Below are 55081 nucleotides of genomic sequence, written 5' to 3'. Positions count from 1 at the left end.
CCGACCCCAAGCTGAGTGCGGCCCTGGCCGCGTGGGCCGAGGACAGGAGCGCGGAGCCGCAGGTGCTGGCCGCGCTGAAGGACGCCCGCCTCCTGGTGCCCGTCGTCGCCGTCCTCGGCGAGGTGGAGACCGACCCCGAGACCGGGCTCAAGCGGGAGAAGACCAGCGACATGGCCGTCCCCACCCTGCGGGCCGGGGACCGGCGGGCGCTGCCCGCCTTCACCTCCATCGCCTCGCTGGCCCTGTGGGACCCGGCCGCCCGCCCGGTGGCCGTCCCGCTGCACCAGGCCCTGGCCGCCGCGGCCCACGAGAAGGCCGACACCGTCGTCCTCGACCTGTCCGGCCCGGTCACCTACCAGCTCACCGGCCCGGCGCTGCTCGCGCTGGCCGAGGGCCGCACCGACACCGGGCCGCTGGTCGACCCCGCCGTGCGCGAGGCCGTACGGGCCGTCGTGGCGGCGGAGCCGGCCGTGCTCGGCGCCCACCTGGGCCCCGGCGGCGAGGACGCCGACGGCACCCTGGCCATCGTGCTGGCCGCGGGTCCCGAGGCTCCGGTCGCGGCCCGGCGGGTCGCGGAGGCCCTGGCCGGTGACCCGACCCTGCGCGCACGCCTCGTAGGAGGGCTGGACCTGGCGCTGCTGCCGGAAGGGGCCCCGGTTCCGCCGGGCGAGCCGCTGTTCACGCGCTGAAGCCCCGTAGGACGCCGTAAGTGCTGAAGCCCCGTAGGACGCCGTAAGAAGAAGAGGCACCCGGGAGCCTTCCCGGGTGCCTCCGGCGTTCTGCCGTGCGGGTCGTTACGAGTACACGGGACCCGTGAACTTCTCGCCCGGCCCCTGGCCCGGCTCGTCCGGCACCAGCGAGGCCTCGCGGAAGGCGAGCTGGAGGGACTTCAGGCCGTCGCGCAGCGGGGCGGCGTGGAAGGAGCTGATCTCGGTGGCGCTGGCGGTGACGAGGCCGGCCAGGGCGTTAATCAGCTTGCGGGCCTCGTCGAGGTCCTTGTGTTCGGAGTCCGGCTTGTCCAGGCCCAGGTTGACCGCTGCCGCACTGAGCAGGTGGACGGCCACCGTGGTGATGACCTCGACCGCCGGCACGTCCGCGATGTCGCGGGTCATGTCGTCGTAGTCGGGGGATTCGTGCGTGGAACCGGAGGGCGTCGCGTCAGTCATGTGCCACACGATATGCCGTGCGGCAGGCTTGCAACGCGGGTGCTAGTATGTACTTCGACCGGCCGGACACTTATGTGCCCGGCCCACAAGTGGAGGCTCCGATTCTCCCACCCGACCACCCTCACGGGAGGCGGGTCACCGGTCAGGTGGCATCCATCGTTCCGTACGGACGATGGAAAGCTGCCCGAGTCTGCGCCCCGCGGTTCGCACGCGACGGTGCTCCGGTTGTATTGGAGCCCCTCCCTGTGCCCGGCGGGGCTTTTTTCATTCCCGCCGCGGTCGGTCTGACGGAAAAACGTCAGCGGCTGTCCTCCAGGCAGCCGTGTGGTGCTACCGAGGAGGATCCATCAGCACCGAGCCCCGCATCAACGACCGGATTCGCGTTCCCGAGGTACGACTCGTCGGCCCCAGCGGCGAGCAGGTCGGCATCGTGCCGCTTGCGAAGGCGCTCGAGCTCGCGCAGGAGTACGACCTCGACCTGGTCGAGGTCGCGGCGTCCGCACGCCCGCCGGTCTGCAAGCTCATGGACTACGGCAAGTTCAAGTACGAGTCGGCCATGAAGGCCCGTGAGGCGCGCAAGAACCAGGCGCACACGGTCATCAAGGAAATGAAGCTCCGGCCGAAGATCGACCCGCACGACTATGACACCAAGAAGGGTCACGTCGTTCGGTTCCTCAAGCAGGGCGACAAGGTCAAGATCACGATCATGTTCCGTGGTCGCGAGCAGTCCAGGCCGGAACTCGGCTACCGACTGCTGCAGCGTCTCGCTTCGGACGTCGAGGACCTCGGGTTCATCGAGTCGAACCCGAAGCAGGACGGCCGAAACATGATCATGGTTCTCGGTCCGCACAAGAAGAAGACCGAGGCGATGGCCGAAGCCCGCGAGGCGCAGGCCGCCCGCAAGGCCGAGCGCCAGGGTGTCGCGGTCAGCGACGAGAGTGGTGACGAGGCCCTGGCCGCCGACGCCGCCCTCGAGGCCGAGAACGCGGCACTCGAAGCCGAGGACGTGGACGCCGAGGGCGCCTCGGACGAGGCGACCGACGCCCCCGACGAGGCAGCCGCCTCTCACGAGGCTCCTGCCGAGGCCTGATTCCGAGGCAGCCCGTCTCGGATTCACCGACACAATATGACGCTCCCGAGCCGGTCCCGAGCAGGACCGGTGGGGACGCCACCGACGAGGAGATAACGGCGCTATGCCGAAGAACAAGACGCACAGCGGGACCAAGAAGCGCTTCAAGATCACCGGCTCCGGCAAGGTGCTCCGCGAGCGCGCTGGCAAGCGCCACCTGCTCGAGCACAAGTCGTCTCGTGTCACCCGCCGCCTGACCGGCACCGCGGAGATGGCCCCCGGCGACGCCGCGAAGATCAAGAAGCTTCTCGGCAAGTGACGTCCCTCCGCTCCCCGTACGCGGGAGCGGGACGTCAGGACCGGGACCCCATCGAATTCGGGCCGTGTGAAGAACACCACGGCCCCGCTACAAGGAGTTAAAAGTGGCACGCGTCAAGCGGGCAATCAACGCCCACAAGAAGCGCCGGGCAATCCTCGAGGCGGCCAAGGGCTACCGCGGTCAGCGTTCGCGCCTGTACCGCAAGGCCAAGGAGCAGGTCACCCACTCGCTGGTCTACAACTTCAACGACCGCAAGAAGCGCAAGGGCGACTTCCGTCAGCTGTGGATCCAGCGCATCAACGCTGCTGCCCGCCAGAACGGCATGACGTACAACCGCCTCATCCAGGGTCTGAAGGCCGCCAACATCGAGGTGGACCGCAAGATCCTCGCCGAGCTGGCCGTCAACGACGCCAACGCGTTCGCCGCGCTGGTCGAGGTTGCGCAGAAGGCCCTTCCGGCCGACGTCAACGCCCCGAAGGTCGCTGCCTAAGCAGCACGCCTTCAAGGCTGCAGTAATTTGCCCGGACCCGCAGGCCTCGCGCCTGCGGGTCCGGTGCGTTGTCCGACGAGTTCCACCCGCAGTACGCACGGAAGCGAGCCGACCGCCATGGGTACCCCCGCCGAGCTGATCTCCCCCCGGTCCACCCGGGTGGCCGCCGCCAGGCGACTGGCGCGCCGCAACTTCCGCACCAAGGAGCGCCGGTTCATCGCCGAGGGCCCGCAGGCCGTGCGCGAGGCCGTCGAGCACCGGGGCGCCGAGGGCGCCTCGACCCTGATCGAGCTGTTCGCCACCGTCGAGGCCGCCGAGCGCTACTCCGACATCGTCGACGCCGCGCTCGCCGCCGGGGCCCGCGTCCACTACGCCTCCGACGAGGTACTCGCCGAGGTCTCGCAGACCGTGACCCCGCAGGGGCTCGTGGGCGTCTGCCACTTCCTCGACTCGCCCTTCGAGGAGATCCTCAAGGCCGGGCCGAAGCTGGTCGCCGTCCTCGCGCACGTCCGCGACCCCGGCAACGCCGGTACGGTGCTGCGCTGCGCGGACGCCGCCGGAGCCGACGCGGTCGTGCTGACCGACGCCTCTGTCGACCTCTACAACCCCAAGTCGGTACGGGCCTCCGTGGGCTCCCTCTTCCACCTCCCGGTGGCCGTCGGCGTGCCCGTCGAGCAGGCCGTCGAGGGGCTGCGCGCGGCCGGCGTGCGGATCCTGGCCGCCGACGGGGCCGGTGACGAGGACCTCGACGCCGAGCTGGACGCGGGCACCATGGGCGGACCCTCCGCCTGGATCTTCGGCAACGAGGCCTGGGGCCTGCCCGAGGAGACCAGGGCGCTCGCCGACGCGGTGGTGCGCGTCCCGATCCACGGCAAGGCCGAGAGCCTGAACCTCGCGACGGCCGCCGCCGTGTGCCTCTACGCCTCCGCTCGTGCACAGCGGGCGCCCGGAGGGTGCCGCTCCGTGACCCCCAGCTAGTAATGTGGCGGCCCGGGGGCCCACTGCGGTACTCGGAGATGTGGGGTACGGGGACATGACCGTCGGTACGAACAGTTCGCCGGGGTCCGCCAAGGCGGCCGGCACACCGGTCCTGGCGACCGCGCCCCAGCGCGCAGGGGCCGGCCGGGTGCCCGCACAGCCCGCGCAGCCCCTCCACCCCGCGCACGCACGCCCCGTGGGCTCCCCGGGCCCCGGGGAGTTCGCCGGGTTCGGGATCGACCCCGACGACCTGCCCGACGGGCTCGTGATCGCCGATGCCACCGGACGGGTCGTCTGCTTCAACTCCGCCGCCGCGCGCATCACTGCCCTCCCGGCGGGCGAGGCGATCGGGGTGGGCATCGAGCAGGCGCTGCCGCTGGAGGACCTCGAGGGCCGCCGCTGGTGGGCGCTGACCGACCCCTACGGGGGCCTCCTCACCCGGCGCGGACAGCCCGAGCGCAACCTGCTGCTCCCCGGCGGCCGCGAGGTGCTGGTCTCCGCCCGGTACGTGCGCACGCACCCCAGGGGCCCGCTGAGCCGCCTCGTGGTCACCCTGCGCGGCACCGAGGCCCGGCGGCGCACCGAGCGCAGCCATGCCGAGCTGATCGCCACCGTCGCCCACGAGCTGCGCTCCCCGCTCACCTCCGTCAAGGGGTTCACTGCGACCCTGCTGGCCAAGTGGGAGCGGTTCACCGACGACCAGAAGCGGCTGATGCTGGAGACCGTCGACGCCGACGCCAACCGCGTCACCCGGCTCATCGCCGAGCTCCTCGACATCTCGCGCATCGACTCGGGCCGGCTGGAGGTGCGCCGTCAGCCCGTCGACATGGCCACCGCCGTCGGCCGGCACGTCCAGGCGCTCACCGCGAACGGTCAGGCCCCGGAGCGGTTCCTCGTGAGCGTGAACCGCCCGCTGCCCGATCTGTGGGCGGACCCGGACAAAATTGACCAGATCCTCGGTAACCTGCTCGAAAATGCGGTGCGACACGGCGAGGGAACGGTCACCATCGACGTAGCGCCGACCAGCTTCGCGAATGCCGCGGGGAAGACCGAGAAGGGAACCGCCGTCACCGTGACCGATGAGGGCCCCGGGATCCCCGAGGAGTCGATGGGCCGCGTCTTCACCCGCTTCTGGCGGGGCAGCAAGCGCGGCGGCACCGGCCTGGGCCTGTACATCGTCAAGGGGATCGTGGAAGCCCACGGCGGCACCATCAGGGTCGGCCGCGGCCCCGGCGGCGGGGCCGAGTTCCGATTTATCCTGCCCGTCGCCGCCCCGGCGTACCTCACGCAGTAGACCTGCGGAGCGTCCCGCCAGGAAGCCCGACGGGCCCCTTCACCCCCAGCGACCTTTAGACTCGACCTTTGGCACCTTTGTGTCCTTGTGCCGAGCGCGTCGTGCGTGTCGCGGCGGGGACCCACCAGCCAGCCATCGGAAGTACGGGAAGAGATGTCGGCACCGAACAAGTCGTACGACCCTGTTGAGGTCGAGGCACTGAAACCGGAAGAGATCGAGCGCATGCGGGACGAGGCGCTCGCCGCCTTCGCCTCCGCCGGCGACCTCGACGCGCTGCGTGAGGCGAAGACCGCGCACATGGGCGACCGCTCGCCCCTGGCGCTCGCCAACCGCGAGATCGGCGCCCTGCCGCCGCAGGCCAAGGCCGCGGCGGGCAAGATCGTGGGTCAGGCCCGCGGCGCCGTGAACAAGGCCTTCGGGGCCCGCACGGTCGCGCTCGAAGCCGAGCGCGACGAGCGGGTGCTGGTCGAGGAGGCAGTGGACGTCACGCTGCCCTACGACCGGGTTCCGGCCGGCGCCCGGCACCCCCTGACCACGCTGATGGACCGCATCGCGGACATCTTCGTGGCCATGGGGTACGAGGTCGCGGAGGGCCCCGAGGTCGAGGCGGAGTGGTTCAACTTCGACGCCCTCAACTTCACTCCCGACCACCCGGCACGCCAGATGCAGGACACCTTCTTCGTCAAGGGCCCCGAGGGCACCGAGGGCGACGAGTCCGGCGTCGTGCTGCGCACCCACACCTCTCCGGTGCAGGCGCGCTCGCTGCTGGAGCGCAAGCCCCCCGTCTACATCGTCTGTCCGGGGCGGGTGTACCGCACCGACGAGCTCGACGCGACGCACACCCCGGTCTTCCACCAGGTCGAGCTGCTCGCCGTGGACGAGGGCCTGACCATGGCGGACCTCAAGGGCACCATGGACCACATGGTCCAGGAGCTGTTCGGCGAGGGCACCACCACGCGCCTGCGCCCGCACTTCTTCCCCTTCACCGAGCCGTCCGCCGAAATGGACATGCAGTGCTACGTGTGCCGCGGCGCTTCGGTGGGCAACCCCGACCGCCCGTGCCGCACCTGCTCCAGCGAGGGCTGGATCGAGCTCGGCGGCTGCGGAATGGTCAACCCCAAGGTGCTCATCGCCTGCGGTGTGGACCCGGAGAAGTACAGCGGATTCGCCTTCGGGTTCGGCATCGAGCGGATGCTGATGTTCCGCCACAACGTCGAAGACATGCGAGACATGGTCGAGGGTGACATCCGTTTCACCCGGCCGTTCGGGATGGAGATCTGATGCGGGTCCCGCTTTCTTGGCTGCGGGAGTACGTCGACCTCCCCGCGGGTGAAACCGGTCGCGACGTCGCGACCAAGCTCGTCGACGCCGGCCTCGAGGTCGAGACCGTCGAGCAGCTCGGCGGCGGGCTCAAGGGCCCGCTCGTCGTCGGCCAGGTGCTGACCATCGAGGAGCTCGAAGGCTTCCGCAAGCCGATCCGCTTCTGCACGGTGGACGTCGGCCCGGCCAACGGCACCGGCCTGCCGCAGGAGATCGTCTGCGGCGCCCGGAACTTCTCCGTGGGCGACAAGGTCGTCGTGGTCCTGCCCGGCGCGGTGCTGCCCGGCGACTTCGCGATCGCCTCGCGCGAGACCTACGGCCGCACCTCGCACGGCATGATCTGCTCCGGCGACGAGCTGGGCATGGGCGACGACGGCACGCACGGCATCATCGTGCTGCCGCACGAGCACGAGGTCGGCACCGACGCGATCAAGCTCCTGGAGCTGGTCGACGAGGTCCTCGACATCGACATCACCCCGGACCGCGGCTACTGCATGTCCATGCGCGGTGTGGCCCGCGAGGCCGCCACCGCGTACGGCCTGCCGCTGCGCGACCCGGCGCTGCTCGACGTGCCCGCGCCGAACTCGTACGGCTACGCCGTGAAGATCGACGACCCGCAGGGCTGCGACCGCTTCACCGCGCGCACCGTGACCGGTCTCGACCCCGAGGCGCGCTCCCCGATCTGGCTCACGCGCCGCCTGCAGAAGGCGGGCATGCGTCCGATCTCGCTCGCCGTCGACATCACCAACTACGTGATGCTGGAGCTCGGCCAGCCGCTGCACGCCTACGACCGCTCGCGCATCGACGGCGCCATCGGCGTCCGCCGCGCCGAGCAGGGCGAGAAGTTCACCACCCTCGACGGGGTCAAGCGCACGCTCGACTCCGAGGACCTGGTGATCACCGACAACAGCGGCCCGATCGGGCTCGCCGGTGTCATGGGCGGGGCCAACACCGAGATCGCCGACTCCGTCACGGACCCGGCGACCGGAGCGGTCACCGGCACCACCGAGGTGGTCGTGGAGGCCGCGCACTTCGACTCCGTGTCGATCTCGCGCACCGCCCGCCGCCTCAAGCTGTCCTCCGAGGCCTCCAAGCGCTTCGAGCGCGGGGTGGACCCGCAGGCCGCCGCCGCGGCCGCGCAGCGCACCGTGGACCTGCTCGTCCTGCTCGCCGGCGGTACCGCCGAGGCCGGGGTCACCGAGCTCACCGCCCCCGGTGCCCCGCGAACCATCGCGATGAGCGCGGACCACCCCGACAAGGTTGCGGGCATGGAGTACGGCCGCGAGACCGTCGTACGCCGCCTCCAGGAGGTCGGCTGCGACGTCTACGGCCAGGACGAGCTCGTCGTCACCGTCCCGTCGTGGCGGCCCGACCTCGCCGAGCCCAACGACCTCGCCGAAGAGGTCATCCGGCTGGAGGGCTACGGGAACCTCCCGTCCACCCTCCCGCAGGTGCCCTCCGGCCGCGGTCTGACCGCCCGGCAACAGCTGCACCGCCGGGTGGGCCGCGCGCTGGCCGGCGCGGGCTACGTGGAGGCGCTCAGCTACCCCTTCCTCGGGGAGGGCGTCTTCGACCAGCTCCAGCTGTCCGCGCACGACGCCTCCCGCCAGGTCGTCAAGCTGGTCAACCCGATCTCCGACGAGGAGCCGGCGCTGCGCACCACGCTGCTGCCGGGTCTGCTCGGCGCGCTGCGCCGCAACGACAGCCGGGGCAGCCACGACCTCGCCCTCTTCGAGACCGGCTCGGTCTTCCGCGCCGCCGCTCAGCCGGGTGTCGCCGTACGCCTCGGCGTCGACCGGCGTCCCACGGACGAGGAGATCGCCACCCTGAACGCGGCCCTGCCCGCGCAGCCGCGCTACGCCGCGGTCGTGCTGGCCGGGGCCCGCGAGCAGGCCGGCTGGTGGGGCAAGGGCCACCCGGCCGACTGGGCCGACGCGATCCAGGCGGCCCGCTCGCTGGCCGTCGAGGCCGGTGCGCAGCTGGTGGTCCGCCAGGGCCAGTACGGTCCCTGGCACCCTGGCCGCTGCGCCGAGCTGATCGTCACCCTGGACGGGGTGGAGACGGTCATCGGCCACGCCGGTGAGCTGCACCCGCGCGTGGTCAAGGCGATGGGCCTGCCGGCCCGCACCAGTGCGATGGAGCTCGACCTGGACCGCCTCGCGGCGGCCGGCGGCGAGGCCCTGCAGGCGCCCCGGATCTCCTCCTTCCCGGTGGCGACCCAGGACGTGGCGCTGATCGTCGACGCGTCGGTTCCGGCCGCCACCGTCGAGGCGGCGCTGCGCAAGGGTGCCGGTGAGCTCCTGGAGTCGCTGCGACTGTTCGACGTCTTCGAGGGCGAGCAGGTGGGCGAGGGCAAGAAGTCCCTGGCCTACGCGCTGCGCTTCCGGGCGACCGACCGCACGCTGACCGCCGAGGAGTCCACGGCCGCGCGCGACGCGGCCGTCGCCCTGGCCGGCGAGCGCACGGGCGCGGTGCTGCGCGGAGCGTAGTAGCTGCTTCGGCAACAGCTGGAGGGGTGCATCCGGGAACCGGATGCACCCCTCCGGTGCGTTCTGGTGCCGGGTCTCACCCGCCCGGCTGGAGAGTGCCGTTGACGGTGAGCCGGTAGGGCGCGGGCGCGAGGACCGTCTCGGTCGGCTCGTAGTGGTCGACGATCGCGAGGACCGTCTCCGCCTTGGTGCCGAGCAGGCGCCTGAGCTGGTCCCGGCCCAGTGAGGCGTGACGGTCGGCGTCGAGCGGCACTTCGGCCGTCCAGGCCTGCCTGTGGTCCGCCGTCCAGGCCACGAGCCGCAGGCCGATCCCCGGGATCTTCTTGATCTGGTAGGAGCTGATGGTCTGCCAGTCGGCCAGGGTCGATCCGTCGGAGACGAGTGTGCCGCCGGCCCTGATGTTGTCGATCCACAGGCCCGGGAGGGTCACGCTGCTGTCGGTCAGGTAGCGGAAGGCCACCAGGACCGTGCGGCCCGCGAGGTCGGCGAGGTCGATCGTCTGGTGCGTCCAGCCACCGGAGTCGCCGTTGAATCCGGGCAGCTGCGCGGTGATGTTGGCAGCGGCGTCCGGGAGCGCGGTGGTCATCCCCGCGCTCCGGCGGGAGGTGAAGGTGGCACCCCCGTCGGTGGACACCTGGACCGCGCCGAGGTCGTAGCCGGGCTCGATGTCCCAGCGGGCGTCGAAGGAGAGCGTCGGGTCGGCCGGGTCGACCGTGACCGACAGGACGATGCTGCGGTCGATGCTGGTCTCGTCGCCCAGCGGGCCCGAGGACAGGGCGGGGTCGCCGGAGCCGTGGCCGTCCGGATCGACGCTCCACTGCACCGGTTGCGTCGGGTAGACATCCGGCGAGTCGAACCGCACCGAGCGCAGGTCGCCGGCATTGAGGTACGTCCCGGCGCCGTCGCGCAGGCGGACGAAGTCGGCGCCGTTGGAAGGGGCGCCGGGGCGGGCGTAGGCGAAGGGTGTGTCGAGGTTGACTGTCGAGTGCAGGGCCTTCACCCGGAAGCGGGCGGGATCATCGTGGCCGCGGAGCTTCGCGCCGTCGTCGAGGAGGCCGTCGAGCGCCGCTGTCGCGGACCAGTCCTTGAGGAGCTGGAAAGCCGATTCCTTGGCGTGGTGGCGTGTCAGGGTCCTCGTGAGCCGGTCGAAGCCGGAGCCGCCACCCGCGAACAGCAGGTCCCTGACGAAGTCGTGTCCGTACCGCTCGTCGAGAGTGTGGATCATGATCTCGGCGCCGCCGTAGTCACAGAGGGAGCTCTGGCCCGGGTCGGGCCACACCGTGAGGGAGTTCTCGGGGCCTCCGGCGCGGTCGCCGTAGGGGTCGGTGTAGCCGGGCGGCATCGCGGCGTCCTGGCGGCCTTGGAAGCAGGCGATCTTCAGGTTCTTCAGGGCGTCCTGGGTCCGGTCGTCGTAGCCGACCAGCCATCGGGCCCATTCGGCCGTGCCCTCGACGATCCAGTTGGGTCCGGAGACGTCCTCGGCCCTGCTGTGCCAGATCGCATGGTTGTACTCGTGGGCGAGGAGGCCCTCGATGTAGTTCGGCATGGGGAAGCCCTCCCAGACCCGGCACAGGTCCGGTCCGAGCGACCTCGGCTTCGCGCCGACCATGGTCTTCCACCCCGCCGACTGGACGATGAGGAAGTTGCGGTCGACCGCGTTGATGGCCTCGGAGAGGAACTCTCCGCCCGTCGGGATGTTGTCGACGAGCGCGACGACGCGCTCGCCTCGGCCGCGCCAGGCGTCCGCCGGAATGCTCGGGTCCAGCAGTTCGGGCTTGGCCCTGCTCCCGTCGCGCGGGGTCGGAGTGCCGAACACCCGGGCCTCGCGCGGGCGGATGACGTGCTCGAACTGCTCGGCCATGTAGCGCAGCTGCTCGTCGGGGACGACGAGGTCGTCGGCGTTGGAGGCACTGCAGTCGTTGTTGAAGACGCGCGTGTCTCCGGTCCGCACCCAGAGCTCGATGTGCGGGGCGACCTCGCGCAGCTCGAACTCCCGCAGCACGGTCTGGAAGTCCCAGTCGATGGTCGGCCAGGTGCGGCGCGTGCCGATGGGCAGGTCGCTGCCGCCGCCGTAGTGGCCGGTCCGCGCCTGTTCGTGGAGGTGTGGGGACTTGTGCCAGTGCCCTGCGGGGTGGTGGTGGGCGGACCCGTCGGACCGGCGGTGCGCCGGTTTGGGCGGGGGGTCGTCGGCGGCCGGATGGCCGTGGGCAGGGGAGGCGCCCAGGGACAGTACGGACGCGGCGAGGACGGCGGTCAACCACGCGACGCGTCGACGAATTCCGGCCGGGGAAGGCTGGCGCATCGGATCTTCTTCCGGAGCGGGGGACAATGCGCGCCAACGTAGCGAAGCGGAGGCTGCGGTGGTCCGGTGCCGCGCGAGGCACGCCCCGCGCAGGACCCCAATGGCCTCGGGGTGTGGGTGCGGACGCCCGGGCGGCTGGGGTGCGGACGTCCGCGCCGACAGGGGGACCACGCGGGCCGGGCCCGGGTGGGTGGGCCCGGCACGCGTTCGGTCCGGCTCGGCGGGGGCCTGGCGACCAACCAGGGCCCGGCGGAGCCGAAGCGCGCCGCCCGCCTGCCGTGGAGTGTCGGGCAGACAACAGGAGGGGCGGCGCGGTTGACGGGTCGTCGCACTGTACGAGGGGGAGCCGACGACCCGGGCTACCTCTTGGCGAGGCCCCTAAGTGAAACGCCCGGAGGGGGTCCTCCGGGAGGGTGCGTATCGCATTTATGCGCGTACTGGGTTCACACCCTGTGTGAATTGGACGCTTTGCACCCCGTGTGAACCCCGCACCCATTAGCCTGGATCCGACGACCCCTTGGAGGGGCCTATGCAGCCCAACGCACTGCTCGATGCCCTCCTCGCCGAGGCGGGCATGTCCCACGCCGGACTCGCCGCGCACGTGAACCAGGCGGGCCGTACCCGGGGACTGGCACTGAGGTACGAACACACCGCCGTGGCGCGGTGGTTGAAGGGGCAGCGGCCCCGCGGGCAGGTGCCCGACCTGATCTGCGAGGTGGTCGGGGGCCGGCTGGGCCGGGCGCTGTGCCTGGACGACGTCGGGTTCGGGGTGCCGGGGCAGCATGGCGCGGGCTCGCACGCGTCCCCGCTCAGCGGCTTCGTCGACCTGGCCGCCGCCCTGTGGTGCTCGGACGGGCAGGGCCGGCTGCCGCTCCTGAGCACCGAGGCCGTCACGGGGACGCCCGCCGTGATTCCGGTGTGGGAGTGGGAGAACCCGCCGGAGGACGCCGACGTGTCCCGCGAGGGGCCCACCCGGGTCGGACCCGAGCACATCGAGATCCTGCGGGCCGCCCGCGCGCACTACGAGCTGATGTACCGCCGGGCCGGCGGCGTGGCCACCCGGGACCGGATCGTGCGCTTCCTCGGCAGCGAGGCCGCCCCGATGCTGCGCGGCAGTTACTCCGACGGGCTCGGCCGCAGTCTGCACCGGGCGAGCGGTTCCCTGGTGGCGGTGGCGGGGATCTGCGCCTACGACTCGGATGCGCACGGGCTGGCCCAGCGGTACTTCCACCAGGCCCTGCGCCTGGCCAAGGCGAGCGGGGACCGGGGGCTGGGGGCTTACGTGATCGCGCTGCTCGTCAACCAGTCCTTGCACCTGAGGGAGTTCCGCCAGGCCGTGGCCTTCGCCGAGGCCGCCCTGCGCGCCGCGGGCCGGCAGATCACCCCGGCACTGGCCGCCGATCTCTACGCCATGCAGGCCAAGGCGTACGCCCAACTCGGCGACACCACAGCCGCGTTGGCCTGCATCCGCAACGCCGAGGCGGCCGCGGAGCGGATCCGGCCCGGCACGGAGCCCGACGAGACGGGGTACGTGCAGCCCGGGTTGGTCAACGTACAGGTGGCCGAGGCGCTGCTGGGGATGGGGGATCTGCGGGCGGCCCACGAGCAGGCCGCGGCGGCGGTGGGAACCCCCGCGCACGACCGGGGCCGAGTGCACCGCCTCGCGATGCTGTGCGAGATCCAGTTGCGCCAGGGCGAGGCCGATCAGGCGGTGGCCTCGGCGGCGGAGATGGCCGAGAGGGCCAAGGGGATGGAGTCGCTGCGACTTCGCGACCGGCTGCGCGCGGTCCGCGAACAGCTGCTGACCAGCGGTTGTTCGGGTGCGCAGGAGACCGCGGAGCTCATCGACGGTGCGCTGCGCGTTCCCCTGTGACCGGGTGAACTGCTGCCATGTTGCCACCTACTCGATCGGAAGGTGGCAGAACCGTGCAGTGGATGAACTTGAGTGAGCAAACCGTGTATGCGAACCGCTGGTTCGACGTGAACCTCGCCGATGTGGAACTCCCCGACGGCCGGCACCTGGACCACTTCGTGATCCGGCTGCGCCCGGTCGCCGTCGCCACGGCCGTCAACGAGGCCAACGAGGTGCTGCTGCTGTGGCGCCACCGCTTCATCACCGACAGCTGGGGCTGGGAACTGCCCGCCGGGGTGGTTGAGGACGGCGAGTCGCTGGAGAGCGCCGCCGCCCGGGAGATGGAGGAGGAGTCGGGCTGGCGGCCCGGCCCGCTCCGCCACCTGATGACCGTGGAGCCGTCCAACGGGCTGACCGACGCCCGCCACCACCTCTACTGGGCGGACGGAGCCACGTACACCGGTCACCCCGAGGACGACTTCGAGTCCTCGCGCCGCGAATGGGTCCCGCTCAAGCTGGTGCCGGACATGATCGCGCGCGGCGAGGTCCCGGCCGCCAACATGGCGGCCGGGCTGCTGCTGTTGCACCACCTGCGGCTCGGCTAGCGCCGTGACGGCGCCGGCGCCGTGTCCGGGCCCGGCGCCGTGACCGGACCGGGCGCCGGCGGCCGGTCCGGGGGTCAGCCGTACGGGTAGAAGCCCGAGCCGGTCTTGCGGCCGAGGCGGCCGGCGTCGACCATCCGCTGGAGCAGCGGGGGAGCCGCGTACAGGGGCTCCTTGAACTCCGCGTACATCGAGTCGGCCACCGAGGCCACCGTGTCCAGACCGATGAGGTCCGCGAGCTTCAGCGGGCCCATCGGGTGGGCGCAGCCCAGCTCCATGCCGTTGTCGATGTCCTCGCGGCTCGCGATGCCGGACTCGAACATCCGGATCGCGGAGAGCAGGTACGGGATGAGGAGCGCGTTGACGACGAAGCCGGAACGGTCCTGGGCGCGGATCGCGTGCTTGTTCAGCACGCCTCCGACCAGGGCCTCGGTCCGCTTGATGGTCTCGTCGCTGGTGGTCAGCGCCGGGATCAGCTCGACGAGCTGCTGCACCGGGGCCGGGTTGAAGAAGTGGATGCCGATGACCTGGTCGGGCCGCGAGGTCGCGACGGCCAGCTTGACCAGCGGGATCGAGGAGGTGTTGGAGGCGAGGATCGCGTCCGGGCGGGTGATCACCTGGTCGAGGACCTGGAAGATCTCCGTCTTGACCTGCTCGTTCTCGACGACCGCCTCGATGACGAGGTCGCGGTCGGCGAACTCGCCGAGGTCGGTGGTGAACGACAGGCGGGCCAGGGTCGCGTCCCGCTCCTCCTCGCTGATCTTGCCGCGTTCGGCGGCCCTCGTCAGCGAGGTGTGCAGGCGGGTCCGTCCGAGCTCCAGGGCCTCGCCGGTGGTCTCGGCGACCATCACCTCGAGACCGCTGCGGGCGAACACCTCCGCGATGCCCGCGCCCATCTGGCCACAGCCCACTACGCCGACGCGTGCGATGTCGTCTGGGAGGTCCGTCACATCGTGCCTTTCGCTGCTCTCCATCGCGGGTCCCCCGTACTCGTGCAGTGGTAACTGCGTTCCGGCGCCCGCCACGCTCCCCGACGTTACCCCCGTCCTTGCCCGGCGTGTCGGGCCGGGGCGGGCATGCTGGGCGGACACCAGGCAATGTCACGGAGCGGAACGGAGTCGTCACATGGCGCGCATCGGGAGGCGGGGAGTACTGGCCGGAGCGGCGGGCGCGCTGGCGGCGGCGGCGACGGCCGCCCCGGCGAAAGCGGTGCGGGGGTCCGAGGGGGCCGCGGTGGCGCCCGAACGGGGGGCGCCCGAGGCGGCCGAGGCGGCAAAGGCCGAGTTCAGGGGCGTGTGGGCCGCCTCCGTGCAGAACGTGGACTGGCCCTCCGAGAGCGGACTGCCCGCCTCCGAACAGCGCGCCGAGCTGCTCCACCTGCTCGATCGGGCCGTCGCCCGCCGCCTCAACGTGGTGATCCTCCAGGTCCGCCCGACCGCCGACGCGATGTGGCCCTCGGCACGCGAGCCGTGGTCCCAGTGGCTGACCGGTGAGCAGGGAGTGGATCCCGGATGGGACCCGCTCGGCACCGCCGTCACCCAAGCGCACGCCCGGGGGCTCCGGCTGCACGCCTGGTTCAACCCGTACCGGGTGGCCAACCACACCGACCTCGGCCTGCTCGTCCCCGAGCACCCGGCCCGCCGCAACCGCGGCTGGACCGTCCCCTACGGCGGCAAGCTGTACTACAACCCCGGGCTGCCCGAGGTGCGCCGCTTCGTGCAGGACGCCATGCTCGACGCGGTCGCCCGCTACCCCCTCGACGGGGTCCACTGGGACGACTACTTCTACCCGTACCCCGTCGAGGGCCGCGACTTCGACGACGACGCCGCGTACGAGAAGTACGGCCGCTCCTTCGCCACCCGCGCCGACTGGCGCCGCCACAACACCGACACCCTGGTCCAGGAGATGTCCGGGCGGCTACGGGCGCTGCGACCCGGGGTCCGCTTCGGAATCAGTCCTTTCGCCATCTGGCGCAACTCCGACCGCGATCCGCTCGGTTCGCCGACGAAGGCGGGCGTGGCCACCTACGACGACCTGTACGCGGACACCCGCAAGTGGGTGCGCGAGGGCTGGATCGACTACATCGCACCGCAGGCCTACTGGCAGATCGGTCACCCGACCGCCGACTACGCGGCCGTCGTCCCCTGGTGGGCGCGCACCGTCGCCGGCACCCGCGTCCAGCTCTACGTGGGCGAGGCGCTCTACCGCTGCGACGCGAACAGCTCCACCGCGGCCTGGCGCGATCCGCGGGAGCTGTCGCGGCACGTGCGCTTCGCCGCCGGATACCCGGAGGTCCGCGGCCATGCCTACTTCTCGGCGAAGCAGGTGGACGCGGACCCCAACGGGGCGATGGCCAGGGTGGTCGCGGACCACTACCCGACGGTGGTGGCGCCGCCGTCCTGAATCACTGATTCCGGTCAGTTGTCGTGGTCGGCGGGGTGCTTCACGATGCAGTCGGGGCCGGGGGACATGACGGCCTCGTGCCCGTCCGTGAAGCGGACCCGGTAGGGAGGGGTGCCGTTCTCTCCCAGGACCTGGGTGATCTCTCCGACCTTGTCGTGCTGGCCCACGATCCTTCCGTGCTGAACCAGCTGGTCGCCCTCGGTCGCGCGCATAGCTGACCTCCTACGGTGGCGGTCCGATCCGGTGCTAGCAGTTTAGGTCGTTTCGCAGCTATTTGGCCCGTTGGGTCACGGCGATGCAGACCAGTACGGCGCAGGCGGCGACGGGCGCGGCGGGGGACAGCTGCTCGCCGAGCAGCACCACCGACCACACCAGGGTCAGCAGCGGCTGCGCGAGCTGCAGCTGACTCGCGCGGGCCGCGCCGATCTCGGCCATGCCCCGGTACCAGAGGTAGAGGCCGAGGAAGGCGGAGCCGACCGCGACCCAGACGAGCCCGGCCAGCCCGTGCCAGGTGAGGTGGGCCGGTTCGTACGCGAGCCCGAGCGCGGAGCCGGCCACGCCGATCGGCAGGCACAGCACCAGCGCCCAGGCGGCCACCTGCCAGCCGGGCATCAGCCGGGCCAGTCGGCCGCCCTCGGTGTACCCGGCCGCGCACACCAGGAGGGCGGCGAAGAGCAGGCCGTCGCCGGCCGAGAGGGAGCCGCCGCTCTGGGACACGGTGAACGCGAGGACCACGCCGGCCCCGGCGGCGGCCGCCGCCCAGAACCTCCGTGAGGGCCGGGCCCCGGTGCGCAGCGAGGAGATCGCCGCGGTGGTCAGCGGCAGCAGGCCGACCACGACGGCGGCGTGCGAGGTCGTGGAGGTCTGGAGCGCGAGGGTGGTGAGCAGCGGGAAGCCGATGACGGTGCCGCCCGCGACCACCGCGAGGCCCGCCCAGTGCGCGCGGTCGGGAAGCGATACGCGCCCGGCCAGCAGACAGCCGGCGGCGACCAGGCCCGCGAGCAGGCAGCGCAGCCCGAAGAGGGACCAGGGGCCGAAGCTCTGCAGGCCCCAGGCGGTGCCGGGGAAGGTCAGCGAGAAAGTGACGACACCGGCCGAGGCGAGGACGGTGCCTCCGCCGAACCGGCCGCGGGGGGCCGGGCCCGTCGCCGGGCCGTTGGTGACCGGGGTCCGAACCGCTATCGCCTTGGGGAGAGTAGCGCTATTCTTTGCTGTCATGTACGAGCGTAGCAGTGTGGCAGAGCTGGCGGAATCCCTGCGGTCGGAGCTGAACCGCTACCCGTTGGGTGGAAAGCTCCCGTCCAGCCGGGCCCTTGTCGAGAGCTACCGGGTCAGTCCGGTCACCGTGACCCGGGCCCTGGCGCAGCTCGCCGCCGAAGGCCTCGTGGTCACCCGCCCCGGAGCCGGCGCCTTCCGCGCGCAGCCCCGTACGCAGGCACCCGCGCCCGGAGACACCTCCTGGCAGGCCGTCGCGCTGAGCGCCGAAGGGGCGGGCGACGTGGTCCCGCGCTCCGTGGACGCCTCCGGGGTGATGGCCACCCTGACCGTGCCGCCGACCGGGGTCATCGAGCTCAACGGCGGCTACCTGCACCCCGGCCTCCAGCCCGAGCGGGCCATGGCCGCCGCCCTCGCCCGCGCCGGACGGCGGCCCGGGGCGTGGGGGAGGCCCCCGGTGGAAGGGCTGGCGGAGCTGCGGGAGTGGTTCGCGCGGGAGATCGGCGGACCGGCCGGGACCATCGGCGCCGCGGACGTCCTGGTGACCGCGGGCGGGCAGAGCGCGCTGACCACCGCCCTGCGGGCGCTCGCCCCGCCCGGGGCGCCGGTCCTCGTCGAATCCCCGACCTACCCGGGGCTGCTGGCCATCGCCCGGTCCTCCGGGTGCCGGCCGGTGCCGGTCCCGGTGGACGCGGACGGGGTCAGGCCGGAGCTGCTGGCCGCCGCCTTCGAGGCGACGGGCGCGCGGGTGTTCGTATGCCAGCCGCTGTTCCAGAACCCGACCGGGGCGGTGCTGTCCGACGAGCGGCGCGCCGAGGTGCTGCGGATCGCGCGCGCCGCCGGGGCCTTCGTGGTGGAGGACGACTACGCGCGCTCGCTGGTCCACGAGGACTCCGGCCCGCTGCCCGCGACCCTGGCCTCCCAGGACACCGACGGGGTGGTCGTGCACGTCCGGTCCCTGACCAAGATCACCTCGCCCAGCCTGCGGGTGGGCGCGCTGACCGCCCGCGGCCCGGTGCGCGACCGGCTGCGCGCGATCCAGGTCGTCGACAGCTTCTTCGTGCCCCGCCCGCTCCAGGAAGCCGCCCTGGAACTGGTCGGGGCGCCGGCCTGGCCCCGCCACCTGAAGGTCCTGGCCGAGGAGTTGCGCCACCGCCGGGAGACCCTGCTGGGGGCCCTGCGCCGGGAGCTGCCGGAGGTGGAGGTGCCCCACCCGCCGCGCGGCGGATACCAGATGTGGGTCAGGACCGGCGGGGGCCTGGACGACACGGCCTTCACGGCGGCCGGGCTGCGCGCCGGGGTGCAGGTCGCGCCCGGACGGCCCTTCTTCTGTGCGGAACCACCTGCTCCGTACGTCCGGATGAGCTTCGCCGGGGTGTCCGGCGCGGGCGAACTGACCGAGGCGGTCAGGCGGCTGCGGTCGGCGCTCGGTCCAGACGCTTGACCCCGTGGCACATGCGGCTCACCATCGCCGCATGCATGTTCGGGTTTCGCTAGTCGCAGCAGCCCGTAGTACCTCGCTGCTCGCAGAGCGCTTCGACGACGACCGCCCCATCGACGTGGACGGCTGGCGCGCGGTGGAATCCGCCGCGCGCGGCCTCGTACCGCTGGGCTCGGCAGACCTCCGCTACTGTTCGCCGACCTCGCGCAGCCGGGCCACCGGTGCGGCCCTCGGGTACGCGCCGATGGCGCAGCCCGCGCTGCGCGAGTGCGACATGGGCCGCTGGCGGGGGCTGACCCTGGCCGAGGTGGCGGCCCGGGAGCCGGCCGCAGTGGACCTGTGGCTCGCGGATCCCCGGGCCGCCCCGCACGGCGGGGAATCCCTGCTCGCCTTCATCGCCCGGATCGGCGGCTGGCTCGACTCCCGGCCGGCCGACGACGGGGGAGCGATCGTGGCGGTGGCGGAGCCCTCGGTGGTGCGGGCCGCGCTCGTCTACGCGCTGAACGTGCCCCCGTCGACCTACTGGAGCGTGGACGTCCGCCCCCTGTCCACGGTCACGCTGGCGGGTTGGCCCAGGCGCTGGCACCTCTCCCTCCAGGCGCCGGTGTAAACCGGTTGAGGCGCAGGTCAGTGGCGCTTTACCCTGCGCGCATGGACGACAGCACGGACATCCGGATCACCACGCTCGCGGAGCGGCCCGAACTGACCGACGCCCTCTGGGGAATGGCGGACTCGTGGCCCGCCTTCTCCTCCCAGGACTCGATCGCCTGGCTGCTGTACCCGAGGATGGTGACAGAGCTCCCGGAGTACGTCTTCGTCGCGACCGACGGAGCCACCGGCGAGGTGGTCGCCAAGGCCTTCAGCGTGCCCTTCGCCCTCCATGTGGCGGGCCGGGACGGGCAGTTGCCGGCGCAGGGCTGGGACCAGGTGCTGATGTGGGCCTTCTCGGACCTGCGGCGCGGGACGAAGCCTGACACGGTCAGCGCCATCGAGATCAGCGTCCGGCCGGACCGGCAGGGCCAGGGCCTGTCGGGGAAGATGCTCACGGCCATGCGGGAGAACGCCCGCGCGCACGGCTTCACGGAGGTCGTGGCCCCGGTCCGGCCCAACGGGAAGCCCGCCGAGCCGGACGCCTCGATCCACGAATACGCGTACCGCACCCGCGAGGACGGCCTGCCCCACGACCCGTGGCTACGGGTGCACGTGCGGGCCGGCGCCGTCATCGATTCGGTGGCCCCGCTGTCGATGACGGTCACCGGCTCGCTGGCGCAGTGGCGCGAGTGGACCGGCCTCCCCTTCGACGAGGCGGGCCCGGTCCACGTACCCGGAGCCCTGAACCCGGTCCACTGCGATCCGCAGCAGGGCTACGCGGTCTACGTCGAGCCGAACGTCTGGGTCCGGCACGGGCTCGGCTCCTGAAGGGGCGTCAGAGCAGCGAGACGGGGGCGGTGGCGGAGGAACCGAGGTAGATCCCGCCGATGCCCGCGTAGTTCGCCCGGTAGCCGCGCAGGATCTCGTCCAGCGGGATCGTCAGCCGGGCCGGGGTGTCGCAGCGGGCGGCGCCGAACTGGTCGGTGACCGCGGTGCAGAGGGTCCGTCCGCCGAGGGTGGTGAAGGTGACCGGTACGCCGTCCAGCCCGGCCGGAGCGTCTGCGATGCGCACGGTGGCGCTGAGGTTCTTGACGCCGAACAGCAGCCCGTTCAGCTTCGCCGGGCCGGCCGTCGCGGCCACCGCGGCGGTGGCCACGGAGGGGCGGACCCGCCCGGGGTCGTCGCAGAGCTGGCGCTCGGGGGCGTAGACCTGCCCGGTGGGGCAGGCCAGCACGGTGGCGATGCCGCCCCCGCACTGCACGTAGAACCGCTGGTCCTGCACCCGGGGCAGCCGCCCGGTGACCCCGCCCGCGCACGATCCCTCGGCGGTGGCCGCCGCGCCGGCGGCCCCGGCGGGCGCGACCGCCAGACCCAGGGCGAAGGCCGCCCCGGCGGCCAGTGCGGAGAGTCCCTTGACGATGCGCAACACCCTTGCCCCCAGATCACTCAGTGTGACGAAATGAATACGAGGTGACTATAGGCATCGGTGTGCGCCGGACGCGGTGCATTCCGGGGACTGTGCAAGCGTGCGAATATCCGCCGGCCCGAACCGGGCCGGCGGGCCGGCGGAATCCGAAAGGGAGGACGGGCCCTAGCGTCCGCGGGGCTTGCCGCGCTTGCCGGTGGACTTGGCCGTCGCCTTGCCGCCCTTGGGGGCGCCGGCGCGCGGGTTCTTGGCCGCCGGCTTGCCGCCCGAGCGGGGGGCCGGCTTGCGCGCCGGCTTCGCCTTCTTCGGCTCGGGCTCGGGCTGGGTGCGGCCGCGGCCGCGGGAGCTGTTGACCGTCCGCCCGCGCACGATCCCGATGAACTCCTCCACCAGGTCGGGGGTCTCGTCCTCCTCGGCCCAGGACAGCGCGACGCGCGAGGCGGGGGCCTCGAGGAGCGTGCGGTACGTCAGGTCCTTGCGGTGGTGCAGGCGCGCGAGCGACTGGGGTACGGCGAGCACCCCGATGCCCGCCGCCACCAGCTCGATCGCGTCGGCGGTGGTCTCCGGGCGCTGCAGCGCGGGCTTGCCCGGCAGCTGCTCCCAGTCGAGGGTGTCGTCGAGCGGGTGGAGCACGATCTCGTCGGCCAGATCCGCGAGCGAGGCCTCCTCGGCCGCGGCCAGGAGGTGGTCCTTGGGGATCACGACGACCGTGGTCTCGGTGTAGAGCGGGATCGCGCTGAGGCCCGTACGGTCGATCGGCAGCCGGACGAATCCGGCATCGGCGCCGCGCTCCCGCAGCAGTGCGGGGGCCTCGCCGGGAGTGATCTGGACCAGGGTCAGCGCCACATCGGGCAGCCGCTCCTTCCAGACCCGGACCCACTTGGTGGGCGTCACCCCGGGTACGTACGCGAGCTGGAACGTCGGGGGTGTCCGGGAGTCTGTCACCCGGCCAGATTACCGGCCGTGGTCGGAGGGGGCGCACACGCTCTATACCCTGGACACCATGACGTCGCAGCAGAACGCCCAGACCATGAAGCCCGCGACCGCGGCGAAGAAGCTGGGTGTGTACCTAGAGGCCACCCCCGCAGAGTTCCAGGAGGGTGTCGTCTCGCGCACCGAGCTGGCCGCCCTCCAGGCCGAGCCGCCCCAGTGGCTGCAGGACCTCCGGAGCAACGGCCCGCACCCCCGTCCGGTGGTCGCGGCGAAGCTCGGGATCTCCATCTCCGGCCTGGCCCGCGGCGGTGTCACCGAGGCGCTCACCACCGAGCAGATCGAGGCCCTGAAGGAGGACATGCCCGAGTGGCTCGCCAAGGAGCGCGCCACCCAGGCCGATGTCCGCAAGGAGACCGTCCGCATCAAGCAGATGCAGGCCGAGAAGGCGGAGAAGGCCGCGAAGGGCGAGAAGTAGGCCCTTCGCCTTCCCGACTCCGAGCCGGGTCCCGCACGGGGCCCGGTTTCGCAGTACCTGGGCATCCGGCGGCCGCCGCCCGCCGCCTGTCGCCCCCCGCCGTGCCATGCTGGTCCATGTGATGCTCCAGGACCTGGTGCGGCTGCGCCGCGCCCGCGACGCCATGGACCGCGATTACGCGAGCCCGCTGGACGTCGCCGCGCTGGCGGGCATCGCCCTCATGTCGCCGGGGCACTTCTCCCGCAGCTTCCGCGCGGCCTTCGGCGAGACCCCGTACAGCTACCTGATGACCCGCCGCGTCGAGCGGGCGAAGGCGCTGCTGCGCCGGGGCGACCTGAGCGTCACCGAGGTCTGCTTCGAGGTGGGCTGCACTTCGCTCGGATCGTTCAGCTCGCGCTTCACCGAGCTGGTCGGCGAGAGCCCCAGCGCCTACCGGGCCCGCTCGCACGAAGCGGACGCCGCCATCCCGGCCTGTGTCTCCAAGATCCTCACCCGCCCGGTCAGGAACCCCCGTCCGGCCGGGCGTGCGGCGGTCCGCCCCTGACGCCGCGCCGTAGTGCGGGCGGTCGCACCCGCCCGGCGGAAGATCATGGAACTCTTTGCATAAAACTGCGGAGATACGTATAGTCATGCCATCGAGGAGGAGGGTCCGATGGTGGTACGTGTAGCGGTGGCCGGTGCGAGTGGGTATGCGGGCGGGGAGCTGCTGCGCCTGCTCCTGGCCCACCCCGAGGTCGAGATCGGCGCGCTGACCGGGAACTCCAACGCCGGGCAGCTGCTCGGTTCGCTCCAGCCGCACCTGGTGCCGCTGGCCGGGCGGACCCTGCAGGCGACCACGCCCGAGGCGCTCGCCGGGCACGATGTCGTCTTCCTGGCACTGCCCCACGGGCAGTCCGCCGCCGTCGCCGCTCAGCTCGGCGAGGACGTCCTCGTTGTCGACATGGGCGCCGACCACCGGCTCAAGGACTCCGCCGACTGGGACGCGTTCTACGGCGCCCCGCACGCCGGGACCTGGCCCTACGGCCTCCCCGAGCTGCCGGGAGCCCGCGCCGAGCTGGCGGGCAGCAAGCGCATCGCCGTGCCCGGGTGCTACCCCACGGCCGTCTCGCTCGCGCTCTTCCCCGCCTATGCCGCACGGCTCGCCGAGCCCGAGGCCGTGATCGTCGCCGCCACCGGCACCTCCGGGGCCGGCAAGGCGCTCAAGCCGCACCTGCTCGGCTCCGAGGTCATGGGCTCCATGAGCCCGTACGGGGTCGGCGGCGGCCACCGCCACACGCCCGAGATGGTGCAGAACCTCAGCCCCCTCGCCGGCGAGCGGGTCTCGGTGTCCTTCACGCCGATGCTGGCGCCCATGCCCCGCGGCATCCTCGCCACCTGCTCCGCCAAGGCGCTCCCCGGCACCACCGCCGACGCGGTCCGCGCCGCGTACGACAAGGCGTACGCCGACGAGCCCTTCGTGCACCTGCTGCCCGAGGGGCAGTGGCCGGCGACCGCGTCCGTCTACGGTTCCAACGCCGTTCACATCCAGGTCGCGTACGACGAAGCCGCCCAGCGGATCATCGCGATCAGCGCCATCGACAACCTCACCAAGGGCACCGCCGGCGGCGCTGTCCAGAGCATGAACATCGCCCTCGGCCTCCACGAGAGCCTGGGTCTTTCCACGATCGGAGTCGCACCGTGAGTGTCACGGCAGCACAGGGATTCACGGCGGCCGGCATCGCCGCCGGGATCAAGTCGAACGGCAACCCGGACCTCGCCCTCGTCGTCAACAACGGCCCGCGTCTGGCCGCCGCAGGCGTCTTCACTTCCAACCGTGTCAAGGCCGCGCCCGTCCACTGGTCCGAGCAGGTCCTGCGGGGCACCGCCGTCAGCGCGGTGGTCCTGAACTCCGGCGGGGCCAACGCCTGCACCGGCCCCAAGGGTTTCCAGGACACCCACGCCACCGCCGAGAAGGTCGCCGAGGCCCTCGGCGGAGAGGTCAACGCCGGCGAGGTCGCCGTCGCGTCCACCGGCCTGATCGGCGTACTGCTCCCCATGGACAAGCTGCTCCCCGGCATCGACACCGCGGTCGCCGCGCTCAGCGCCGACGGCGGCGAGGCGGCCGCGATCGCCATCAAGACCACCGACACCGTGCACAAGACCGCCACGGTCAACCAGGACGGCTGGACGGTCGGCGGCATGGCCAAGGGCGCAGGCATGCTCGCCCCGGGCCTGGCCACCATGCTCGTCGTCCTCACCACGGACGCCGACCTGGACAGCGCCACCCTCGACAAGGCGCTGCGCTCCGCGACCCGCACCACCTTCGACCGGGTCGACTCCGACGGCTGCATGTCCACCAACGACACCGTGCTGCTCCTCGCCTCGGGCGCGTCCGGCCAGGTGCCTGCCTACGAGGCGTTCGCGGAAGCAGTGCGCACCGTCTGCGCCGACCTGGCCCGCCAGCTGATCGGCGACGCCGAGGGCGCCAGCAAGGACATCCGCATCGAGGTCATCGGCGCGGCCACCGAGGACGACGCGGTCGAGGTCGGCCGGTCCATCGCCCGCAACAACCTGCTCAAGTGCGCCATCCACGGCGAGGACCCGAACTGGGGCCGCGTCCTGTCCGCGATCGGTACCACGAAGGCCGCCTTCGACCCGGACCGTCTCAACGTGGCCATCAACGACGTCTGGGTCTGCAAGAACGGCTCGGTCGGCGAGGACCGCGACCTGGTGAGCATGAAGGGCCGCGAGGTGCGCATCACCGCCGACCTGTCCACCGGCTCCGAGTCCGCGGTCATCTGGGCCAACGACCTGACGGCCGAGTACGTCCACGAGAACAGCGCGTACTCCTCATGAGCACCGCACGCAAGCACACCGCGCTGCCCAAGGCCCAGATCCTCATCGAGGCCCTGCCCTGGCTGACCCGCCACAACGGCAAGATCGTCGTCATCAAGTTCGGCGGCAACGCCATGATCGACGAGGAGCTGAAGGCGGCCTTCGCCCAGGACGTGGTCTTCCTGCGCCAGGCCGGCCTCAAGCCGGTCGTCGTGCACGGCGGCGGCCCGCAGATCAACGCCCAGCTGGACAAGCAGGGCCTGATCAGCGAGTTCAAGGCGGGCCTGCGCGTCACCACGCCGGAGGCGATGGACGTCGTACGGATGGTCCTGGCGGGGCAGGTCCAGCGCGAGCTGGTCGGACTGCTCAACCAGCACGGGCCGCTGGCCGTCGGCATGACCGGCGAGGACGCCCACACCATCACCGCCACCAAGCACACCCCCGAGATCGAGGGCGAGCTCGTGGACATCGGGCGGGTCGGCGAGATCACGGCCATCGACACGGGCGCCATCGAGGCGCTGCTGGCGGACGGCCGGATCCCGGTCATCTCCTCCATCGCCCGCAGCGCCGACGACCACCACGTGTACAACGTGAACGCCGACACGGCCGCGGCGGCGCTCGCCGCCGCGCTCGGCGCCGAGACGCTGATGGTCCTCACCGACGTGGAGGGGCTCTACGCGGACTGGCCCAACAGCGACGAGGTCATCAGCCGGCTCACCGTGAGCGAGCTGGAGAAGCTGCTCCCCGAGCTGTCGAGCGGCATGGTCCCGAAGATGGAGGGCTGCCTGCACGCCGTCCGCAGCGGAGTGACCACCGCCAGGGTGATCGACGGCCGGGTCCAGCACTCGATCCTGCTGGAGATCTTCACGGACGAGGGAATCGGCACGATGGTCGTGCCCGACGCAGTGGGAGGGGACCCCGAATGACCGCCACCCAGGAGACCAGCGGCCAGGCCACCGGCAACCAGCACTACGCGGCCCGCTGGCAGGACGCGCTGACCAACAATTACGGGACGCCCGCGCTGGCTCTCGTACGCGGCGCCGGCGCCCAGGTGTGGGACGCGGACGGCAAGCAGTACACCGACTTCGTGGGCGGGATCGCGGTCAACGCCCTCGGCCACGCCCACCCGGCGATCGTCTCCGCCGTGACCGGGCAGATCTCCACCCTCGGCCACGTCTCCAACCTCTACGCCTCCGAGCCGGTCCTCGCGCTCGGCGAGCGGCTGCTCCAGCTCTTCGGCCGCGAGGGCAAGGTTTTCTTCTGCAACTCCGGCGCCGAGGCCGTCGAGGGTGCCTTCAAGATCGGCCGGCTGACCGGGCGGACCCACATGGTCGCCACCGACGGCGGCTTCCACGGCCGCACCATGGGCGCCCTGGCGCTCACCGGCCAGCCCAAGAAGCAGGACCCCTTCCGCCCGCTGCCCGGGGACGTCACGCACGTCCCGTACGGCGACGTGGAGGCCCTGCGGGCCGCCGTCACCGAAGAGACCGCGCTCGTGATCATCGAGCCGATCCAGGGCGAGAACGGCGTGGTCGTACCGCCCGCCGGCTATCTGACGGCTGCCCGCGAGATCACCCGCGCCACCGGCACCCTGCTCGTCCTCGACGAGGTGCAGACCGGCATCGGCCGCTGCGGCCAGTGGTTCGAACACCAGGCCCACGAGGGCGTCGAGCCCGACCTCGTCACGCTCGCGAAGGGTCTCGGCGGCGGACTGCCGATCGGGGCGGTGGTCGCCTTCGGTCCGGCCGCCGACCTGCTCCAGCCCGGCCAGCACGGCACCACCTTCGGCGGGAACCCGGTCGCGTGCGCCGCCGGCCTCGCCGTCATCGACACCATCGCGGCCGAGGGGCTCCTCGGCCGGGTCAAGGAGCTCGGGGAGCGGCTGCGGAGCGGAATCGAAGGATCCGAACACCCGCTCGTCTCGCACGTCCGCGGTGCCGGGCTTCTCCTGGGTATCGTGCTGACCGAGCCGCTCGCACCGCAGGTGCAGCGCGCGGCTCAGGACGCCGGCTTCCTGGTCAACGCGCCCGCCCCCGACGTCGTACGGCTCATGCCTTCGTACGTGCTCACCGAGGCCGAGGCGGACGCGTTCCTCCAGGCCCTGCCCGGGGTGCTGGACGCAGCGAAGTCCGCCGCGGACGTGGACGGATGATCGAACTGGGAATGGGACGACGATGAGTCAGGCGCAGGAGCACGAATCCTGGGGGTCCCCCCAGACGGAGTCCGGGGGTGGCCAGTCCGTTCCGCAGACCCGCACCGCCCGCCACCGCCGGATCGTGGACATCCTCAACCGGCAGCCGGTCCGCTCCCAGAGCCAGCTGGCCAAGCTGCTCGCCGACGACGGGCTGAGCGTCACCCAGGCGACGCTCAGCCGCGACCTCGACGAGCTCGGCGCGGTGAAGATCCGCAACACGGGCGGCGAGCTGATCTACGCGGTCCCCAGCGAGGGCGGCTTCCGCACCCCGCAGGCACCGCTGGGCGAGTCGGCGAAGGAGGAGCGCATGCGGCGCCTCTCCGGGGAACTGCTGATCTCGGCGGAGGCCTCCGCGAACCTCGTGGTCCTGCGCACCCCGCCGGGCGCGGCCCAGTTCCTCGCCTCGGCGATCGACCAGGCCGAGCTCCAGGCGATCCTCGGCACGATCGCGGGCGACGACACGCTGATGCTGATCAGCCGCGACCCGGCGGGCGGCCAGGCGCTGGCCGACCACCTGCTGCGGCTGGCCCAGAAGGAGAGCTGACCGGCGCCGTCAGTACCGGGTGACCGCCAGGCGCCCCGACTCCGTCCCGATCGCGATGTGGGGGTGCCTGCGCGGGTTCGCCCAGCGCAGGATCTCCCGCATGGCACCCACCGGGACCGAGACGCAGCCGGCCGTGGCGCCCTTGCCGTTGACGTGCAGGAAGATGCCCGCGCCCCGGCCCCGTACCGGCCGGTCGTAGTTGAAGGCGACGACCAGCGCGTGCGCGTACTGCTGGGCGTATCCGGCCAGGTGCTCGGCCTCGCCCGGCGCGCAGTCCGCGGGCAGCGGCTCCACCCAGCGGTTGTAGCTGCGGGAGGCGTTGTCCTGGCACCACCAGGAGGCCGGGGTCACCCGCCGGTAGCCGACCTGTGTCCCGGCCGGGGCATGCGCGATGCCGAAGGCGTACGGAAGCGCGTACAGGCCGGCCGGCGTGGTGTCCGTGCCCTGGGTGCGGGTCGCGCCCTCGGTCAGGCCCTTCGCACCGAAGCGGGCCGGAGCGCTGCCGGCCTCGTACCAGCGCCCCGCCCGCCGGTCCCACCAGGTCACCCGTCCCGTCGTGGAGCCGGGCGCGGGGGCGACCGCGGTGATCAGCTGGCTGCCGCCGCCGGTGTCCGTGAGCAGGGCGGCCAGCGGCGGGGAGCCGTGACGCCCTTGCGGGATCAGGGTGGTGACGGCCAGTGAGGCGACGAGAAGCGCGGTTCGCAGCACATCTCAGACGTTACGGGGCGGAAGGGGCAGTGGCAGCGCAGGCAGGCCGTCGACGCTCACCCCGATGAACTCCTTCTTCTCGCAGTACTCGTTGAACTCCTCGTCCGTCTTGCGGCCGAAGTACTCCGCGTGGAGGGTGCGCTCGCCCTGGTACTCCATGAACGGGATGGCGAACCCGCACACGTCCGCGATCCGGCGGGCCTTGACGAGGATGACGGCGCGCGCCGCCGGTCCGTCGGCCTCGCCGAACAGTTCGACCAGTCCGTCCCAGCGCGGGTCGTCACGGAAGACGGCCTCGCCCTCGCCGTGGATGCGCACGATGCTCGGCGGCCCGCTGAACGCGCACCACATCAGCGTGATGCGGCCGTTCTCGCGGACGTGGGCGATGGTCTCGGCGCCGCTGCCGCCGAAGTCCAGGTAGGCGAGGGTCTGCTCGTCGATGACGACGAGGGTCCCGGCGCGGCCCTTGGGGGAGAGGTTGATGTGTCCGTCACCGGACAGCGGGGCGGTCGCGGTGAAGAAGATCGGCTGCTCCTCGATGAACTTGCGCAGCCGGCCGTCGATACGTTCGTAGAGCTTTCCCATGATCGGATTATCCCCCGGAGGTCCGGGTCGACGGCCGGGAATTTCACTCGGTGAGACCGAGCCGGGAGCGTTGCAGCCGTATGCCGGGTTTGTGGAGGAGGTGCTCCGACCGCTCGAGCAGCCCGGCCAGTTCGGGCAGGTCCGTCTCTCCGGTGCGCCAGGTGAACCGCCAGTCCCAGCCGATCACGATCCCCTGGGCCGCCCGGCGCAGGAACGGGTCGGGGTCCTTCGACAGGGCCACCGCGGCCCGGAGCTCATGGATCCCGCCCAGTGCGCGCAGCATCCGGAAGGCGGCCCGGCGCACGTGCAGGGGCCGGTCGGGGGCGATGCGCTCGGCCAGGCGGCGGTGGTCCAGCCGCTCCGTCACCTGGAGCAGGGTCAGGCAGGCCTCGCGGGCCACCGACGCCGACGGGTCGTCCAGCAGGGGGAGCAGCAGCGCGTCGTCCGTGGCGTCGTCCAGATGACGCAGCCCGGCCACGGCGGCGGCCCGCACCGAGCCGGAGGGGTGGCCGAGCAGGTGGCGCAGCAGCGGTGCGTCCGCGTGCTTGGCGCATTCGGCGAAGCCGGTCACCGCGTACGGGGAGAACTGCCCGGGGGCCGTGAGCAGGTCGAGGTAGTGCTCGTACGGGTCCCCGCCGTCCTGCTTGACCAGCCAGCGGGCGCAGGCCCGTACGAGGCCGGACCTGTCGGTGAGGTGGTGCTCGGCCTCGGACGCCCGCCCGGCCCCGCGAAGGGCGGTGACCCCGGAGGCGCGGACCATCGGGAGGATCCCCGTCAGCAGGGCGTCGATCGCCGCGTCGTCCGGCCCGTCGGCGGCCATGATCCGGAGCGCGGCGTCGGTCCACAGCCGGGCCGTGGCCGGATCGAGTTCGCAGGCGGCCAGTAGCGCGAGCTCCCGTACGCCCAGCCTGCCGGTCTGCACGGACAGCCGGGCGGCGAAGCGCCGGGTCGGCAGGTCGGCCCGCTCGCGCAGGAGGTCCAGGATGTCCTCGCGCTGCGCCTCGGGCAGGGAGTTCCAGCTCCAGGTGGTCGAGGGCCGCCCGGGGCGCCACCACGCGGCGAGGAGGGAGTACCGGCCGGTCAGGGCGGCCTCCAGCTGCTCCACCGCCCAGGCGCCGTGCTCGCGCCGGCCCAGGTGCAGGATGAGCGGGGTGAGGTGGATCAACCATCCGGCGGGGTCCTTGGCCACCATCCGGCCGAGCACCCTGCGGGCGCGCCCGCGGACCGGCGGGGCCCAGTCGGCGCACCGGATCAGGACGAGTTCGAGCGGCGGGTACGTGGCCGCGGCCCGGTGGAGCACCAGCCGGATGCGTCGGCGCACCGGCGGGATCCAGGCGACCCACGTGAGCAGGAGGAGTTCGAGCGGCGGGATCCACCAGGCGTGGAGGGCGGCCGCGCGGACCCGCCCGTCGGGGTCGCACAGCCGCGCCTCGGTCCGCTTGCTGCGCCGAGGCTCGTGGGAGCGGCGGCCGATGCGGCGCACCTCCTCGTCGAAGGAGGTCCAGGCCTCGGGCCCGTTCTGGGCGAGCAGGCGGGCGACAGGGGTGGGCTTGTGCCCCACCAGCAGGTCCACCGCGGCCCCCTGGCCCATCAGCACGTCCCGCCGTACACCGGCTCCCATTGCGCCCTCCCCGAGTCGTCTGCCGATGGTAGGCGGCCGCGGGTGGCCGGTGCCTCCGATATACGTGCTGGTCAGCGGGGGTCGATGAGGCGTGATTGACGAAACATACGGAGTAGTGCATAGTTATGCCTGTCGTTGAATGCACCGTAAGGAGAAACCCGTGACCGAGCGCGTCGTACTCGCCTACTCGGGCGGCCTGGACACCTCCGTCGCCATCGGCTGGATCGCCGAGGAGACGGGCGCCGAGGTCATCGCCGTTGCCGTGGACGTCGGCCAGGGCGGCGAGGACCTGGATGTCATTCGCAAGCGCGCGCTCGACTGCGGTGCGGTCGAGGCCGAGGTCGCGGACGCCTCGGACGAGTTCGCCAATGAGTACTGCCTCCCGGCGATCAAGGCGAACGCCCTCTACATGGACCGCTACCCGCTGGTCTCGGCCCTTTCCCGGCCGGCCATCGTCAAGCACCTGGTCGCCGCCGCCAAGAAGCACGGCGCCACGACCGTCGCCCACGGCTGCACCGGCAAGGGCAACGACCAGGTCCGCTTCGAGGCGGGCATCGTCGCCCTCGCCCCGGACCTCAAGTGCATCGCCCCGGTCCGCGACTACGCGATGACCCGGGACAAGGCCATCGCCTTCGCCGAGAAGGCGAACCTGCCGATCGCCACCACCAAGAAGTCCCCGTACTCCATCGACCAGAACGTCTTCGGGCGCGCCGTCGAGACGGGCTTCCTGGAGGACATCTGGAACGCGCCGATCGAGGACATCTACGAGTACACCTCGAACCCGGCCCTGCCGCGCGAGGCCGACGAGGTCGTCATCTCCTTCAAGGAGGGCGTCCCGGTCGCCATCGACGGCAAGCCCGTCACCGTGCTCCAGGCGATCCAGCAGCTCAACGACCGCGCCGGCGCCCAGGGCATCGGCCGGATCGACATCGTCGAGGACCGCCTCGTCGGCATCAAGTCCCGTGAGGTGTACGAGGCTCCCGGCGCGATCGCCCTGATCACCGCCCACCAGGAGCTGGAGAACGTCACCGTCGAGCGCGAGCTGGCCCGCTACAAGCGGCAGGTCGAGCAGCGCTGGGGCGAGATGGTCTACGACGGCCTGTGGTTCTCCCCGCTGAAGCGGGCGCTGGACGGCTTCATCAACGAGGCCAACCAGCACGTCACCGGTGACATCCGGATGACCCTGCACGGCGGCCGTGCCGTCGTCACCGGCCGCAAGTCCGACGAGTCGCTGTACGACTTCAACCTCGCGACCTACGACTCGGGCGACACCTTCGACCAGTCGAAGGCCCAGGGCTTCATCGAGATCTTCGGTCTCTCCGCGAAGATCGCGGCGCGCCGCGACCTCGCCTGATCCCACACGCTGTACAAACGGCCTCCCCGTTACCTCCGCGGCGGGGAGGCCGACGCACATCCAAAGTCATGCAGTCATGAGGAGCAGTAGCTGTGAGCAGCAACAACGGTGGTGACGTCCGGCTCTGGGGCGGCCGGTTCGCCGACGGTCCCGCCGAGGCCCTCGCGAAGCTGTCCGCGTCGGTCCACTTCGACTGGCGCCTCGCGCCGTACGACATCGCCGGCTCCCGTGCCCACGCACGCGTGCTCGCCAAGGCGGGCCTGCTCACGGCCGAAGAGCTCGACCGCATGATCGACGGCCTGGACCGGCTCGAAGCCGATGTGGCGGACGGCTCCTTCGTCGGCACCATCGCCGACGAGGACGTCCACACCGCCCTGGAGCGCGGCCTGCTGGAGCGGCTCGGCGCCGACCTCGGCGGCAAGCTGCGCGCCGGCCGGTCCCGCAACGACCAGGTCGCCACCCTCTTCCGGATGTACCTGCGCGACCACGCCCGGACCGTCGGCGGCCTGATCGCCGAGCTCCAGGACGCGCTGGTCGGCCTGGCCGAGGCGCACGCGGACGTGGCCATGCCGGGCCGGACCCACCTGCAGCACGCGCAGCCGGTGCTCTTCGCGCACCACGTACTGGCCCACGTGCAGTCCCTGTCCCGGGACGCGGAGCGGCTGCGCCAGTGGGACACCCGGACCGCGGTCTCCCCGTACGGCTCGGGTGCCCTGGCGGGCTCCTCGCTCGGCCTGGACCCGGAGGCGGTCGCCGCCGAGCTGGGCTTCGAGCGCGGCTCGGTCGGCAACTCCATCGACGGCACGGCCTCGCGCGACTTCGTCGCCGAGTTCGCCTTCATCACCGCGATGATCGGGATCAACCTGTCCCGGATCGCGGAGGAGATCATCATCTGGAACACGAAGGAGTTCTCCTTCGTGACCCTGCACGACGCCTTCTCCACCGGGTCGTCGATCATGCCGCAGAAGAAGAACCCGGACATCGCGGAGCTGGCGCGGGGCAAGTCGGGCCGCCTCATCGGCAACCTGACGGGTCTCCTCGCCACGCTGAAGGCCCTTCCGCTGGCCTACAACCGCGACCTCCAGGAGGACAAGGAGCCGGTCTTCGACTCCTGCGACACCCTCGAGGTCCTGCTCCCCGCCTTCACCGGGATGATGGCGACGCTCACGGTCAACCGGGAGCGGATGGAGGAGCTGGCTCCGGCCGGCTTCTCGCTGGCCACCGACATCGCCGAGTGGCTGGTCAAGCAGGGCGTCCCGTTCCGGGTGGCGCACGAGGTCGCGGGCGAGTGCGTCAAGGAGTGCGAGGGGCTCGGCATCGAGCTCGACGAGCTCACCGACGAGCAGTTCGCGAAGATCTCGGAGCACCTGACGCCGGAGGTCCGCACGGTCCTCAACGTCAAGGGCGCGCTGGCCTCCCGCGACGGCCGGGGCGGCACCGCCCCGTCGGCGGTCGCCATCCAGCTCACGGAGCTCAAGGCCGACCTGGTCATCCAGCACGCCTGGGCGAAGCACAAGAGCTAGGCGCACCACCCCGAGGGGCGGTCGGGACCTTCGGGCCCCGGCCGCCCCTGCGGCGTTACGCCGCCCACTCGGCCAGCGCGTCGAAGTCGGCCCGGACCAGGCCTATTCGCTCGTCGATCCGCAGCAGCAGGGCGTGCGCGGGATGGTGCTGCCCGACGTACTCGCGGTCCATGTCCGTGATGTCGTCGTCGATCCAGGCGAAGGGCCGGTTCCCCGCGTACTCCAGGATGTACTGGGTCTTCCAGAAGGTCCCGCGCGGCGCCCGGCCGTGCATCTGGGGCCAGTCGATGTACGGGAGCCTCGGCAGGCCCAGGTGCGGGCCTATCCAGTCGTTCGCCTCGTCCTTCCAGGTGGTCGCCCAGACCAGGTCGTACGTGTCCGCCAGCGCGAGCAGCTCCGCGCCGTGGCCGTGATTCAGCCAGACCCGCAGCGGCTTCGCGCTCTCGGCCCCCGTCCAGCCCGTCGGCCGCATCCGGTGGGTGGTGTAGCCCTCGGGGCGGCGCTGGGGCTTGGCCGCGTAGGGGTTCAGGGGGCCGTCGACGTCGATCAGCAGCAGGGGCCTGGCGGCCGGGTTCTTGGTCATTCCGGAAGGATTCCTTTCGCGCCCCGAGGGGGCAGCTCATTTATTCGATGAGACGTAGATGTCTCATTCGGGGTATACTTGTCTCATGGCCATGGATCGTGATCAGGTGCTCCGCTCTGCCGCCGCCCTGCTCTCCCGCAAATCGACCGCGACGATGGACGAGGTCGCGAGAGCGGCCGGCATCGGCCGCGCGACCCTCCACCGGCACTTCGCCGGGCGCGACGCCCTCGTAAGGGCGCTCGAAGAGCTCGGAATCCGGGAGTTCGAGGCGGCGTTCGACAACGCCCGCCTCGAAGAAGGGACGGCCCCCGAGGCGCTCAAACGCCTCGTCGCCGAGGCGGAGCCCAACGGCGAGCTGCTGGCCTTCCTCGTCACCGAGAACCAGCTCTTCGAGGGCGACCAGGTCAACGAGGGCTGGGCCCGGCTCGACGCCCGCGTCGGCGACCTCTTCCGGCGCGGCCAGCAAGAGGGCGACATCCGGATCGACCTGAGCCCCGCATGGCTCACCGAGGCCTTCTTCGGCCTCGTCGGCACCTGCGCCTGGGCCGTCATGGACGGCCGGGTCGCGGCGAAGGACTTTCAGTACATGATCACCGAGTTGCTGCTCGGTGGCGCAAGACGGAGTGTGGAGAAATGAGCCGTACCGAACAGCTGACGCGGGTGAAGGGGGCGGAGGGGAAGAAGCGGGGGCGCTGGCTGGCGCTCTCCGTGCTCGTCCTGGCCGTTCTGCTGGTCGCGGTCGACGCCACCGTCCTCGGTCTCGCCACGCCCTCCCTCAGCGAGGACCTCAAGCCGTCCGGCACCCAGCTGCTGTGGATCGGCGACATCTACTCCTTCGTCATCGCCGGACTGCTCGTCTCCATGGGCTCCCTCGGCGACCGCATCGGCCGCAAGAAGCTCCTGCTCGTCGGCGCGACCGCCTTCGGCGCCGTCTCGGTCCTCAACGCCTACGCGACCAGCCCCGAGATGATGATCGTCGCCCGCGCCCTGCTCGGCGTGGCCGGAGCGACCCTGATGCCGTCCACCCTCGCGCTGATCCGCAACATCTTCCACGACCCCAAGGAGCGCAGCCTCGCCATCGGCATCTGGGGCGCCACCGCCTCCGCCGGCGCCGCCGTGGGCCCGGTCGTCGGCGGAGCGCTGCTCCAGCACTTCTGGTGGGGTTCGGTCTTCCTCATCAACCTCCCCGTGATGATCGTCCTGGTCATCGTCGGCATCAAGCTGCTGCCCGAGTCCAAGAACCCGGTCTCGGGCCCCTGGGACCTGGTCAGCGTCGGGCTCTCCCTCGTCGGCATCATCGGCGTGGTCTACGCCGTCAAGCAGGTCGCCACGCACGGGCCCGGCTGGGAGATGTGGGTGGCCGCCGTCCTCGGAGCGGGCGCGCTCTACGCCTTCGTACGCCGCCAGTTCACCCTGACCGCCCCGCTCCTGGACATGCGGCTCTTCAAGCACCGCGGCTTCTCCGGCGCGGTCCTCGCCGACCTGCTCACCGTCTTCGGACTGTCCGGACTGGTCTTCTTCCTCTCGCAGTTCCTCCAGCTCGTCCAGGGCCGCCAGCCGCTGGAAGCCGGCCTGGCCGAACTGCCCGCCGCCATCGGCGCGGTGGTCACCGGACTGGTCGCGGGCAAGTACGCCCGCAAGTACGGCGTACGGGCCGTCGTGACCGGAGGCCTCGCCGCCATCGGCATCGCCCTGGCCGCGCTCACCGTCATCCACAAGGAGACCGGATACCCGCTGCTCGGCGCGGCCCTGCTCATCGTCGGACTCGGCGCCGGCTTCTCCTTCACCGTCACCGCCGACGTGATCCTCTCCAGCGTGCCCAAGGAACAGGCCGGTTCGGCCTCGGCCGTCTCCGAGACCGCGTACGAACTCGGCGCCGCCCTCGGCATCGCCCTGCTCGGCTCGGTCGTCACCGGCGTCTACCAGAGCTTCACCGCCCCGGCCTCCGTATCCGGACCCGTGGCCGACGCCGCCCACGAATCGCTCGGCGGCGCCGTCGAAGCCGCCAAGTCGCTGGACCCGGAGACCGCCCAGCGGATGGTCGGCGCCGCCCAGGACGCCTTCGTGGACGGCCTGAGGCTGGCCTCCGGCGTCGGCGCGGCCGTCCTGCTGGCCACCGCCGTCGCCGCCTGGTTCCTCCTCAGGGGCCAGGAGCTCCAGGACGGCATCGAACACTGACGCCACGCCAGAGGATGTTGTCCCGCACGGAGTTGACAGTCCGTGGAACCCCGGGACACCATCCCGGCGATGGAGATCACCGAACTGACCCCGGCCGAACGCCGCGTATGGGACGCCTTCCCGCGCGGTGAGGGCGTCGACTTCCTGGAGGAACCGGGCGAGACCGGCTCCGGCGGCGCCGACTGGGGGCCCGAGCGGACCGTACGCGCCGAGGTCCTCACCGCGCTGCTGCTGGACGGCCCCACCACCGGGGGACAGGTCGCCGGACTCAACGTCCGCGGCGCCCGGATCACCGGCAAGCTGAACCTCAAGTACGCGGTCATCGAGCACCCGATCCGGTTGCGCGCCTGCTGGTTCGAGCGCAAGCCCGTGCTCTACGGGGCCCAGTTGCGGACCTTTGTGGCCAACGACTCCACCCTTCCCGGCCTGACCGCCGACGCCGTCCGCGTGGACGTCGCGCTCAAGCTGTCCTGCTGCACCATCACCGGCCCCGTCCGGCTGTCCGGTGCCCGGATAGCCGGCGGCCTCTTCATCCGCCGCGCGGTCATCGGCACCCCGCCGACCGGCCGGGAGGACCCGGAAGAGGTACGGGAACCCCCGCTCCAGGTCAACCACGCCGACATCGGTACCGACGTCATCGCCATGGAGCTCACCGTCCACGGCCAGACCCGGATCAACGGCACCACCGTCGGCGGCCAGATCAACCTCAACGACGCCCGTCTGCTGGCCCCCGGCCAGATCGCCCTGCACGCCGAGAACCTGACCGTCGGCACCGACGTGCGGGGACACCGGCTCGAAGCCCAGGGCATGGTCAACCTCACCGGCTCCCGGATACCGGGCCAGCTCTACCTCGGCCGCGCCCGCTTCAGCAACCCCGCAGGGGTGGCCCTGCGCGCCTCCAGCTGCGTCGTCGGAGAGGTGTGGCTCAACTCCGTCGCCACGATCCAGGGGATGGTGAGCCTGCGCCGTTCCCAGTTCGACATGCTCCTCATGCCGCCCGGGACCTGGCCGCAGAAGATCCGGATCGACGGACTCACCTACCGCACCCTCGCCCCGCACCTGCCCGCCGAACAGCGGCTGCCCGCCCTGGAGTGCGAGGAGTCGGGCTACCTCCCGTACTCCTACGAACAGCTCGCCGCCGCCTACCGCACCGTCGGTGACGAGGCGGCGGCCCGGACCGTGCAGCTCGCCAAGCTCCGCCGCCACCGCCGCACCCTGCCCCGGCACGCCCGGCTGTGGGGGCTGCTCCAGGACGTCACCGTGGGCTACGGGTTCCGGCCGCTGCGCGCCGCGGGCTGGCTGCTGGCGCTGCTGCTCACGGGGACCGTCGCCTTCTGGTCCCACCACCCCCGGCCGCTGAAGGCGGGGGAGGCCCCGGAATTCAACGCGGTGTTCTACACGATCGACCTGATGCTGCCGATCATCGGCTTCGGCCAGGAGGCGGCCTTCGCACCGGACGGCTGGTACCAGTGGCTGTCGTACCTGCTGATCGTGACCGGCTGGGTCCTGGCCACGACGACCGCGGCGGGCGTCAGCCGGTCACTGCAGCGACAGTAGGAGCGCTGCGGGCGGCTACGGGCGCTACGCGGCTTCCTTGGCCTTGGTCGCGTACATGTCCACGTACTCCTGGCCCGAGAGCCGCATGACCTCGGCCATCACCGAGTCGGTGACGGCGCGCAGCACGTAGCGGTCGCGGTCCATGCCCTCGTAGCGGGAGAACTCCATCGGCTCGCCGAACCGGACGGTGACCCGGCCCGGACGCGGCATGCCGGCGCCGCTGGGCTGGAGCTTGTCGGTGCCGATCATCGCGAAGGGGACGACGGGCGCGCCGGTCATCAGGGTCAGGCGGGCGATGCCGGTGCGGCCGCGGTACAGGCGGCCGTCGGGGGAGCGGGTGCCCTCGGGGTAGATGCCGAAGATCTTGCCCTCTTCGAGGATCCGGCGGCCGGTCATCAGCGCGGCGACTCCGCCGTTGGCCCCGTCGCGGTCCACGGGGATCATGCCGGCGCCGGTGAAGAACCAGGCCATGGCCCGGCCCTTGATGCCCTTGCCCGTCACGTACTCGTCCTTGCCGATGAAGTGGACCGTGCGGTCGCACACCAGCGGCAGGATCATCGAGTCGATGAAGGTGAGGTGGTTGCCCGCCAGAATCACCGGACCGGTGCCCGGAATGTTCTCGATGCCCTCCACACGGGTGCGGATGATCAGGCGCATGACGGGTCCGACGGTGGCTTTGATGAGGCGCGTACGGAACAACGTGGGCCCTCCGGCATCGAAAAGCGGTTCGCAACCACCATCCGGCGGTGGTGCAGGTGAGGACGATACTCGCGGGTCAGCTCTGATCGCACATCGGGTTCACGAGGTGGATACGCAGTGTTGACGCACGTTTCCGCCATGTTCCGTCGGCGCACCCCTGCCCGACACCACCCCTTGTCTACCATCGGCACGCGGATTCGGGCCGTAGGACCCGGAGATCCCGGGATCCCGGCCCCGGTCGGATGGGGAGTGGCACTCATGACGCAGGGTGGGGCAGCGCGGCGCACGGTACTGGGGGCGGCCGTCCTGGCGGCGGGCGGTGCCGCGGTCGGGCTCACGGCGGGCGCCACGACCGCGTCGGCCGCCGAAAGCGGCCGCGGCGGGTACCGGGACCTGCCGTCGCCGACGGTCATCGGGCACCGGGGCACGGCCGGATACCGGCCGGAACACACCTTCGGCTCCTACCAGCTCGCGCTGGACCTCGGCGCCGACGTGATCGAACAGGACCTCGTGCCCACAAGGGACGGCCACCTGGTGTGCCGTCACGAGAACGAGATCGGCGGCACCACGGACGTCGGCGACCACACCGAATTCGCCTCCCGCAAAACCACCAAGACGGTCGACGGGGTCGCGGTCACGGGCTGGTTCACCGAGGACTTCACCCTCGCCGAGCTGAAGACCCTGCGCGCGAAGGAACGCATCCCCGCCGTCCGCCAGCGCAACACGCTCTACGACGGCCGCTGGGCGGTCCCCACCTTCGAAGAAGTGCTGCGCTGGGCCGACCGCGAGGGCCGCAGGCGCGGGAAGAAGGTCTGGCTGCACGTCGAGACCAAGCACCCCAGCTACTTCCGGGCCCTGGGCCTCGGCCTGGAGGAGCCTCTCGCCAAACTGCTGCGCCGCTACGGTCGCGACGGGCGCGGCGCCCCGCTCTTCCTGCAGTCCTTCGAGCCCTCCAGCATCCAGCGGCTCTCCCGGCTGGTCTCCGCCCCGCGCGTGGTGCTCCTCTCCGCCGCGGGCACCCGCCCGTGGGACTTCGAACTGGCCAAGGACCCCCGCACGGTCGCCGACCTCGTCAAGCCCGAGGGGCTGAAGTGGATCGCCGGCTTCGCCCAGGGCATCGGGCCGACCATGGACCTGATCCTGCCGCGCGACGCGGCCGGCCGGCTCGGCGCCCCGACCACCCTGGTCAAGGACGCCCACGCGCAGGGGCTGATCCTGCACCCCTACACCGCGCGCAACGAGAACAGCTTCCTGCCGGCCGAGTACCGCAGGGGCACCGATCCCAACGCGTACGGCGACGCCTTCGGCGCCTTCAAGAAGTACTTCGAGCAGGGCATCGACGGCATCTTCACCGACCAGGCCGACACCGGACTCCTCGCGGCCGAGGCTTTCCGTCCGGGCAGGGGCGTCAACCCGTAGCCGGGGCTTCTCGTACGAGTGGGCCGCGCCCGGCGGGGAAACCGCCCGGCGCGGCCTTCGCGTCCCGCCCGGCATGGACCTGCTGAAGGCTGATCTCCTCGACAAGCTCCGCCCGCTGCTCTCCGCCGAAGCGGCCGCGGAGGCCGCCGGCACCGGGGTGGACGCCGCCGACCTCGAACAAGCCGTCTGGGTCAGGCTGCTGGAGCACCGGCGCACCCTCGCGGAACCGGCGGACTGGCTGCGCCGGGCGGTGCGGGCGGAGGGCCGCCGGGCGCGGCGCCGGGCCCGGCGCGAAGTCCCGTACGATCACCGCCGTCACCCCGCGGACGGCCACCGCACCCGCTCCGATGCCGACGCAGGAGCCGGTACCAGCGCGGGCGCGGAACCGGAAGACGCCCTTCTGCACGGCGAGGAGAACCGGGCCCTCCGATCGGCGGTCGCCCGATTGCCCGGAAGGTGTCCGGAGCTCATGAGGGCACTTCTTTCGCCCAGGGACCTCACCTACCGTGAAATCGCAGGAGAGTTGGGTATCTCACAAGGAAGTTTGGGGCCCGTCCGTTCCCGTTGCCTGGGATGTCTGCGCAGAATGCTGGCCGTAGGGGTTGCGGCTCCCGACCTGCGGGGAATGGAGCGGTAGACCAAAAGGCCACCAGGTGAGCGGGAGGCATGCGCACATGGGCATGAGCGTGACGATTTCTGCGGCAACTGCCGAGGATGCCGAGCAGATCATCAAGTTGCAGTACCTGGCGTTCCAGAGCGAAGCCGAGCTGTACGGCAACTACTCCATCCAGCCGCTCACCCAGTCCCTGGACTCCCTGAAGGCGGAGCTGGCCTCGGACACCGTCCTGGTGGCCCGGCTCGGCGACGAGATCGTCGGGGCCGTGCGCGGCAACGTGGACGAAGAGGGCACCGGCAAGATCGCCAAGCTCTGCGTCCACCCCCGGCTCCAGGGCCACGGCCTCGGCGCCCGGCTGCTGAAGGCGGTCGAGGCCGCCCTCTCCGGGTTCGACGGGACCGCCCGGTTCCGGCTGTTCACCGGCCACAAGAGCGAGTCGAACCTGCGGCTCTACCGCAAGGCCGGCTACACCCAGGTCGGCGGGCGCACCGCGTCCGACGGCGTCCGTCTGGTGATCCTGGAGAAGGAGGCCGAGGAGGCCACCGACTTCGCGGTCAGCGCCTAGGGTCCAGCGCCTAGCGCTTGGCCCGGAGCCAGAGCATCCCGGTGATCGGCAGGATCACCGGGATGAAGAGGTAGCCCATCCCGAAGTCCGACCACACGGTCGAGTCGGGGAAGGACTCGGGCCGCACCAGGGTCCAGGTGCCCACGACGAGCACGCCGGTCAGCTCGGCGGCACAGCAGATCCGCGCCGCCTTGCGGGCCGTCTCCCCGCCGCGCACCAGCGAGTACGTGATGAAGCAGTAGACGAGTGCGGCCAGGCCGGTCAGCGCATAGGGCAGCGGTGCCCGGTCGAACTCGGTGGAGATCTGGTAGACCGAGCGCGAGACCGCGCCGACCGTGATCACTCCGTAGACCCAGACCAGCAGCACCCCGGGCCCGGTGACCAGGCGCCGCCGTTCGGCGGGCGGCGTGGAGCCCGTGCCGGTGTCCGTTTCCGTGTTCGCGTCCGTGTTCGCGTTCGTGTTCGCGTTCGTGTCAGGCACCGGCGTTTCCCCAGATGTCGTAGAGCCGTACTTCGAGCACGGCGAGGACGACCGCGCCCGCGGCCACCGTCACCGAGCCCCACTTGGTCCGCTCGGTCAGCGAGAGCATCCCGGCGGCCGGGATCGTGGCGAAGGCGCCCACCAGGTAGGCCACGAAGAGCACCGTGCCCTGCTCCGGCTTCTCGCCGCGGGCGAGCTGGACCAGGCCGACCACCAGCTGGCCGAGGACCAGGACGGTCACCACGGCCATGCCGATGAAGTGCCAGTCCTTGGTCGGCTGGTCCCGCCAGGCGGCGAAACCGCACCAGGCGGCGAGAGCGAGTGCGGCCGCGCCGATGGCGACCGTCAGGGCGTCGAGCATGCAGCGAGGGTATTACGGGCCGAAAGACCCGATGCGCTCACCCCTGCTCCGGGGCTTTCCTGGAAGACATGAATCTGCAAGGGAAGCACGGCCCGCATTTCGACGCGCTGCTGTTCGACAACGACGGCACGCTCGTCTCGTCGATGGAATCGGTGCACCGCTGCTGGACCCGCTGGGCCCGGGAGTACCGGATCACCGAGGAAGCCTTCGCCGCCGTCGAACTGCACGGCCGGCCCGCCGCCGAGATCATCGCGGACCTGCTCCCCGAAGGGGCGCGGGCCGGGGCCCTCGCCAGGATCGAGGCCCTGGAGGTCGAGGACGTGGCCGGCGGTGTCGTCCTGCTCCCCGGCACCAAGGAGCTGCTGTCCGCGCTGCCCGCCGGGCGCTGGGCCGTGGTCACCTCGGCGACCCGCCCGCTCGCCGAGGCGCGGCTGCACGAGGTGGGCATCGACTTCCCCGAGATGGTGGCCGCCGACGACATCACCCGCGGCAAGCCCGATCCGGAGCCCTTCCTGCTGGCGGCCGCCAGGCTCGGTGTGAACCCGGCCCGCTGCGTGGTCTTCGAGGACGCCCCCGCCGGACTGGCCGCGGGCCGCGCGGCCGGGATGACGACGGTGGCCTTGACCACAACGTACACCGCGTCCGAGCTCGACGCCGACGTGGTCGTGAGGGACCTGTCGGCCGTGTCCGTGCTGGTCGGGGACGGTGGGATGACGGTCGAGACGGAGGATTCGGCCTGACCGGGGTTGTCCGGTATGCGGCCGAAATCCGTCCGCTATTCGGACACCTTTGATCGGTCACGGGAATCGTCTGGTTTACTGGGCCCATGACCACGACGAGCAGCCGCACCCTTGCGACCGAGGCGACGATGACGCCCGGTGCTCGTTGTATGTGTCGAATGTGCGCCTTCTGAGGGCCCCCTTCCCGCAGTCTCGCGCCCCGAAGCGAGACCGGCCGAGCTCCATCCGCATGACCACGCATTCCGTGTGAACCCGGATTCGCTCCTGCCCCGCGCACGCGCCGACACCGCCGTTTTAAGACGGTTCGACCCGTATCGCGTCCCCAGATGTTTGCCCCGTGCCCGGCACCCGCTGCGCCGTGCACTCGACAGCGACGGAAATCCTGTGATCACCACATCGGGCCTCACGAAGGTCTACCAGTCCCGTGGCCGCGAGGTCACCGCCCTGGACGGCGTCGACCTGCACGTCCGCGAGGGCGAGGTCTACGGAGTCATCGGCCAGAGCGGCGCCGGGAAGTCCTCCCTGATCCGCTGCGTGAACCTGCTGGAGCGCCCCACCACCGGCACCGTGAGCGTCGACGGCGTCGACCTCACCGCGCTCGCCGGCCGGGGCCGCCGCGCCGGCAAGGAGCTCCGCGAGGCCCGCAGCCGCATCGGCATGGTCTTCCAGCACTTCAACCTGCTGTCCTCGCGCACCGTCCAGGGCAACATCGAGCTGCCCCTGGAGATCCTCGGGATATCCGGCCGCGAACGGGCCCGCAAGGCCGCCGAACTCCTCGACCTCGTCGGCCTCGCCGACAAGGCCAAGTCCTACCCCGGCCAGCTCTCCGGCGGCCAGAAGCAGCGCGTCGGCATCGCCCGCGCCCTGGCCGGCGACCCCAAGGTGCTGCTCTCCGACGAGGCCACCAGCGCCCTGGACCCCGAGACCACCCGCCAGATCCTCCAGCTGCTGCGCGACCTCAACCGCCGGCTCGGTCTGACGGTGCTGCTCATCACGCACGAGATGGACGTGGTCAAGTCCGTCTGCGACTCCGCCGCCCTGATGAAGCAGGGCCGGATCGTCGAGTCCGGCACCGTCACGGAGCTGCTGGCCACCCCCGGCTCCGAGCTCGCCCACGAACTGTTCCCGCTGACCGGTTCCGCGACCACCGCGGAGCACACGGTCGTCGACGTCACCTTCCACGGCGAGACAGCGACCCGGCCGGTCATCTCCCAGCTGGCCCGCACCTACAACATCGACATCTCGATCCTCGGCGCCGCGATGGACACCATCTCCGGACGCCAGGTCGGCCGCATGCGCATCGAACTGCCCGGCCGCTACGAGGACAACGTCGTGCCCGTCGGATTCCTGCGCGAGCAGGGGCTCCAGGTGGACGTGGTCGAGGCCGATGCCGCCGCGGGAACACAGGACGTCGACGGCGAACTCGCCGAGCTGGTCAAGGACGGTGCGAAGTGACCTGGTCCGAAATGCAGCCGCTGCTCACGCAGGGCACGTTCGACACCCTCTACATGGTGCTGTGGTCCACCCTGGTGACCATCCTGGGAGGCCTGCCCATCGGCATCCTGCTGGTCCTCACGGACAAGGGCGGCCTGCTCCAGAACCGCCCGGTCAACAAGGTCCTCGGCGTGATCGTGAACATGGGCCGCTCGCTGCCCTTCATCATCCTCCTGATCTTCCTGATCCCGGTCACCACGGCGGTCGTCGGCACCTTCATCGGCCCCACGGCGATGATCGTCCCGCTCGCCATCGGCGCCATCCCCTTCTTCGCCCGGCTCGTCGAGACCGCCGTCCGCGAGGTGGACCACGGCCTGATCGAAGCCGTCGAGTCCATGGGCGGAGGCATCCCGACCCTGGTCGGCAAGGTGCTCCTCCCGCAGGCCCTGCCGTCCCTGATCGCGGCCGTCACCACCACCGTGATCACCCTGATCGGCTACTCCGCCATGGCCGGCGCGGTCGGCGGCGAAGGCCTCGGCTCCAAGGCCATCACGTACGGCTTCCAGCGCTTCGAGACCGGTTTCATGGTCGCGACCGTCGTGGTCCTGATCGTGCTCGTCACGGTGATCCAGCTCGCGGGCGACGGCGTGGTACGCCTCCTCGCGCGCCGGGGTCGGACAGCCTGATCCGGGCCCGGGCCGGACGAACCAGACTTTTCCCCCAAGAAAGCCCGCACTTGTCGTGCTTGGGCCACCACCGCAATGCAAGAAGCAAGAAAGGCACTCTTCGTGCGTAAGAACATCAAGCTCACCGCCCTCGCCGCCACCGCCGCCGCCGCGCTGACCCTCACCCTCAGCGCCTGCGGCAGCTCCTCGGACCCGTCCTCCACCAAGGCGGACGGCGGCAAGGTCGACGAGAGCAAGGCGCTGGTCATCGCGGCCTCCCCGACCCCGCACGCCGACATCCTGAAGTTCGTCAAGGACAACCTGGCGGCCAAGGAAGGCCTCAAGCTGGAGGTGAAGGAGTTCACGGACTACGTCCTGCCGAACACCGCCACCCAGCAGGGCCAGGTCGACGCGAACTACTTCCAGCACGTGCCGTACCTGAACGACTTCAACAAGAAGAACGGCACGGACATCGTGCCCGTCGTGAACGTGCACCTGGAGCCGCTGGGCCTCTACTCCAAGAAGGACAAGGCCCTCACCGACGTCAAGGCCGGCCAGACCATCGCCGTCCCCAACGACCCCACCAACGAGGGCCGCGCGCTCCAGCTGCTCGCCGCCAACAACCTCATCACCCTCAAGGAGGGTGTCGGCACCGGCGCCAAGCTGTCCGACATCACCGACAAGAAGGGCCTGGAGTTCAAGGAGCTGGAGGCCGCCACGGTCCCGCGCGCCCTGAACGACGTGGACGCCGCCGTCATCAACGGCAACTACGCCATCGAGGCCAAGCTCGTCCCGGCCAAGGACGCGCTCGTGCTGGAGAAGGCCGAGGGCAACCCGTACGCCAACATCCTCGCGGTCAAGAACGGCAACCAGAACGACCCCCGGATCCAGAAGCTCGCGAAGCTCCTGAACTCCGACGAGGTCAAGAAGTTCATCGAGGAGAAGTACCAGGGCTCGGTCATCCCGGCCTTCGGCAAGCCGGCTTCTTGATCCACCGCTTGATCCACCAGCCCGGCCGGCCCGATCGTCGGCCGGGCTGTCCGGCCCCGTGCACCCCACCGGTGCACGGGGCCGTACGCTGCCCGCTTCCGGGCAGCCCGGCCCTGCACATCCCCGGGCCGATGCTGCATGCTGTGGCCTACGACTCGCACAAACGGTCCCGCACCAAGGCCCGAACCGCCGGTCGCAACGCATTACGGTCGCAAGGCATCACGGTCGCAAGGCATCACGGTCGCACCAAGGTCACAGGCATGGAGCTGCGCATGACTACCACCTTCCCGGACGTCACCATCAGCACGGACCGGCTGGTGCTGCGCCCCTTCGAGGAAGAAGACGTCACCGCGCTCACCGAGATGATGAACGACGAGCACGTCACCGCCTGGACCTCGGTCCCGCACCCCTACACCCGGGCCGACGCGCTCACCTGGGCCACCCGCACCGCCCACGCCGAGCGCACCGAGGGCCGCGGCATCGTCTTCGCCGTCACCGAGTTCCTCACCCACCGCCTGGTCGGCATCGTCCACCTCCAGGGCACCAACTGGCGCACCCGCACCACCGAAGTCGGCTACGTCACCGCCCCCTGGGCCCGCGGCGAGGGCTACGCCAGCGAATCCGTGTGCGCCGTCGCCCGCTGGCTCTTCCGCGAACAGCGCTTCGAACGCGTCGAACTGCGCACCGCCGCCGACAACACCGCCTCCCAACAGGTGGCCCAGAAGATCGGGTGCATCAGTGAGGGCGTCCTGCGCAGCGCCTGCATAGTGCGCACCCAGAACCCCGACGGCTCCTGGTCCGACGCCCGCAGCGACCTCATCGTCTGGGGCCTGGTCCCCGAGGACCTCGACGACGAGGCCGACGGCTACGCGGAGGGCTACGCCGACGAGTACTCCGAGAACCACCCGGGCAACCACCCCGGCGGCTACCCCGACAGCCGCTCCGGCCGGTACGAGGACTTCGGGATCCACCCGTCCGACGCGAACGGCTACGCGGTCTCGTCGGACTGGAACTGACCCGATGACCAGGTAGTCTCACCGTGCCCGACCCCATGGAAGCTCCGCCCGCCCCCACCTCAGGAGACCGACGAAGATGGCCGACCGGGTCACGGTGATCGGCTGGGACGGCTCGCCCCTGACCGCGGCCGCCCGGTCCGCGCTCTCCGCGGCCACCCTGGTGGCCGGCGCCGCCCACCACCTCGCGCTCCCCGAAGTCCCGCCCACCGCCGAACGCATCCGCCTCGGCAGCCTGGGACTCGCCGCCGGCCGGATCGCCGCCCACCGCGGCACCGCCGTGGTCCTCGCCGACGGCGACCCCGGCTTCTTCGGCGTCGTACGCGCCCTGCGCGCCCCCGAGCACGGCCTGGAAGTCGAAGTCGTACCGGCCGTGTCCGCCGTCGCCGCCGCCTTCGCCCGCGCCGCGATGCCCTGGGACGACGCCCAGGTCGTCGTGGCCCACCGGCTCACCCTGCGCCGCGCGGTCAACGTCTGCCGGGCCCACCCCAAGGTCGCGGTCATCACCTCGCCCGGCGCCGGCCCCGCCGAACTCGCCCTGCTGCTCGAAGGGGTCCACCGCACCTTCGTCATCTGCGAGGAACTGGGCACCGACAAGGAGCAGGTCACGGTCCTCACCTCCGACAAGGCCGCCGACCACAGCTGGCGCGACCCCAACGTGGTCATCGTCATCGGCGGCCAGAGCGCCGCCACCGACCCGGCCTGGCTCCTCGGCCAGAGCGCGGCCCAGACCGCCGGCCGCGGCTGGGCCCGCCCGCAGATCGACGTGGGAGAAGGGGAGTCGGCGCAACTGCGCGCCGCCCAGCTCGCCCGCCTCGGACCGCGCACCGGCGACCTCGTCTGGGACATCGGCTCCGGCTCCGGAGCCCTCGCCGTGGACGCCGCCGCACTCGGCGCCGCCGTCATCGCCGTCGACGCGGACCGGCACGCCTGCGAACGCGCCGCCAGCGCCGCCCGAGCCCGGGGCGTACAGCTCCAGGTCGTCACCGGCCGCGCCCCGCACGTACTGGAAACCCTGCCCGAGCCCGACGTGGTCCGCGTCGGCGGCGGGGGAGCGGAGGTGGTCGCCGCGGTCGCCGACCGCCGTCCGGAACGGATCGTCACCCACGCCTCCACGCGCGACGAGGCGGAGGCCATCGGCCGGGTCCTCGCCGCCGGCGGATACACCGTCGAGTGCGCGCTGCTCCAGTCCGTCGGCCTCGACACCCGCACCTGGACCGAACAACAGCGCTCCGTGGTCTTCCTGCTCGCCGCGGAACGCCCGGTCAAACCCGTCCGGTCGCAGCACTAGTGCTGTGACCGGGCAAACCTTCCCGGCCACAGCACCGGCCACGGGCCCGGGGTAGGCTGGCCGATCGTCGCGCTGCCCGGACGATTCGGGCATGCGGGACCGGCAGGACGCGGGACGTGGCGTAGTCCACAGAGGACCGTGGCGGTTATGGCCGCCATGATGGCGAACGAGCAGGACAATACTTACTGGTTGTCGTGCAGGCGTACGTGAGACGAAGCCGCCCCACGGCAATCCGGCACGGCATCAGCGCTCGGCGGGCTCGTGGTCGACCGGGCGGTAGAAGAGGCAACACCGATGGGCGAGGGGTACGCATGACTGACACCGGCCAGGTTCCGGGCGAGGGTCTCCCGGACAACACGGGCATGGTGGGTCAGCCGGGCATCCCCGCCCCGGTTCCCATGCAGTCCCCCGCGACCGGGGGCTACGCCTTCCAGGACCTCGTGGACGACCCCTCCGAGCCGGAGGACGAGGAACTGCTGCTGATGCCGAGCAGCCAGGGCGCGTGGAGCGACCCGCAGGTCGTCCCGCAGATGCCCGTCTTCCCGGAGCCCCTGGCCTACGGGGACGCCCCGTACACCGAGTACACCGGGCCCGCCGATTACGCAGAGCCCGCCGTGTACGCCGAGTACCAGCAGCCCGCCGCCCCCGCCCCGGTGGCCTACGAGCCCTTCCTGCAGCCCGGCTTCCCCGAGCAGTCCTTCCCCGACCCGGCCTCCTACAGCGCCGGTGCGCACGAGGCCGGCGGCCGGGACTCCGGCGCGCTGGACCTCGGCGGCCTCGTGGCCCCGCAGGGCCAGAGCCAGGCTCCGGCGGCCCCCGTGGCCCCCGCCCCCGTGCGCCGGCCGCTGCACATGGGCCCGCCCGTGCCCGAGGCCACCGGGGGAGTCGTACGTTCCCTCGCGGACCGGGGTCCGGCCGCGACGCCGGCTCCGCTCCAGGCGCAGGTCCCGGCTCCGGTCCCGGTTGCCGTGCAGGTTCCGGTTCCGGCTGCCGCCGTGGCTCCCGAGCCCGAGTCCGCGCTCTCCGCCCTGAGCACCCCCGCGACGCCGGTTCCGGTGCGCCAGGCCGGTCCGCCGACCACGGGACCCGAGTACCTGGACATCCCGCACCCGGAGGCCGTCGCGGCTCCCGAGGCCCCGCAGCCGGCCGAGATCCCGGTCCAGGCCGGGACCCCGTGGGGGGTCGAGCAGGCTCCCGAGGCCGTGGCAGAGGTTCCGGCCGGGGCTCCGGCGGAGCTTGCGGCTGAGGCTGCCGCCGAGATTCCGGTGGCGGTTCCGGTCGAGGCCGCAGCGGCGGTCGCCGCCGTGGCAGGGCCGGACGCCGTTGGCGAGCCCGCTCCCGAGCCCGTGGCCGTCGCCGTCGTGGAGCCCGAGCCGGTCGCCTTCGCCGCTGCTGTCGTGGAGCCCGAGCCCGCCGTCGCGGCCGAGCCCGCTCCCGAGCCCGTGGCGGCTCCCGAGCCCGAGCCGGTCGTGGCCGAAGCGGTGGCCGTGACCGCTGTCGTCGCCGAGGCCGAGCCGGAGCCGGAGCCGGAGGCGCAGCCCGTCCCGGCCGCCGAGCCCGAGCCGGTCGTCGTGGCGCAGCCGGAGCCCGTGGCCGCCGAGGCCGAGGTCGAGCCGGTCGCCGTCGTGGAGCCCGAGCCGCAGGCCGCGGACACGGTGGCTCCGGCCGCCGAACCGGAGCCCGTCGCCGTCCCCGAGCCCGAGGCGCAGCCGGAGCCCGTGGCGGACGGGACGGCCGCGCCGGTGGCCGAGACCGCGCCCGCCGACGAGCAGGAGCCCGAGCCGGAGGCCCCGGCGGCCACCGAGGCGGCCCCGGCGTACGCCGACGCCGAGCGCGAGGCCGTCCTGCGCGTCATGCGCGAGCGTCGCGACATCCGCAAGGGCTTCCGCACCGACCCCATCCCGCACGAGGTGCTGCTCCGCGTCCTGGAGGCGGCCCACACCGCACCCAGCGTCGGCCACTCCCAGCCGTGGGACTTCGTCGTCATCAAGTCCGCCGAGACCCGTCGGACCATGCACGAGCTCGCCGAACACCAGCGCGAGGCCTACGCGAAGTCGCTGCCCAAGGGTCGCGCGAAGCAGTTCAAGGAACTCAAGATCGAGGCCATCCTCGACACCCCGGTGAACATCGTGGTCACCGCCGACCCCACCCGCGGCGGCCGCCACACCCTGGGCCGGCACACCCAGCCGCAGATGGCCCCGTACTCCTCGGCCCTCGCCGTCGAGAACCTCTGGCTCGCCGCGCGCGCCGAAGGCCTCGGCGTCGGCTGGGTCAGCTTCTTCGACGAGCGCGAGATGGTCCGCGCGCTCGGTCTGCCGGAGCACCTGGAGGTCGTCGCCTACCTGTGCGTCGGCTACGTGGACGAGTTCCCCGACGAGCCCGAGCTCGCCCAGGCCGGCTGGTCCCAGCGCCGGCCGCTGGCGTGGGTCGTGCACGAGGAGACGTACGGGCGCCGCGCGCTGCCCGGCGAGGAGCCGCACGACCTGCTCTCCGAGACGGTCGCCAGCATCCGCCCGCTCGACGCGAAGGCGCTCGGCGAGGCCTGGGAGCGGCAGAAGCGCATGACCAAGCCCGCCGGGGCACTGGGCATGCTCGAAATCATCTCGGCGCAGCTGGCCGGACTCTCCCGGGTCTGCCCGCCGCCGATCCCGGAGCCGGCCGCGGTCGCGATCTTCGCGGGTGACCACGGCGTGCACGCCCAGGGCGTCACCCCGTGGCCCCAGGAGGTCACCATGCAGATGGTGGCCAACTTCCTGGGCGGCGGGGCCGTCTGCAACGCGTTCGCCAACCAGGTCGGCGCCGAGGTCTGCGTGATCGACGTGGGCGTCGCGGGCGACCTCCCGGCCACGCCGGGCCTGCTCCCGCGCAAGGTCCGCCCCGGCACGGCCGACCTGTCCGTCGGCCCCGCGATGACCCGAGAAGAGGCCGTCGCCGCCATCGAGGTGGGCATCGAGACGGCCCGCGACCTGGTCGCGGCCGGCAACAAGGCACTGCTCACCGGCGAGATGGGCATCGCGAACACCACCGTGTCCGCCGCCCTGATCTCGGTCTTCACCGGGGTCGACCCGGCGGAGGTCACCGGCCGCGGCACCGGCATCAACGACGAGACGCACGCCCGCAAGGTCGAGGTCGTACGCCGCGCCCTGGAGCTCCACCAGCCCGACCCGGCGGACCCGATCGGCGTCCTGGCGGCGATCGGCGGCCTGGAGCACGCGGCGATCGTCGGCCTCCTCCTCGGCGGCGCCTCCCTGCGCACCCCCGTGATCCTGGACGGCGTCAGCGCCGGCGCGGCCGCCCTGGTGGCCCGTGCCATCGCCCCCGAGTCCCTCTCCGCCTGCATCGCCGGCCACCGCAGCGCGGAGCCCGGCCACGTCGCGGCGCTGAACAAGCTCGGCCTGCGTCCGCTGGTCGACCTGGACCTGCGCCTGGGCGAGGGCACCGGCGCCCTCCTGGCCCTCCCGCTGGTCCAGAGCGCGGCCCGCGCGATGCACGAGGTCGCCACCTTCGACTCGGCCGGAGTCACGGAGAAGTAGTCGCTTCGTCGCCGGGCGGGAAAATCCAGCCTGCCCCGGGGGCCCCTCCCAGCGGTAGCTGGGGGAGATTGAGGGCACGGGTGCGCAGCGCCCGTACGGGGTCCGGGGCGGAGCCCCGGTTTCGGGAAGGGGCGGGGAGGGGAAAGCCGCCCGCAGGGCCCGCCCCGCGCCCCCGCACGGCCCGCGCCGTATGGTGGACCCGCACCACATAACCGCACGTCAGTACCCGCACGTCAGTACCCCGCCGCTCCAGCGCCGCAGCGGCACACAAGAGAACCGCCGCTGCCCCAGGAGCCGCAACCGCCATGGCCGACACCCCCGCCTACCCCGTCGGACTCCGCCTCAAGGGCCGCCGCGTCGTCGTCATCGGCGGCGGCCAGGTCGCCCAGCGCCGCCTCCCCGCGCTCATCGCGGCCGGCGCCGACATCGTCCTGATCTCCCCCTCCGCGACCCCCTCCGTGGACGCCATGGCGGAGACCGGAGAGATCCGCTGGGAGCGCCGCCGCTACGAGGCCGGCGACCTCACCGACGCCTGGTACGCCCTCATCGCCACCCGGGACCGCGCGGCCAACGACGCCGCCTCCGCCGAAGCCGAGCGCGAGCGGGTCTGGTGCGTCCGCGCCGACGACGCCGAGGCCGCCACCGCCTGGACCCCGGCCACCGGCCGCGTGGAGGGCGTCACCGTCGCCGTGCTGACCGGCAACGACCCCCGCCGCTCCGCTTCCGTCCGCGACGCCATCGTCGAGGGGCTGCGCGACGGCAGCCTCGCCGCCCGCGGCCACCGCCACCACAAGCCCGGCGTCTCCCTCGTCGGCGGCGGACCCGGCGACCCCGACCTGATCACGGTCCGCGGCCGCCGCCTCCTCGCCGAGGCCGACGTGGTCATCGCCGACCGGCTGGGCCCCCGTGACCTCCTCGACGAGCTCGGGCCGCACGTGGAGGTCATCGACGCCGCGAAGATCCCGTACGGCCGGTTCATGGCCCAGGAGGCCATCAACAACGCCCTCATCGAGCACGCCAAGGCCGGCAAGGCCGTGGTCCGGCTCAAGGGCGGCGACCCGTACGTGTTCGGGCGCGGCATGGAGGAGCTCCAGGCCCTCGCCGAGGCCGGTATCCCCTGCACCGTCGTCCCCGGCATCTCCAGCTCGATCTCCGTGCCCGGCGCGGCCGGCATCCCGGTCACGCACCGAGGAGTGGCGCACGAGTTCACCGTGGTCAGCGGCCACGTCGGCCCCGACGACCCGCGTTCCCTCGTGGACTGGGCCTCCCTCGCGAAGCTCACCGGCACCCTGGTCGTCCTCATGGGCGTGGACAAGATCGGCCTGATCGCCGAGGCGCTGGTCCGCCACGGCCGCCCCGCCGAAACCGCGGTCGCCGTCATCCAGGAGGGCACCACCGCCTCCCAGCGCCGCGTGGACGCCACCCTGGCCACGGTCGGCGAGACCGTGAAGGCCCGGGAAGTCCGCCCGCCCGCCGTCATCGTCATCGGCGACGTGGTGAAGGTGCACCAGGCCCAGGGCCTGTCCGAGTAGGACCCCGTACGCCCGCTGCTTCGAGCGGCAACCGCACAACCGAGCAGAGCCGTTGGCACCGCACCCAGGACAAGGCAGTATCACCCTGTGGCTGATCTCATCACCGTCGAGGACCCCGACGACCCGCGCCTGCGCGACTACACGGGCCTGACCGACGTAGAACTCCGGCGCAGGCGCGAGCCCGCGGAAGGTCTCTTCATCGCAGAGGGCGAGAAGGTGATCAGACGCGCCAAGGACGCCGGGTACGAGATGCGTTCGATGCTGCTGTCCGCCAAGTGGGTCGATGTCATGCGCGACGTCATCGACGAGCTCCCGGCCCCGGTCTACGCCGTCAGCCCGGAGCTCGCCGAGCGCGTCACCGGCTACCACGTGCACCGCGGCGCCCTCGCCTCGATGCAGCGCAAGCCGCTGCCCACGGCCGAGGAACTGCTCGCCACCACCCGGCGCGTGGTCATCATGGAGGCGGTGAACGACCACACCAACATCGGCGCCATCTTCCGCAGCGCCGCCGCCCTCGGCATGGACGCGGTGCTGCTCTCGCCCGACTGCGCGGACCCGCTCTACCGGCGCTCCGTGAAGGTTTCCATGGGCGCGGTGTTCTCCGTGCCCTACGCCCGCCTGGAGGCCTGGCCCAAGAGCCTGGACTCGGTCCGCGAGGCCGGTTTCAAGCTCCTGGCGCTCACCCCGCACCAGAAGGCCTCGCCGATCGACGAGGCCGCCCCGCAGAACCTGGAACGGGTCGCGCTGATGCTGGGCGCGGAGGGGGACGGGCTCTCGACGCAGGCCCTGGTCGCCGCCGACGAATGGGTACGGATCCCGATGGCGCACGGCGTGGACTCGCTCAACGTGGGCGCGGCCGCGGCCGTCGCCTTCTACGCGGTGGCCAGCGGCCGCCCGTAGCCGGGCGGATGGGTACGGCCTGCGGATCACGCCCCTCGGGCGTGATCCGCCGGCCGTACAGCTAGAGCTTCTGGGCGGCCGCGATGCCCAGCGCGACGACCAGCGTCACCACGATGAAGACGATCAGGCGCTGACGCATCAGCTTCGGATCCGGCCGCGAAGGCCGCCGCCCCGTGCCCGTCGTACGGGGCGCCGGTCGGCCGCCCGTGCGCCCGGCGGTGTTCCCGGGCCCCCGGGCGCCGGTACTGCGGGAACCGGTGCCCCGCGCGGACGAGGGCCGCGAGTGCGGTCCGCTCTGCGGCCCCTGGCCGCCCTGGGAGCCCTGTCCCTTGGACGGTCCCGGCCCCTGGGGCTGCGGCGTGGGCTGGCCGCCGGTACGAGGCTCCGCGCGCTGGTCGTCGTACCCCTCGACGAGGCGCCCCGTCGGCCGCTCGGTGCGGGCCCGCTGCGCCGGCGGACGGCCCTCGCCCAGCCCGTGCGCCTCCCGGGCCGCGATCTCCTTGAGCCGCATCGACAGCTGGAGCGTGGTCGGCCGGTCCTCGGGGTCCTTGGCCAGGCAGGCCCGCACGAGGGGCGCGAGGGCGTCCGGGACGCCCTGGAGGTGCGGCTCCTCGTGCACCACGCGGTAGAGCATGACCTCGGAACTGCCGTGCCCGAAGGGGGAGTCGGCGGTGGCCGCGTAGGCGAGGGTGGCGCCGAGCGAGAAGACGTCGGTGGCCGGGGTGACGGCGGCGCCGCGCACCTGCTCGGGCGCCAGGAAGCCGGGGGAGCCGACGGCCGTTCCCACGTGGGTGAGGGTGCTCGCGCCGGTGGCCC

53 protein-coding genes (2 of these 53 running past the window's edge) are annotated in these 55081 nt (G+C 72.0%); 38 read left to right on the top strand and 15 right to left on the bottom strand.

The genetic code is table 11. The annotated features are described in order from the left end of the window. Nucleotides 1-689, top strand: the 3' portion of a protein-coding gene (locus AC3IYJ_RS08395; RefSeq protein ID WP_489400697.1) for an SseB family protein. It extends 52 nt beyond the left edge of the window; only the last 689 of its 741 coding nucleotides appear in the window; its start codon lies off the left edge, out of view; its stop codon occupies nucleotides 687-689. Between the two features lie 105 nt (nucleotides 690-794). On the opposite strand, the gene AC3IYJ_RS08390 is transcribed toward AC3IYJ_RS08395, so the two are convergent. Next, nucleotides 795-1166, bottom strand: a complete 372-nt coding sequence (locus tag AC3IYJ_RS08390) for a DUF1844 domain-containing protein (protein WP_371615064.1) — start codon at nucleotides 1164-1166, stop codon at nucleotides 795-797. 322 nt (nucleotides 1167-1488) lie between these two features. Between AC3IYJ_RS08390 and infC the strand changes: the two genes are divergently transcribed. The 7 genes from infC (at nucleotide 1489) to pheT (ending at nucleotide 9125) form a co-directional block, all read left to right on the top strand. After that, the gene (gene infC, locus AC3IYJ_RS08385; protein ID WP_489400696.1) at nucleotides 1489-2256 is read left to right on the top strand and encodes a translation initiation factor IF-3; all 768 of its coding nucleotides are present in this window, start codon (nucleotides 1489-1491) and stop codon (nucleotides 2254-2256) included. 103 nt (nucleotides 2257-2359) lie between these two features. Continuing rightward, entirely contained in the window at nucleotides 2360-2554 is a 195-nt protein-coding gene (gene rpmI, locus AC3IYJ_RS08380) for a 50S ribosomal protein L35 (RefSeq protein WP_030157249.1), read from the top strand. Nucleotides 2555-2657: 103 nt separating this feature from the next. Then, nucleotides 2658-3044 carry a 50S ribosomal protein L20 gene (rplT, locus tag AC3IYJ_RS08375; RefSeq protein WP_330295526.1) on the top strand — a complete coding sequence of 129 codons (387 nt, stop codon included), beginning with the start codon at nucleotides 2658-2660 and terminating at the stop codon, nucleotides 3042-3044. A gap of 117 nt (nucleotides 3045-3161) precedes the next feature. Next, nucleotides 3162-4022 (top strand): TrmH family RNA methyltransferase, encoded by an 861-nt coding sequence (locus AC3IYJ_RS08370; protein WP_489400695.1) that lies wholly within the window; start codon nucleotides 3162-3164, stop codon nucleotides 4020-4022. 55 nt (nucleotides 4023-4077) lie between these two features. Next, nucleotides 4078-5316, top strand: coding sequence for a sensor histidine kinase (locus AC3IYJ_RS08365; protein WP_489400694.1), 1239 nt, complete (start codon nucleotides 4078-4080; stop codon nucleotides 5314-5316). 153 nt (nucleotides 5317-5469) lie between these two features. Next, entirely contained in the window at nucleotides 5470-6597 is a 1128-nt protein-coding gene (gene pheS / locus AC3IYJ_RS08360; protein ID WP_330295523.1) for a phenylalanine--tRNA ligase subunit alpha, read from the top strand. Next, nucleotides 6597-9125: a phenylalanine--tRNA ligase subunit beta gene (pheT, locus tag AC3IYJ_RS08355; RefSeq protein WP_489400693.1), complete on the top strand. Its 2529-nt coding sequence runs from the start codon at nucleotides 6597-6599 to the stop codon at nucleotides 9123-9125. The genes pheS and pheT overlap by 1 nt, the downstream gene beginning before the upstream one ends. Nucleotides 9126-9201: 76 nt before the next feature. Here pheT and AC3IYJ_RS08350 read toward each other — a convergent pair whose 3' ends face one another. After that, nucleotides 9202-11427, bottom strand: a complete 2226-nt coding sequence (locus AC3IYJ_RS08350; RefSeq protein WP_489400692.1) for a choice-of-anchor J domain-containing protein — start codon at nucleotides 11425-11427, stop codon at nucleotides 9202-9204. A 529-nt stretch (nucleotides 11428-11956) separates the two neighbouring features. On the opposite strand from AC3IYJ_RS08350, the gene AC3IYJ_RS08345 reads away from it, so the two are divergent. Both AC3IYJ_RS08345 and AC3IYJ_RS08340 read left to right on the top strand, forming a co-directional pair. Beyond that, complete coding sequence (locus AC3IYJ_RS08345) at nucleotides 11957-13300, top strand: NsdA family TPR-like regulatory protein (protein WP_489400691.1); 1344 nt, start codon at nucleotides 11957-11959, stop codon at nucleotides 13298-13300. A gap of 62 nt (nucleotides 13301-13362) precedes the next feature. After that, nucleotides 13363-13884 (top strand): NUDIX hydrolase, encoded by a 522-nt coding sequence (locus AC3IYJ_RS08340; RefSeq protein WP_489400690.1) that lies wholly within the window; start codon nucleotides 13363-13365, stop codon nucleotides 13882-13884. 74 nt (nucleotides 13885-13958) lie between these two features. Here the strand turns inward: AC3IYJ_RS08340 and AC3IYJ_RS08335 are convergent, their stop codons facing one another. Next, the gene (locus AC3IYJ_RS08335) at nucleotides 13959-14855 is read right to left on the bottom strand and encodes a 3-hydroxybutyryl-CoA dehydrogenase (RefSeq protein ID WP_371615057.1); all 897 of its coding nucleotides are present in this window, start codon (nucleotides 14853-14855) and stop codon (nucleotides 13959-13961) included. Nucleotides 14856-15006: 151 nt separating this feature from the next. Between AC3IYJ_RS08335 and AC3IYJ_RS08330 the strand changes: the two genes are divergently transcribed. Beyond that, nucleotides 15007-16284: a glycoside hydrolase family 10-like protein gene (locus AC3IYJ_RS08330; protein WP_489400689.1), complete on the top strand. Its 1278-nt coding sequence runs from the start codon at nucleotides 15007-15009 to the stop codon at nucleotides 16282-16284. A 14-nt stretch (nucleotides 16285-16298) separates the two neighbouring features. Here the strand turns inward: AC3IYJ_RS08330 and AC3IYJ_RS08325 are convergent, their stop codons facing one another. Together AC3IYJ_RS08325 and AC3IYJ_RS08320 are read right to left on the bottom strand one after the other, a co-directional pair. Then, a complete protein-coding gene (locus AC3IYJ_RS08325; protein WP_489400688.1) occupies nucleotides 16299-16496 on the bottom strand; it encodes a DUF1918 domain-containing protein in 198 nt (65 codons plus the stop codon). A gap of 58 nt (nucleotides 16497-16554) precedes the next feature. After that, entirely contained in the window at nucleotides 16555-17502 is a 948-nt protein-coding gene (locus AC3IYJ_RS08320) for a DMT family transporter (RefSeq protein ID WP_489400687.1), read from the bottom strand. Here AC3IYJ_RS08320 and AC3IYJ_RS08315 point away from each other — a divergent pair. From AC3IYJ_RS08315 to AC3IYJ_RS08305, 3 genes are read left to right on the top strand one after another with little or no spacing between them, the layout of a single operon-like run. Further along, complete coding sequence (locus AC3IYJ_RS08315) at nucleotides 17501-18943, top strand: aminotransferase-like domain-containing protein (RefSeq protein WP_489400686.1); 1443 nt, start codon at nucleotides 17501-17503, stop codon at nucleotides 18941-18943. The two genes, AC3IYJ_RS08320 and AC3IYJ_RS08315, sit on opposite strands and share 2 nt — an antisense overlap. Before the next feature lie 31 nt (nucleotides 18944-18974). After that, the gene (locus tag AC3IYJ_RS08310; protein ID WP_489400685.1) at nucleotides 18975-19550 is read left to right on the top strand and encodes a histidine phosphatase family protein; all 576 of its coding nucleotides are present in this window, start codon (nucleotides 18975-18977) and stop codon (nucleotides 19548-19550) included. Nucleotides 19551-19591: 41 nt separating this feature from the next. Beyond that, on the top strand, nucleotides 19592-20359 hold the full coding sequence (locus tag AC3IYJ_RS08305; protein ID WP_489400684.1) for a GNAT family N-acetyltransferase: 768 nt from the start codon (nucleotides 19592-19594) through the stop codon (nucleotides 20357-20359). Between the two features lie 7 nt (nucleotides 20360-20366). On the opposite strand, the gene AC3IYJ_RS08300 is transcribed toward AC3IYJ_RS08305, so the two are convergent. Beyond that, entirely contained in the window at nucleotides 20367-20960 is a 594-nt protein-coding gene (locus tag AC3IYJ_RS08300; RefSeq protein WP_489400683.1) for a chitin binding peritrophin-A domain-containing protein, read from the bottom strand. Between the two features lie 162 nt (nucleotides 20961-21122). Continuing rightward, complete coding sequence (locus AC3IYJ_RS08295) at nucleotides 21123-21902, bottom strand: LysR family substrate-binding domain-containing protein (protein WP_489400682.1); 780 nt, start codon at nucleotides 21900-21902, stop codon at nucleotides 21123-21125. A gap of 58 nt (nucleotides 21903-21960) precedes the next feature. Here AC3IYJ_RS08295 and AC3IYJ_RS08290 point away from each other — a divergent pair, with 58 nt between their 5' ends. The 7 genes from AC3IYJ_RS08290 to AC3IYJ_RS08260 all read left to right on the top strand — a co-directional run bounded on the left by AC3IYJ_RS08290 (nucleotide 21961) and on the right by AC3IYJ_RS08260 (nucleotide 27917). After that, nucleotides 21961-22365: a DUF5997 family protein gene (locus AC3IYJ_RS08290; protein WP_489400681.1), complete on the top strand. Its 405-nt coding sequence runs from the start codon at nucleotides 21961-21963 to the stop codon at nucleotides 22363-22365. Between the two features lie 118 nt (nucleotides 22366-22483). Further along, on the top strand, nucleotides 22484-22909 hold the full coding sequence (locus tag AC3IYJ_RS08285) for a helix-turn-helix transcriptional regulator (RefSeq protein WP_489400680.1): 426 nt from the start codon (nucleotides 22484-22486) through the stop codon (nucleotides 22907-22909). 108 nt (nucleotides 22910-23017) lie between these two features. Then, nucleotides 23018-24046: an N-acetyl-gamma-glutamyl-phosphate reductase gene (argC, locus tag AC3IYJ_RS08280; protein ID WP_489400679.1), complete on the top strand. Its 1029-nt coding sequence runs from the start codon at nucleotides 23018-23020 to the stop codon at nucleotides 24044-24046. Beyond that, nucleotides 24043-25200, top strand: coding sequence for a bifunctional glutamate N-acetyltransferase/amino-acid acetyltransferase ArgJ (gene argJ / locus AC3IYJ_RS08275; protein WP_489400678.1), 1158 nt, complete (start codon nucleotides 24043-24045; stop codon nucleotides 25198-25200). Before argC ends, argJ begins: the two co-directional genes overlap by 4 nt. After that, the gene (gene argB, locus AC3IYJ_RS08270) at nucleotides 25197-26105 is read left to right on the top strand and encodes an acetylglutamate kinase (RefSeq protein ID WP_489400677.1); all 909 of its coding nucleotides are present in this window, start codon (nucleotides 25197-25199) and stop codon (nucleotides 26103-26105) included. The genes argJ and argB overlap by 4 nt, the downstream gene beginning before the upstream one ends. Next, complete coding sequence (locus AC3IYJ_RS08265) at nucleotides 26102-27331, top strand: acetylornithine transaminase (protein ID WP_489400676.1); 1230 nt, start codon at nucleotides 26102-26104, stop codon at nucleotides 27329-27331. The genes argB and AC3IYJ_RS08265 overlap by 4 nt, the downstream gene beginning before the upstream one ends. A 22-nt stretch (nucleotides 27332-27353) precedes the next feature. Further along, nucleotides 27354-27917, top strand: a complete 564-nt coding sequence (locus AC3IYJ_RS08260; protein ID WP_489400675.1) for an arginine repressor — start codon at nucleotides 27354-27356, stop codon at nucleotides 27915-27917. Between the two features lie 9 nt (nucleotides 27918-27926). Here AC3IYJ_RS08260 and AC3IYJ_RS08255 read toward each other — a convergent pair whose 3' ends face one another. Genes AC3IYJ_RS08255 through AC3IYJ_RS08245 form a run of 3 tightly spaced genes read right to left on the bottom strand, consistent with a single transcriptional unit; the run spans nucleotide 27927 to nucleotide 30831 of the window. Beyond that, a complete protein-coding gene (locus AC3IYJ_RS08255; protein ID WP_489402735.1) occupies nucleotides 27927-28622 on the bottom strand; it encodes a L,D-transpeptidase family protein in 696 nt (231 codons plus the stop codon). Nucleotides 28623-28628: 6 nt separating this feature from the next. After that, nucleotides 28629-29210: a pyridoxamine 5'-phosphate oxidase family protein gene (locus tag AC3IYJ_RS08250; RefSeq protein WP_489400674.1), complete on the bottom strand. Its 582-nt coding sequence runs from the start codon at nucleotides 29208-29210 to the stop codon at nucleotides 28629-28631. A gap of 43 nt (nucleotides 29211-29253) precedes the next feature. Continuing rightward, entirely contained in the window at nucleotides 29254-30831 is a 1578-nt protein-coding gene (locus AC3IYJ_RS08245; protein ID WP_489400673.1) for a hypothetical protein, read from the bottom strand. A 160-nt stretch (nucleotides 30832-30991) separates the two neighbouring features. Here AC3IYJ_RS08245 and AC3IYJ_RS08240 point away from each other — a divergent pair, with 160 nt between their 5' ends. Together AC3IYJ_RS08240 and argH are read left to right on the top strand one after the other, a co-directional pair. Further along, nucleotides 30992-32185 (top strand): argininosuccinate synthase, encoded by a 1194-nt coding sequence (locus AC3IYJ_RS08240; protein WP_371615040.1) that lies wholly within the window; start codon nucleotides 30992-30994, stop codon nucleotides 32183-32185. A gap of 92 nt (nucleotides 32186-32277) precedes the next feature. Continuing rightward, a complete protein-coding gene (gene argH, locus AC3IYJ_RS08235) occupies nucleotides 32278-33708 on the top strand; it encodes an argininosuccinate lyase (RefSeq protein WP_489400672.1) in 1431 nt (476 codons plus the stop codon). 55 nt (nucleotides 33709-33763) lie between these two features. On the opposite strand, the gene AC3IYJ_RS08230 is transcribed toward argH, so the two are convergent. Further along, nucleotides 33764-34291 carry an HAD domain-containing protein gene (locus tag AC3IYJ_RS08230; protein ID WP_489400671.1) on the bottom strand — a complete coding sequence of 176 codons (528 nt, stop codon included), beginning with the start codon at nucleotides 34289-34291 and terminating at the stop codon, nucleotides 33764-33766. 85 nt (nucleotides 34292-34376) lie between these two features. Between AC3IYJ_RS08230 and AC3IYJ_RS08225 the strand changes: the two genes are divergently transcribed. The 3 genes from AC3IYJ_RS08225 (at nucleotide 34377) to AC3IYJ_RS08215 (ending at nucleotide 38026) form a co-directional block, all read left to right on the top strand. Beyond that, nucleotides 34377-34928, top strand: a complete 552-nt coding sequence (locus AC3IYJ_RS08225; RefSeq protein WP_489400670.1) for a TetR/AcrR family transcriptional regulator — start codon at nucleotides 34377-34379, stop codon at nucleotides 34926-34928. Further along, on the top strand, nucleotides 34925-36469 hold the full coding sequence (locus AC3IYJ_RS08220) for an MFS transporter (RefSeq protein ID WP_489400669.1): 1545 nt from the start codon (nucleotides 34925-34927) through the stop codon (nucleotides 36467-36469). Before AC3IYJ_RS08225 ends, AC3IYJ_RS08220 begins: the two co-directional genes overlap by 4 nt. Nucleotides 36470-36538: 69 nt before the next feature. Beyond that, the gene (locus AC3IYJ_RS08215) at nucleotides 36539-38026 is read left to right on the top strand and encodes a membrane-associated oxidoreductase (RefSeq protein ID WP_489400668.1); all 1488 of its coding nucleotides are present in this window, start codon (nucleotides 36539-36541) and stop codon (nucleotides 38024-38026) included. A 24-nt stretch (nucleotides 38027-38050) separates the two neighbouring features. Here AC3IYJ_RS08215 and AC3IYJ_RS08210 read toward each other — a convergent pair whose 3' ends face one another. Beyond that, entirely contained in the window at nucleotides 38051-38683 is a 633-nt protein-coding gene (locus tag AC3IYJ_RS08210) for a lysophospholipid acyltransferase family protein (RefSeq protein ID WP_489400667.1), read from the bottom strand. A gap of 300 nt (nucleotides 38684-38983) precedes the next feature. Between AC3IYJ_RS08210 and AC3IYJ_RS08205 the strand changes: the two genes are divergently transcribed. The 3 genes from AC3IYJ_RS08205 to AC3IYJ_RS08195 all read left to right on the top strand — a co-directional run bounded on the left by AC3IYJ_RS08205 (nucleotide 38984) and on the right by AC3IYJ_RS08195 (nucleotide 41325). After that, nucleotides 38984-40144, top strand: coding sequence for a glycerophosphodiester phosphodiesterase (locus tag AC3IYJ_RS08205; RefSeq protein ID WP_489400666.1), 1161 nt, complete (start codon nucleotides 38984-38986; stop codon nucleotides 40142-40144). A gap of 73 nt (nucleotides 40145-40217) precedes the next feature. Next, entirely contained in the window at nucleotides 40218-40781 is a 564-nt protein-coding gene (locus tag AC3IYJ_RS08200; RefSeq protein WP_489400665.1) for an RNA polymerase sigma factor, read from the top strand. Nucleotides 40782-40818: 37 nt separating this feature from the next. Continuing rightward, the gene (locus AC3IYJ_RS08195; protein WP_489400664.1) at nucleotides 40819-41325 is read left to right on the top strand and encodes a GNAT family N-acetyltransferase; all 507 of its coding nucleotides are present in this window, start codon (nucleotides 40819-40821) and stop codon (nucleotides 41323-41325) included. Nucleotides 41326-41335: 10 nt separating this feature from the next. Here AC3IYJ_RS08195 and AC3IYJ_RS08190 read toward each other — a convergent pair whose 3' ends face one another. Both AC3IYJ_RS08190 and AC3IYJ_RS08185 read right to left on the bottom strand, forming a co-directional pair. Continuing rightward, nucleotides 41336-41710 (bottom strand): hypothetical protein, encoded by a 375-nt coding sequence (locus AC3IYJ_RS08190; protein WP_489402734.1) that lies wholly within the window; start codon nucleotides 41708-41710, stop codon nucleotides 41336-41338. 88 nt (nucleotides 41711-41798) lie between these two features. Continuing rightward, nucleotides 41799-42167: a hypothetical protein gene (locus tag AC3IYJ_RS08185; RefSeq protein WP_371615032.1), complete on the bottom strand. Its 369-nt coding sequence runs from the start codon at nucleotides 42165-42167 to the stop codon at nucleotides 41799-41801. A gap of 68 nt (nucleotides 42168-42235) precedes the next feature. Here AC3IYJ_RS08185 and AC3IYJ_RS08180 point away from each other — a divergent pair, with 68 nt between their 5' ends. The 9 genes from AC3IYJ_RS08180 to AC3IYJ_RS08140 all read left to right on the top strand — a co-directional run bounded on the left by AC3IYJ_RS08180 (nucleotide 42236) and on the right by AC3IYJ_RS08140 (nucleotide 54265). Further along, nucleotides 42236-42907 (top strand): HAD-IA family hydrolase, encoded by a 672-nt coding sequence (locus AC3IYJ_RS08180; protein ID WP_489400663.1) that lies wholly within the window; start codon nucleotides 42236-42238, stop codon nucleotides 42905-42907. Nucleotides 42908-43291: 384 nt separating this feature from the next. After that, entirely contained in the window at nucleotides 43292-44362 is a 1071-nt protein-coding gene (locus AC3IYJ_RS08175; RefSeq protein WP_489400662.1) for a methionine ABC transporter ATP-binding protein, read from the top strand. After that, nucleotides 44359-45027: a methionine ABC transporter permease gene (locus AC3IYJ_RS08170; protein ID WP_489400661.1), complete on the top strand. Its 669-nt coding sequence runs from the start codon at nucleotides 44359-44361 to the stop codon at nucleotides 45025-45027. Before AC3IYJ_RS08175 ends, AC3IYJ_RS08170 begins: the two co-directional genes overlap by 4 nt. Nucleotides 45028-45129: 102 nt before the next feature. Beyond that, nucleotides 45130-45996: a MetQ/NlpA family ABC transporter substrate-binding protein gene (locus tag AC3IYJ_RS08165; protein WP_489400660.1), complete on the top strand. Its 867-nt coding sequence runs from the start codon at nucleotides 45130-45132 to the stop codon at nucleotides 45994-45996. 272 nt (nucleotides 45997-46268) lie between these two features. After that, complete coding sequence (locus AC3IYJ_RS08160; RefSeq protein WP_489400659.1) at nucleotides 46269-47012, top strand: GNAT family N-acetyltransferase; 744 nt, start codon at nucleotides 46269-46271, stop codon at nucleotides 47010-47012. A gap of 76 nt (nucleotides 47013-47088) precedes the next feature. Beyond that, nucleotides 47089-48300, top strand: a complete 1212-nt coding sequence (gene cbiE / locus AC3IYJ_RS08155) for a precorrin-6y C5,15-methyltransferase (decarboxylating) subunit CbiE (RefSeq protein ID WP_489400658.1) — start codon at nucleotides 47089-47091, stop codon at nucleotides 48298-48300. A 311-nt stretch (nucleotides 48301-48611) separates the two neighbouring features. After that, nucleotides 48612-51833 (top strand): nicotinate-nucleotide--dimethylbenzimidazole phosphoribosyltransferase, encoded by a 3222-nt coding sequence (cobT, locus tag AC3IYJ_RS08150; RefSeq protein ID WP_489400657.1) that lies wholly within the window; start codon nucleotides 48612-48614, stop codon nucleotides 51831-51833. Nucleotides 51834-52138: 305 nt separating this feature from the next. Further along, nucleotides 52139-53365 (top strand): uroporphyrinogen-III C-methyltransferase, encoded by a 1227-nt coding sequence (gene cobA, locus AC3IYJ_RS08145; protein WP_489400656.1) that lies wholly within the window; start codon nucleotides 52139-52141, stop codon nucleotides 53363-53365. An 87-nt stretch (nucleotides 53366-53452) separates the two neighbouring features. Next, nucleotides 53453-54265 carry a TrmH family RNA methyltransferase gene (locus AC3IYJ_RS08140; protein WP_371615023.1) on the top strand — a complete coding sequence of 271 codons (813 nt, stop codon included), beginning with the start codon at nucleotides 53453-53455 and terminating at the stop codon, nucleotides 54263-54265. Nucleotides 54266-54326: 61 nt separating this feature from the next. On the opposite strand, the gene AC3IYJ_RS08135 is transcribed toward AC3IYJ_RS08140, so the two are convergent. Beyond that, nucleotides 54327-55081, bottom strand: partial view of a serine/threonine-protein kinase gene (locus AC3IYJ_RS08135; RefSeq protein ID WP_489400655.1) — the 3' portion only. The gene runs 481 nt beyond the window's last position; 755 of the gene's 1236 nt are visible here — the last part of the coding sequence; its start codon lies off the right edge, out of view — the gene reads right to left on this strand; the stop codon is at nucleotides 54327-54329.

This window comes from Streptomyces sp. GL_140 (assembly GCF_057834465.1).
This window is presented reverse-complemented; position numbering and strand designations above follow the sequence as displayed.

Bases quoted from the DNA above. Each gene is read 5' to 3' on its own strand.
- AC3IYJ_RS08390 (WP_371615064.1), bottom strand. From the start codon at position 1,166: ATGACTGACGCGACGCCCTCCGGTTCCACGCACGAATCCCCCGACTAC.
- rpmI (WP_030157249.1), top strand. From the start codon at position 2,360: ATGCCGAAGAACAAGACGCACAGCGGGACCAAGAAGCGCTTCAAGATC.
- AC3IYJ_RS08370 (WP_489400695.1), top strand. From the start codon at position 3,162: ATGGGTACCCCCGCCGAGCTGATCTCCCCCCGGTCCACCCGGGTGGCC.
- AC3IYJ_RS08365 (WP_489400694.1), top strand. From the start codon at position 4,078: ATGACCGTCGGTACGAACAGTTCGCCGGGGTCCGCCAAGGCGGCCGGC.
- pheS (WP_330295523.1), top strand. From the start codon at position 5,470: ATGTCGGCACCGAACAAGTCGTACGACCCTGTTGAGGTCGAGGCACTG.
- pheT (WP_489400693.1), top strand. From the start codon at position 6,597: ATGCGGGTCCCGCTTTCTTGGCTGCGGGAGTACGTCGACCTCCCCGCG.
- AC3IYJ_RS08350 (WP_489400692.1), bottom strand. From the start codon at position 11,427: ATGCGCCAGCCTTCCCCGGCCGGAATTCGTCGACGCGTCGCGTGGTTG.
- AC3IYJ_RS08345 (WP_489400691.1), top strand. From the start codon at position 11,957: ATGCAGCCCAACGCACTGCTCGATGCCCTCCTCGCCGAGGCGGGCATG.
- AC3IYJ_RS08340 (WP_489400690.1), top strand. From the start codon at position 13,363: ATGAACTTGAGTGAGCAAACCGTGTATGCGAACCGCTGGTTCGACGTG.
- AC3IYJ_RS08335 (WP_371615057.1), bottom strand. From the start codon at position 14,855: ATGGAGAGCAGCGAAAGGCACGATGTGACGGACCTCCCAGACGACATC.
- AC3IYJ_RS08330 (WP_489400689.1), top strand. From the start codon at position 15,007: ATGGCGCGCATCGGGAGGCGGGGAGTACTGGCCGGAGCGGCGGGCGCG.
- AC3IYJ_RS08325 (WP_489400688.1), bottom strand. From the start codon at position 16,496: ATGCGCGCGACCGAGGGCGACCAGCTGGTTCAGCACGGAAGGATCGTG.
- AC3IYJ_RS08315 (WP_489400686.1), top strand. From the start codon at position 17,501: ATGTACGAGCGTAGCAGTGTGGCAGAGCTGGCGGAATCCCTGCGGTCG.
- AC3IYJ_RS08320 (WP_489400687.1), bottom strand. From the start codon at position 17,502: ATGACAGCAAAGAATAGCGCTACTCTCCCCAAGGCGATAGCGGTTCGG.
- AC3IYJ_RS08310 (WP_489400685.1), top strand. From the start codon at position 18,975: ATGCATGTTCGGGTTTCGCTAGTCGCAGCAGCCCGTAGTACCTCGCTG.
- AC3IYJ_RS08305 (WP_489400684.1), top strand. From the start codon at position 19,592: ATGGACGACAGCACGGACATCCGGATCACCACGCTCGCGGAGCGGCCC.
- AC3IYJ_RS08290 (WP_489400681.1), top strand. From the start codon at position 21,961: ATGACGTCGCAGCAGAACGCCCAGACCATGAAGCCCGCGACCGCGGCG.
- argC (WP_489400679.1), top strand. From the start codon at position 23,018: ATGGTGGTACGTGTAGCGGTGGCCGGTGCGAGTGGGTATGCGGGCGGG.
- argB (WP_489400677.1), top strand. From the start codon at position 25,197: ATGAGCACCGCACGCAAGCACACCGCGCTGCCCAAGGCCCAGATCCTC.
- AC3IYJ_RS08265 (WP_489400676.1), top strand. From the start codon at position 26,102: ATGACCGCCACCCAGGAGACCAGCGGCCAGGCCACCGGCAACCAGCAC.
- AC3IYJ_RS08260 (WP_489400675.1), top strand. From the start codon at position 27,354: ATGAGTCAGGCGCAGGAGCACGAATCCTGGGGGTCCCCCCAGACGGAG.
- AC3IYJ_RS08250 (WP_489400674.1), bottom strand. From the start codon at position 29,210: ATGGGAAAGCTCTACGAACGTATCGACGGCCGGCTGCGCAAGTTCATC.
- AC3IYJ_RS08245 (WP_489400673.1), bottom strand. From the start codon at position 30,831: ATGGGAGCCGGTGTACGGCGGGACGTGCTGATGGGCCAGGGGGCCGCG.
- AC3IYJ_RS08230 (WP_489400671.1), bottom strand. From the start codon at position 34,291: ATGACCAAGAACCCGGCCGCCAGGCCCCTGCTGCTGATCGACGTCGAC.
- AC3IYJ_RS08225 (WP_489400670.1), top strand. From the start codon at position 34,377: ATGGCCATGGATCGTGATCAGGTGCTCCGCTCTGCCGCCGCCCTGCTC.
- AC3IYJ_RS08220 (WP_489400669.1), top strand. From the start codon at position 34,925: ATGAGCCGTACCGAACAGCTGACGCGGGTGAAGGGGGCGGAGGGGAAG.
- AC3IYJ_RS08215 (WP_489400668.1), top strand. From the start codon at position 36,539: ATGGAGATCACCGAACTGACCCCGGCCGAACGCCGCGTATGGGACGCC.
- AC3IYJ_RS08210 (WP_489400667.1), bottom strand. From the start codon at position 38,683: ATGCGCCTGATCATCCGCACCCGTGTGGAGGGCATCGAGAACATTCCG.
- AC3IYJ_RS08205 (WP_489400666.1), top strand. From the start codon at position 38,984: ATGACGCAGGGTGGGGCAGCGCGGCGCACGGTACTGGGGGCGGCCGTC.
- AC3IYJ_RS08200 (WP_489400665.1), top strand. From the start codon at position 40,218: ATGGACCTGCTGAAGGCTGATCTCCTCGACAAGCTCCGCCCGCTGCTC.
- AC3IYJ_RS08195 (WP_489400664.1), top strand. From the start codon at position 40,819: ATGGGCATGAGCGTGACGATTTCTGCGGCAACTGCCGAGGATGCCGAG.
- AC3IYJ_RS08185 (WP_371615032.1), bottom strand. From the start codon at position 42,167: ATGCTCGACGCCCTGACGGTCGCCATCGGCGCGGCCGCACTCGCTCTC.
- AC3IYJ_RS08180 (WP_489400663.1), top strand. From the start codon at position 42,236: ATGAATCTGCAAGGGAAGCACGGCCCGCATTTCGACGCGCTGCTGTTC.
- AC3IYJ_RS08160 (WP_489400659.1), top strand. From the start codon at position 46,269: ATGACTACCACCTTCCCGGACGTCACCATCAGCACGGACCGGCTGGTG.
- cbiE (WP_489400658.1), top strand. From the start codon at position 47,089: ATGGCCGACCGGGTCACGGTGATCGGCTGGGACGGCTCGCCCCTGACC.
- cobT (WP_489400657.1), top strand. From the start codon at position 48,612: ATGACTGACACCGGCCAGGTTCCGGGCGAGGGTCTCCCGGACAACACG.
- cobA (WP_489400656.1), top strand. From the start codon at position 52,139: ATGGCCGACACCCCCGCCTACCCCGTCGGACTCCGCCTCAAGGGCCGC.